Consider the following 57,671-nt stretch of genomic DNA (forward strand, 5'->3'; position numbering starts at 1 on the left):
AGTGACAGCATGCTTGGTGGCGACGGTGCGGATTTCCTTGATGGTGGTAGTTGGACTGATACGCTGGATGGCGGGTCGGGCAACGACACGCTGCTTGGGGGCACGGGCAGTGATCTCCTTCAGGGCGGTGCCGATGATGACGAGCTTCGTGGTTGGGGCGGTGGTGACACGCTGGACGGGGGCGCTGGTATTGATACCGCGAACTATGACAACACTGGTTCCGGTGTAAATGTCAGCCTTGATACGGGTATCGGATCGGGCGGCCAGGCAAACGGCGACACGCTCCTGAACGTTGAGAACCTGACAGGTGGGCTGGGCAATGACACGCTTGAAGGCGACAGCGGCGTAAACGCGCTGGTGGGCAATGACGGCAATGACAGTGTGTCGGGTCTGGATGGCAATGACACGCTGCGGGGCAACAATGGCGACGACACGCTGTTGGGGGGCCTGGGTGCGGATCAGTTGGTTGGTGGCGCCGGTGCGGACTCCCTCGATGGTGGTGGTTGGTCCGATGCGCTGACGGGCGGGTCGGGTGACGATACGCTGGATGGCGGTAGCGGCGGCGACCTTCTTGAGGGCCAGAGCGGCAACGACTGGTTCTTTGGCGGTACAGGTAATGACACGATCCAGGGCAGCATCGGCAGCGACACGCTCTATGGCCAAAGCGGCAACGATCTGTTGGATGGTGGCGGCTGGAGTGACAAACTTATTGGTGGGAGCGGCCGTGATACGCTGATCGGCGGCGGCGGCGATGACCGTCTCAATGGTCAGAGTGGCAATGACGTACTGATCTTTGCAGATGGCTTTGGAGATGACACCGTGTACGGATTCAGCGCCAATGATAACGAAAAGATCGACCTGTCTGGTGTTGCTGGGATCACGAACTTCGTTGATCTGATCGCCAGCCACCTGGCCAATGCCGGTGGTACGGCCCAGATCAACGACGGATCAGATTCCATCCGGTTGCAGGGCGTCGCCTTCAGTGACGTGGGCATTGGGCTGGCTTACTCGGAGGATGACTTTATCTTCTGATCCTGATCCGCACCTGTGAAAGATAAACAGCCCCGCCTTTGGCGGGGCTGTTCTTTTCCAGATGTTGCCCGTCCGACGACCTTGAAGCCCAAATTGAAGGCTTCGTCGATCACCGTAACCATCAACGTTACCACGAGAGCCTGAACAATGTTACGCCAGCCGATGTGTACTTTGGTTGTGACAAAGCCATTCCGGGTTCGACAACCGTGAACTCTGCCCGTACAGAACCATCTGAGCTATAGACACGTCCATCCACCTGGCTGAGATGCCAGGCCACGGTGGCCCAATTGCCGTTGGACAATCCCGTGACATCAAATGTGCTGCCGCTTGTGCCATCTGCCGTGGTTGGGAACAGGCGTCCTAGGCTGGTTGTGTAGGACATGAATACAGCCCCCTGAAAATATGGGCTTATGCGCCCGTGACAAAAATCAACATCGTATAGAGTATGACATATTTTGCAGGGCAAACCCGAAACCGGCAAGAAAAATTTCCATGCCGGTTTCGCGTGGGTCGGGTGTGCTGGATTTTAGGATGAGAGGTGTGGGCCGTGTTTCATCGCTGCCTCAGAGCGGTGATTTCACGAAGGCGGGTGTGTCTTTGCCCTTCTTCAGGAACATCGCTGCTGTGTCCATTGCCTCGCGGATGGTGACATCCATGTCGAGATAGCGATAGGTGCCAAGGCGGCCCACAAACGTCACGCCCGCGGTCTTTTCAGCCAATGCCACATACTCCGACAGCTGCGCCTTTTCCTTGACCTGGCGGATCGGGTAGTAGGGGATGTCTTCGGGTTCGCAGCTGCGACTGAATTCCTTGTAGCAGACCGAACCTTCATGTTCTTCCCAAGGCGAGAAATGCTTGTGTTCGGTGATGCGCGTATAAGGCACGTCACGATCGCCGTAATTCATCACCGCGCAGCCCTGGTAATCCCCCTGATAGGTGAATTTCTCGAAATCCAGCGTCCGATAGCCAAGGCGACCCAATTCGTAGCCGAAATAGCCATCCAGCGGGCCGGAATAGAAGACGTGGTCATAATCGGCGGCGCTGGTGGCATCGAACCAGGTTTCCAAATGCACGGTGATAGACGGGTGATCCAGAATAGCTTCGATCATGGGCGTGTAGCCATTTTCCGGCATACCCTGGAAGCGATGGAAGAAATAGTTGTCGTCATAGTTGAAGCGCACGGGCAAGCGCTTGAGGATCGAAGCGGGCAGTTCGGTTGGCGAACACCCCCATTGCTTGATCGTGTAGCCCTCAAAAAATGCCTTGTAGAGGTCAGGGCCGACAAATTTTTGCGCTTGTTCTTCGAAGGTCTGTGGCTCCTGGACCGAGCTGTCACCGATTCCGGCAATGAAATCGCGCGCCTCATCGGGGCGCATCGTCTTGCCGTAATACTGGTTGATCGTGTGCAGGTTGATAGGCAGCGAGAACACTTGGCCCTCGCTCGTGGTTTTCACCCGGTTCTTGTAAGGCATGAAGGTGGTGTAGGAATTGACGTAGTCCCAGACCTCTTCGTCATCGGTGTGAAAAATATGAGGCCCATAGACATGCACCATGACACCGGTTTCGGTGTCACGTTCGGTATGGCAATTGCCACCGATGTGGTCGCGCCCGTCGATGATGGTTATGGTGTGGCCCGCTTCGGCCAGCCGCCGCCCGATGACAGCGCCAGAAAGGCCGGCACCCACAAGAAGAATATTCAAACCAAATCGCCTTTCGATATCCAGTTTCTATGTAAATAGGCCTACAATGCACTTGGTGCTGACCTGCACCCCAAAGGAGCTCCTATAATGACGAGAGTCCGCGGATGCTGGCTTCATAGTTTCCTTCATTGTATTGGGCAAGCATGCAGGGCACATAGTTGTCAAATTATTTAGATGTACAGCATATCTTGACCAAGCTGGCGTATACAGGCGCATCTCAAGACGCTCTGCGCTGGTTGGGGCAGCCTGCGCAAATCAGTGGATTTTGATCCGAGAGCCGGTTTTATCCGATTGAGCTCACCCAGTGAGGAAAAGGCCCCTCCCCATCGGGTACTTTTTTGGGCACCTTTTTAGGCGTTGCCGTAGCTGCCGGATCTTGAGGGATATACGATGCAAGCTCGTGGGCAATGTCGTTCAGATCCTGAGGGACCGAACGGTATTTCGGACCGTTAGCCAAGTTGCGTTGTTCGTAAGGGTCAATGGTATGATCGTACAACTCTAGGCCGCCATTCCAATAGGTGACCAAGCGATGGGTTGCACTGCGTACACTGAATGCTAACAACAGTTCGCCATTCTCTGCGGGGGGTTTGACTCGCGGGAAACCGTAACAGGACACTACAGGTGGAAGGGCGGACGTTTCCATCTTCTGGAACAAGGGCCGCAGATCTTGACCATCGACAAAAGCCTGCGGGCGCGCCACGCCGAGTAATCCGAGCAGGGTCGGGCCAACGTCTACATTGGAAACGGGCGTTTCGATACGCATGGTCGGGATGTCGGGGCCGGCAAAGATCATGGGTGTCCGAAGCGACCGTTCCCAAAGCGAAAATTTGTGAAAGGTATTTTTTTCTCCAAACTGATACCCGTGGTCCGACCATAGGACAATATAGGTGGTTTCGGTGAGGCCTTCTGCCTCAAGATGATCCAGTACCGACCCGAGGACCCAGTCAGCGTAGCTTATGGAGGCGAGATAGGCGCGCAAAAAGCTGTTATATTGCTGGTTCTCATATAGTTTCTTGCCAAACATACCCGCGCCTACAATCCGGTTTCGTGGTTCTCTGGGCAAGCCTTCTATTTCGTTGGAAGAAAAAGGATCAAAGAGTCGCTCTTTAAGGGCAGGGGCGGGTTCTACGGTTTCAGGATAAAGGTCAAAAAACCGTTGTGGGGCAATGAAAGGTAAATGCGGGCGATAAATTCCAAGGCTCCACACTTGTCCACTGGCCCCCCGGGTCATCTTGTTTTTAAGGTGGGTTGCGTTTCGTTCATCGTATAACGGACCCTCTGAGAGAGCGGGGCCATAGTCTATCATGCCTGCTTTTATCTGGCCGGTCTGTTGCAGCACGCTTTGGCGGGTATAGGGATCGTTGGGTTCCCGAAAGTAGTTTGTCCATTCGGCATCATTCACACCGCCATAGAACATTTTTCCGGAGCCCCAGGTTGTGAACCCGGAGTCGCGTAACACACCAATCAGCGAGCGATCCTGCCCCGGTTTGAAGGCGTGGAACCATTGCTGTTTATTGGTATAAAGACCAGTTCTCCACGGCATGCGCCCAAACAGAACAGCCGCCCGTGCAGGGGCGCATGCCGGGGCCGCTGCGAAGGTATTGGGAAACAGTGCGCCACGCGCTGCCAGACGTGTAATGTTGGGGGTTTTGACCTGAGGATGTCCACCTAGAGGTTCAACATAATCATTCAAATCTTCGAGCGAAACAAAAAGCAAATTTGGTCGTTGATGCTGGGATGTGCCCATGTGTATTGTCCTGAAAGTCTTGGGTTGTCACCGTGTTCAGCACGGCACGGTGTTGATTTTCGTATGACATTGGAACGTTTTAAGATGTCCTATGGAAGATAAATATTAGAAAATCGCTTTATTGGTCTAGGCTTTATGAAGTGCGGAACAACTTTCGTAGCGATATCTCTGACAGGCCATCAAGATATTTACGTTCCATCCATGAGCTATGACTGAATCTGGTGTTTGGGTGGTTTGAAGGTTGGCGGCGTATCTGGTTGAATTGTTGTTGTGAGACAGCAGCCCAACCAAAGGAGATACACCACCATGGAAAAGACTAACATTGTTGATTTTGCGCGTCTAGACGGGACCACGGACGCGTTGACAGATTTACTGAGAACAGGGGCGCAGCAATTGATCGCGACAGCAGTTGAAGCTGAGCTTGCCGGTTATCTGGCACAATTTTCCGACTTGCGTACTGAGACGGGTCACGCTGCTGTCGTGTGTAATGGGCATCATCCGGCCCGGCCATTTCAAACCGGCATTTGCCCTGCGAGCGTACGTATTCCGAAGGTTCGGTCCATGGACGGCACACCGGTGACATTCCGGTCTGCCTTGGTGTCACCCTACGTGCGCAGAACCAAGACGTTGGAAGCAGCTTTGCCCTGGCTCTACCTCAAAGGGATTTCCAGTGGCGAAATGGGAGCGGCACTCAAGGTACTTCTGGGTCCTGATGCGGCGGGGTTGTCGACGAATACGGTCTCACGCCTTAAGCGCGATTGGGCCAAAGAATACGACTGCTGGAGAGACGCGGATCTGGACGACGAACCAATCGTCTATATCTGGGCTGACGGTGTTCACAGCGACCTTCGGGGCGAGAACGACAAGCTCTGCGCGCTTGTGATTATTGGCGTCACGGCTCGTGGCAAGAAGCGCTTTCTGGCCATCGAAGACGGGGTGCGCGAATCCACGCAGAGTTGGCGTGAGGTTCTGTTCAGCCTCAAAAGGGCTTTGTTGCACAAATCGGCTGAAGGGATTCATTGTATGAATCCAGCGTGATAGCTGAGGGGGATGAGCAGTTGGGCCCCTACGAAGTACCAGACCACGAATTGGTCGTCTTACAATGACAGCTTGAAGCGTCGCGAATCACTATCGATCTGGTTTGATCCGGATATGGTGTGGACCCCGCCGCCAAGCGGTAAACGCGGTGGACAACACCGCTTCAGTGACGCTGCAATCCAAGCCTGCCTGACCTTAAAGGTGCTGTTTGGAATGCCGCTTCGCCAAACAACTGGTTTTGTGGATAGCTTGCTAAAGCTAGTCGGACTGGACTGGGTCGCGCCTGATTTCAGCACACTTTGCCGTCGCCAAAAGACGTTGAACGTGAGCCTGCAGTATCGTGGTGGCACTGGCCCACTCAACCTTCTTATAGACAGCACGGGCATCAAGGCTGAGGGTGAAGGCGAATGGAACGCCCGCAAGCATGGCGCTCCAAAACACCGCATTTGGCGCAAGATATATATAGGTGTCGACGAAGAGACACTGGAGGTTCGGGCGGTCGAAGCTTCCAGGCGATGATGTAACGGCTGTAGTCGTCCAAGATCGTGCTCAGATAATACCAGCCCCGGCCAATGATCTTGAAGTAGGTGAAGTCGGTCTGCCCCTTGCCCGGCAGACCGACACACCCAGCGAAAACCTTGGACCTTTGACTTCGAGCTGCTCTGCAATGGCCCGGGCATCCGGAACGGATTGGGCCATCCCAGCGTGATCCTCAAGGAAGAACTTGGCACCAGGCGCACAGAATTTATACGTCAGATCGGCCTGTGTAATCGGCGGAGCAATACTCGGCCGCAGTAGCGGTGGCATTGCCTGCCTACGAAACGAGTCTTGCCCCTATGGACTAGATGCCCATGATACACTAACAATCAAACCAGATCACCTGACGGGACATGCCAGCACCTTGGGTTGCTGCCTCCGGCAGGAAGAAAATTTGAACAAAAATTATATGTGAAGCGGGATAAAACGATGAAAGCCAGAGGGCCGCATTTTCTGGGAATTGGCGCTCAAAAAGCGGGTACGACATGGCTGCACAATATGTTGTCCCAAAACAATGCGATATGGTTGCCGCCGATTAAAGAGCTCCACTATTTCGACGAAATCGAAGCGGATCCTAACCCAAAAAAGCCAAGTCCACACGCACGACGTGCTGCAAAAAAAGCGATCCTGCGTCATATCCGACATGCGGGCAAGGAATTGCACGTTCCGTACATTCACTACTTGTCCAAGCTTGGGACCATGCCAAAGAGTAATCAGTGGTATTATGAGGCGTTCAATTGGCCCCTAAGCGAGGGTAAATTATGTGGAGAACTCACGCCGGCATATTGCAGTTTATCTCTCGACAGCATTCGGACGATGCGCGCCGAGCTTGGCCTCATAAAGCTGATTTTTCTTATGAGGGATCCGGTCAGTCGGGCGAAATCACAGATGCGGATGTGGATAGAACGCCAAAAACGCAGCACAATGGACCTCTCGGATTGGGACCACTTTCTAGAATATCCTACATTGCTAGCACGCAGCAACTATCAGCACACCATACAATCTTATGAAGCTGTCTTCGGACCCGAGAACATTCTGTATCTCGCTTATGGGGAGATTTCGAGCGATCCTTATGCCTTGCTGGCCCGGGTTGAAAAATTTCTAGAAGTCCCCGCCGCAGAGTACCCCACCGCAAAGGAACGGGTACATGCATCCCACATGCAGGTGGAATTTCCGGACATTGTGGAACAGAAACTGTCAGAGATACTGGCCCCGCAATATGAATTTCTGCGGAAGAAGTTCCCTGATAGAATTCTCAGCAATATGTAGCGGAATTTCAGGTTACAATAGCGGGCTTTCAGGTTGAAGCGTCATCCGGGGCCACCAGTTTTTGCAATTCTTCAAGCGGCGTTGCTTCAAAATCGGAAGCAAAAAAATCGGCATGCGCGGCCATTTTTTTAGGGCTCCAATGCCACCAGCGCAGTTCATCAAGAAACTTCGCTTTTTCAGCGGAAAAACGGGGCCGGAGAGCTTTTGCCGGATTTCCAGCAACAATTGTGTACGCAGGAACGTCACGTGTCACAACTGAACATGCAGCAAGGACTGCTCCGTTTCCGATTGTAATGCCACTCAAAACCGTTACGCGATCTCCGATCCAAACGTTGTGACCAATTCGGACGGGCCCTTTTGAAGTATGTCCACTGTGACCAGTGATGCGTCTTTGCAGCATGACATTCAGATTGGGGAAAGTGGTCGAGTGATCCGAAGTGATTATGCGTAAATCTTCGCCAATCCCACAGTATTTCCCAATAGAACAAGCCCTGCCGCCCTTGATCTTTGGGGGCCCAGAGAAACCCGTGCCGTCACCCACTTCCAAGCGCGGGACCTTTACGACGCTTCCTTTCGGAAGAGCAGGGTGTCTAAACTGATCTTCTCGTTTTAGTCTATTCTTTTCCACGCCCTAATTATCCAGTCTGCCATGCTATTGGAACGTCCCCGACAAGGTCTTTGACTTGATCTGGTACATGTTGGACGCGAGCGCGGAAAGCAGCTTGAAGCACCTTAGACAATTCACGTTTAGGTGCGTTAACCCGATCTTTGTCCGACTTCGGCATGATGCGTGGATGGAATGGTACGTCAATAAATTTCAGGAGATCGTCGAAGAACAGTTCAGGCTTCTCCACCATGTCCTCAAAAAACATCACTTTGATCCGTTCTTTTCCAAATGCAGAAAAGGCATTTTTTAGAAGTGTCCCATATTCGACTTGTGCATTGACGCGGGGTGTGCGCAGCCAATTCAGTGTCACACTGTCGTCACTCACGTCGCTTGGGCGGAGTCGTGAGACGTGATTATATTGTGAAATTAGTCTCTTATATGGGTGCCTCATTGAAATAATAACGCGAGCGTCTGGTAGCATGCTAGCCATGCTCGCGAGATCATTCTTGTTTATCTCTACATAGGAGGGGCTGATTTCACCAACGGCGATCTGGCGCTTATTGGGTTTGAAAAGAGAATTATAAGCAGCCAAAGAGGTAGGCGTCGTATTTGAATACAAGTGCCAGTACTCTAAAATTTTAAGACTGTCCTCAATTTTCTTGTCGCCGTCCAACTCGCTCTGAATTTTCTTTACCGCCCGCAAAGCATAGCTCTTCTGCTTGGGCAGGGGGTGCTTCGAAAAATAATTTTCCCAAAAGCGCAACTCGCGTATTGGGGGCATATAAATTTGCGGATGCTTGGATAGGCGGTTTGTAATAAAAGTTGTGCCGCACTTCATAAACCCAAGCCCGATAAAAAATCTTTCCATAATAAATATGCTTTTTGTGCGTGCCCACATCAGGCGGTTCAATTTGGTTGTTAGTGCATCGTGAGTCTCTGGTCAATAGTGACAAAAATTCAAGAGTGGGTGGACGGCAACCCAGCGAGCAGTGTAGCTTACCAAGCTGTTTTGGAGGCTAACTGTTCCATCCCGGATGATCACATTTCTCCTCTGAGATAGGCCCTCTTGATGGCAAGATCGGTTCTGAGGGACGTCCGGGACGGGGACAAGACATGCTGATCCATCTTCACAAGCAAGCGACAACGACACAGAAGGTTCGGGCGGCCAACCAGGCGAGTGACGCGCCAGCATCGTCCCTGGCGGAGCAGTTTGGCGTGACCGGGCAGACCGTCTACAAGTGGAGACACCGCGACAGCGTCGAAGATCGCAGCCACCGCCGCACCGGCTTCAGACGACTTTGACGCCCGCTCAGGAGGCCGTCGCGGTGGCCTTGCGTCGGACGCTGCTGGTATCGCTGGATGACCTGCTGGCGGTGGTTCGAGAGTTCCTCACCCCACACGTCTCGCGCTCTGGCCTTGACCGCTGCCTGCGCCGACACGGGGTTGGCAACCTGCGCGATCTGAAGGCCAGGCACCTAAGCTGAAGCACAGCACCTTCAAGGCTTATGAGCCCGGCTACATCCACATCGACGTGAAATACCTACCGCAAATGGCCGATGAGACCTCGCGTCGCTATCTTTTTGTGGCGATCGACCGCGCCACCCGCTGGGTGTTCATCCGCATCTTCAAGGCAAAGACCGCGGCCAACGCCCGCCGCTTCCTGCGTGAACTGGAACGCGCTTGTCCGCTGCGCATCCGCACAATTCTCACTGACAACGGAAAGGAGTTCACTGATCGCCTGTTCGGTCTGCGCAAACGCGCGGCAACGGGTCAGCACGACTTCGACCAACTCTGTGCTGCGCTGGATATCGACCATCGCCGGACCCGGCCGTAGTCGCCACAGACCAACGGCATGGCCAAAAGGTTCAACGGTCGCATCGAGGAGGTGCTGCAAAGCCACCACTTCCGATCCGGCGAAGACTTGGAGACGACGTTGCATCGATATGTCTGGCTCTACAACCAGCAGCTTCCTCAAGCAGCCTTGGCGAGCAGAACGCCATTGCAAGCCATGAAAGACTGGCACAAACTCAAGCCGGAGTTGTTCAAGAAACAGCCATACTACCTGACGGGATGCGACAGCTAGGTGTTCGCCAAGAAAAACCGATAAAAAATTTAGGGTCAGGATTCATAACCAGAACATGACGACGGCGGCGAGTGCACATGCTGACAGGAACACTTTCGGGCATCTGTCATAGCGCGTTGCTACGCGTCTCCAATCCTTGAGGCGGGCGAAGCTATTCTCGATCTTGTGACGTTTGCGGTAGCGGGTTTCGTCGTGTGGGATCAAGGTTTTTCGGTTCTTCCGAGAGGGGATGCAGGGCGTAATCCCTCTTTCTTCAAGAGCTTCGCGATACCAATCTGCATCATAGCCACGTTCTGCCAGCATATGTTTGGCCGCTGGCAGACCATCCAATAGTGCCCATGCGCCGATGTAATCGCTGCGCTGCTCGGCGGTCAGAAACATCCGCAAGGGACGGCCTGCTGCGTCGGTCACAGTGTGCAGCTTGGAGTTCATCGCTCCCTTTGTGCGCCCTCCCTCTCGGGACATTTGCTCTGCAAATACCTTGTCGGGCAGCGATCAGGCGACCACGCCCCCCTTTTTCAGCCACAAGCTGGAAGCCGTGCGGTGCGTCTTGAGGTACGTCGCGTCGATCATGAGCGAATCGGTTTTGCCGCCCTGACCGGCCAGTTCAAAGAGCATCCTTGCGAAAATTCCTTTCTCGCTCCCTTTGCCCGACAACATATTCGTAGAATGTGTGAGAGGAGGCGTTTCCAACGGCTGTACAAGGTCTTGTGCGGACCATAATTCGCAGGTGCGTCACTCCACCGTAAGCCATTGCGATTGATGAAGATAATTCCAGACAAGACCCGCCTATCATCCACCCGAGGCTTTCCGTGCGACTTCGGAAAGAAAGGCGTGAGCTTGGCCATTTGCTCATCCGTAAGCCAATAAAGATCACTCATGTCACCGCTCCGTTTTGCGAGCCGTGACGCACATCAAAGAACGAACATCAATGCATCCTGACCCTAGGCTTCTAGTGTATTGGAGCGCCAATGCCAAAACGAGATCCGATAACCTGAAAAACATCAAAAACTGGTGGTCGCGCCAAATGTGGAGAAAGTAGCGGGCTACATCAGCCTAGCTTGCGCAGACAGTAATCGGGGCGGAAGCACGTGAAAGCTCTGTTTTTTTGAAGACAGGCTGGCAGATTAGACGGCCTTGTTATAGGGATGTGCACTGCGTTGGCTCTGGACCGTATATCGTAGTTACGAGCGGGATGGCAGCGCGTATGTTGAATGATAGTCACAACGCGATTGGTAAGACTTGATGAAGCCGACTCTTTTCCTGCACATTGGCACACACAAGACTGCCTCGACGGTTATCCAAGACGCGCTGGATAAGAATCGGGATGTCTTGCGTGCGGCCGGGCTGCTGTTTCCTGCGACCACCCGCGGCTTATTCCCCGAATTGCCCAAACATGACGAGTTGTTCCAAACCCTGGTCGATCCCGACCCAAGTGCCTTTGAGGCCGAATTCGCGGCCTTCATGAAAGAATATGAGGTCAGTGGTTGCAAGGATATGCTGCTCAGCGAAGAGGCCCTGTCCGAGCCGCGCCCTGAAGCCTATGAAAAGCTGCGCCGTTTTGAAAAACATTTCGAGATCCGCGTTATCTGTTACCTGCGCCGCCCGGATTTTTTCCTGGAATCGCTTTGGAACCAGCGCTGCAAAGAAGGGATCTGCAAGGTGCCGGTGGGGCCGTTTTCGCGTAGCCCTTTTAATCGCGAGCGGGTGTTCTATGACAATATCCTTGATTGGTGGAGCGGTTTTGCGAAGGTCGAGGTAATTAATTATGAGACTGTCAAGGACGGACAGATCCTGGACAGTTTTGCCGAGGTGATGGGCTACAGTTTTGCCGATGCCGGCAACCCGGTGCGTAATGCCAGCCCTTCGGCACAATGTGCGCTGTTGATGGCGGCCATGAACCGGCAGGGCATTCGGTTCGAACGCCGTCGCATGATTGCCGCCTTTGCCGGGGATCAGGGCAAATATGCTCTGGGTGGGCGGCTGCGCGCAGACCTTCTGAAAGATCTGGCACCGCATCTGGAGCGTCTGGAGCAGGGATATGGCGTGCGCTTTGACATGGAGATGCCCGATGAGCCCAAGATCCCGCTGACGCTTCTCAATCCGGATATCTGTGCCAAGGCCGTTGCAACCTTGTTGTGAAAGCGGGTACCTGACGCTTGCGCGGCGGCCTTCAATATGCCGGGGTGCTGCCCAGCCAAACCCTGTCCTGTAGCGTTTCGCTTTTAACCTGAAACGAAGCGTCTCATTTGGCGCGTTGAAATTTTGATTTGAGGCATCGTTGCGTGTTTCAGGTCTCATCGATAATGCAGTAACCGCTCGCAAAGACACCGTCGGCGGCCGCGCTGCCCATCGGTATGAGCAGCTCTCTGGCGGCTTGCGGGGGTCTGTTCCGGCTGAGTGCAGAATGACACCCTAAGGCTTTCTGCACCTGTATTACCCATGATTTTTTCTCTGTGGCCGTCCTTGCGGCGGCCATGGCTGTTTTGGGTCCTGATGGTGAGTGTGAATGTGGCAAGAAATAGGGTTGATTACTTCGCATGCCGGAGTGGGCGCGCGCCCAGTTTTCAGCCGGCCGTTAAAGCCTTCCGCCACCTATATTCACCGGTGAGTATGATGTGGGCCCACCCGAGTGGCGAGATGTGCGCCAAGAGCTCAGGTTGGCCGTCGAGCCCGGCGCGGCGTCGCGCTGCCACGGCCTGTCCGAGATGCTTGGTGTTCCAATAAATGATGATGGCCGCGAGCAGGTTGAGACCCGCCATGCGATAGTGCTGCCCTTCGGCGGTGCGATCCCGGATTTCACCCTGACGCCCGATGCGCTTCGCCCTTGTTAAGTCCCACCTGCGCCCGGCGCTGCATGTTGGCATCGAGCAGCCACTCGATGATGAAAAGGGTGCGCTCGACGCGACCAATTTCGCGGAGTGCCACGGCCAACTCGTGCTGGCGGGGATAAGCCGCAAACTTCTTGAGCAGCTGACTGGGGGCGATAACGCCTGTCGTCATGGTGGCCACGGAGCGCAGGACATCTGGCCAATTTTGAACGATGACACCTTCGCGGATCTTACCGCCGATCAAACCGCGCAACTCATTCGGCGCGCTCGCGGGGTCGAAGGCATAGAGCCGCGTCGATGGCAGATCGCGGATGCGCGGTATGAACAGGAAGGGATTCTGTCAAAAAAGTGCTGCACACTCAGGGGAGAAGGCGTCGTATACCGCTCCTGCGCTCTCAAGGGTAAGTGAATCGTCGGGATAAAGCGCGATGTTTTTGGCAGTTTTCTTGAAGGTCGCGGCTTCGTCCCCTTCGTAAGCCGGTATCTCGATGTCAAAACAGAGATCTGCCCCCGTCTGGCGGGTGTCTCGCAATTCATGCATACGCCGAGGCTAGTCCGCTCTCTTCCGTATAACTGGTGTCGTTCTGGATGGTGGGACCCATTGCACGCCTTCAGGGGAGTAGCTGCCAGAGGCCCCGCGCTGGGTCTTCGCCGACGATGCGGTCGAAGCCTACACGCGAAGCGCCATCGGTGACCAGCCAGGTGCCACCCACCGGGCGCAGCAGGATATGGCCCTCGCGACCACACAGGTAGATCAGCCAATCGGCCATCCGGTCGGTGTGATCAAGGTCCGGGTCAAGAGAGCAAAGGCGCGCGCGGCCCTGATCGGCAGAGAGGCCATATTTCAGGGCGGCCTGGTTCGTGATACGCCAACTGCCATCCGGCTTGGCCTGTAAGCTCCATTTGACACCTGCCAGTCCAGGATCAGTGACGATGTCGACCTCCGAGGAATACTGGTTGCCGTCAAGGTAAACCGGGCCGCTTTCATGCTGCAGAGAAAAGCGTACGGCCTGCATTTCGGGGACGATTTGGGTGCCGCCTGGCAGGCTCATGCCCGGGGCAAAGCGGCGCAGGGCGCGCGGATCAGACGCAGCGCTCATGTGTCCGCCTTTGTTTGTGGTGCAGGCTGAGGAGCCTCTTGCGGAGCGATCCCAAAGAGTGTTCGCGGCGCGGCGTGGCGGGTCAGTTCCTCGCGCCAGAACTCGGCACCTGCCACCTCTTGCATCCGGGCCGCGTAATGTGCGCGCAGATCGTCGAACCCGTCCTGGAAGCGCGCCAGCTCCCGGGCTAGGGCGGCGGTAGCCGTCACGGTTTCGGAGAGAATTGCGGCCTCTTGGGGATCATAGACCCGATAGCGGTCCGTATGCGGATTATGCAGTAAGACGCGGGCGACGGTGTCCTGCTTGGGCCCGCCCGGGTAGAGAAAAGACGTCTCGACAGCACTTTCACCCCGGCGTGCGGCGCTGGCGCGGATATCGGCGCGCACCTCGTCGGGGACATAATCGAAGGCCCCGTCATAGGTTCTGAATTCTCCCAACCGAGTGACATAGTGCTGGGCAAATTCATGTTCGAGCAGCAGATGGTCGTTCAGGTCCCTGAGGACATCGGCATAAAGCCGCAGCCCCGGTGCATCACTGATCGCAGCATGTGCCAAGAGGCGCTGCTTGAAGAAGCGAACAAAGCTGGTCTGGACCTCGGCCCCATAGCGCATATTGATGATCACCCCATGGGCGATGGACATGTATTCCTGCCCGTAGGAATGGGCAGGTTCATGCCAGGCCCAGAGGTTAGGGTTAGAGAGGCATTTGCCCCCTGCCGCCCCGTGACGCAGACTGTATTCAATGTCATCGCCGCGCAGGAAAAAGGCGGATGGATAGCCGAGCGCGCGGAAGCGGGCATGAGAGAGCCCGAAGAAGATGAAGGTGCTGTACTCTGGATAATGCAACCCAGTTAGCTTGTCTGCCTGATCCGGGTCGTCCATGCGCCCGCCGTGGCGCAACAGGCGCGGGGCAATGGCCGTGCGCGCACCGGTGCGATCCGCGTCCAGGAACCGCCCCCAGAAGGCGCCGTCTTCCCAGATCTTGCGCGGGGCGCTCTTCATGCTGACGGGCAAGGTGAAGATGACATCATCGGTGCGGAACAGCGTTGTCGCCCAATGACGGCGCAGACTTTCCAGCGATATCTGCAGATCGTCATCCAGAAGCAGCAATTCGTCAATGTCCTGCTCGCTCTTTTTGAGGGCATCTTCAAGTAGCAGCAGGGACTGGCTCATGTTGCCACCGCCCCCCATATTGGCCCCGCTCAGCACATGCACGTGCAGGTGGTCAAAACCGGCCAGCGCGCTATAGCTGTCCTCATCCACATCCCCCGTCGTGTCCAGCACCAAGAAGAAGATGTTGCGCAGGGCGCGCCTATATCCAGCGCTCAGATGGCTTTGCGCATCAAAGCGCGTGAGTAGCTCGATGATATCGTTGGTACGTCCGAAAGTGCGCATGATCACCACCATGCGTCCGCCCACATCGCGCGGGGCGTTCAGGCTGAGCGCCATGTCATGTAGTACACAGTCATCCCCCAGCGCTTCGAGTTCCCAGGAGAGGCGCGCCTGTTTGTCCAGATCATGCTCGATGTCGATATGGCAGCAGGCCGCGGGCAGCGTGTCATGTTCGGGGCGGTTGTTTTCGACAAGCCCTGTGTCAAGCTCTTCGGGGGTTTCCCCGGGAGTATGCGTGTGCAGGCGGTAGGCAAAGGCGCCCGAGACACTGAAATGCAGCCCAATCTGGCGGGCCGCGCTGTGATTGCGTAACGTGGCAGGAAACAGCATGTTGCGCAGGGCCGCGCTCGAGAGGCTCTGGCCTCGCAGGAAGGGGGTATCCGCCTCGGCGCCGGGGACCAGATGATCGACCAGATCGGTGTTGAAAAACAGATCCGCCAAGCGGGAATGCGATCTTGCGGGGCGGTCCAGGCCAAAGGCGGCAATATCTTCACCAACCGTGATGGGCAGCGTTTGTTCGGCCCAGGCGCGCAGATCCGAAGAAAGATGAGTTATGGCGCTATGCATTGTCGTCCTGTCAAAAATCGGTGTTTTGCAGTCACATCTCCCGAGGACCCCCTGCAGGCCCCCTGCGATGTCCTTGGGTTGAGTATCATCAGGGGTTTGAGAATGGCAACCTGAGAAAGATTAGACAAGGCTGTGCGTAAAGGATACGCAATCGGGGCCGGACATCGGGTTTTACAGAAAGGCTGTGATAATTCGCGTTGGATTCCTCGCAAAAGATCGGCTAGGACTGTCTCAGCATTTGTCACCTTACGCTACACCCACAGGTGACGCCGGATTTATAGAGACGATTTAAAATATAGGGCATTAGCCACATGGCGACCATCAGGCTCTACCTCGGGGCACACAAGACGGCCACAACCCACCTGCAAGGTATCTTAATGGCGAATCGACCCCAGCTGCTTGAGCAGGGGGTGGCGCTTTCGGCGCCGCAGGACATTCGCAAAGAATGGTTGCCCAACCTGTTCACGGCACAAAAGGCCCTGCTTACCACAGGGGCAATTCCCGACGAGATTGCCACCCCGCTCCGGGATTTGCAGCCCGAAAGCAGCGACTGGATACTGACCGAAGAGAACATCATCGGCATTCCTTACGAACTGTCGCGCATTTCTGGCATCTATCCGATGGCAGGCAAGCGCATGGCAACGCTCAAGGCGCTGTTTCCCGAAGCGCGATTCGAGTTTTATTTCTCGGTCCGTTCTTATGACAGTTTTTACCGCTCGATGTATTCCGAGGTGGTGCGCAACCGCGGCTTCATGACGTTTGAGGAATTTTACGACCCGGAACGCTTTGCGAGCAATTCATGGGTACTGATGCTTGCCGAGATCACGCGTCATATTCCGGCTGAGAATATTGTCCTGTGGAAATTCGAGGATTTCCGCAAGGTACAATCCCAGGCCCTGACGCGCCTCAGCGGATGCGATGATGTGGAGGCTATGACCGCGCGCTATGCGCCCGAGACAACCCGCCCGTCGCTGTCGCAGAAAACTCTGGATGTCCTGGGCGATCTGGCCCCGGCCATCGGCGCCCCCGAAGCGCTGCGGCTGACCGAGCGGATCAACCGCCACTATGCGGTGGCCGATGGCCATGCGCCGTTGAATGTCTTTGACGAGGCCACGACGGCCCGGCTTAAGGCGCAATATGAGGCGGACATAGCGCAAATTCATGAAACTTATCCGTCAATTACGTTTCTTTAATCTGGGCTGTCCGAATACTGAAAGATGATCACATGACCAAAACGTGCCTTTTGCATATTGGGAAAACAGGCGGGACCTACCTGAAGTCAGTAATTGCACATAACCAAGAAAATTTGCCGAATGATGTAGAGATTCTATCTCACTATGATACAATCTTTTCCACGGTAAAGAAGTTTGGCCGGGCGCGCAAAATTGGCTTTGTTTTCCGAGAGCCCGAGAAACGCTTTATCTCTGGCTTTCAAAGCAGAATTCGCCAAGGGCGCCCAACTTATAATAGCCCATGGACTGCAGAAGAAGGGGTTGCGTTTCATTGGTTTGCTACACCAAATGATCTTGCGGAGGCGTTAGGGTCAAAAGATGAGCGCATGAAGTCAGCAGCAATTTTCGCCATGCATAACATCCGTCACATAAAATTTGGATATAAACATTTCCTTGGTGGCAAAGCGCGTCTCGCGAGAGAGGTCGAAAAAGGAAAGATGCAACTTTGTGTCGAATTGGAAAACGTGGATGAAAATTTGCCTGAGATCATGCAAAGTATTGGATTTAAGAAATTCTCGCTCCCCAAAAAGCCTGTGCGCCACAACGTCAGACTCGCTCAAGTTACCCAACTTTCAGAAATAGGCAGAGCGAATCTTCATTCATATTGGGCCGAAGAATTTGAAATATATGAGTTTTGCAAACAGATAGCAACTATCCACGCCCAACCTAATCTTTAATATAGATACTTAGAAATCATCGTTCTCTTACAATGGAGGGCGGTAATTATAGCATCTAAGAAATGGAGCACACAAATGAAATTAGACTATAAAAACAAGCTGGTATTTCTACACACTTCCGAAGTTGCTTCGATACGCTGGGATAAAACTTTTGAAACCGACCCGTCTACAGGTGCGGTGAATCTGCCCTGTTCAAGCTAAATAAAACCCATGCAAGCACTAGCTCAGAACCTCGTCGAAATTTTTGCCACCGAGGCCCATGATTACGGGCGCATTCATGATGTGGTCGAAGCCGGGTTCCTGGCCTCGCAGGAAGGCTGTAGCGTTGGCTACAACGTCAAACCCGGCTCGGTTTATACCATTGACCTTCAAGGCGAGACTTTTGTCTTAGATCGTCCGCTTAAAATTCGCAAAGCTCAGCTCATCCATATCCGCAATGGCACGCTTGTGGCCGGGCCGACTTTCCCTAAAGGCGAGTTTCTGATCGATGTGTTCAATGGCACAGGTCTGGTGTTCCAGAACCTTTTCTTGGAATGCAGTAAACGTGCCAATGGCATCACGCTTGCAGATTTCTTCCGCGTGCGGATCGAGGATTGCCACATCATCCACCAGCGCGACTATGGCATCTATTCCGCGCCACAGGGCAACAATCACGAGCTGGAAGTGATGAAGTGCCATATCTCGGAATACCTTTATTGGGATGGGCATCCGGGCAAGGCCTCAAGCTATGGCATCATCCCGCCATTTGACGTGGATGAAAATCGCCAATCCGTCGGGGTGTATTTGGGCCAGGCCGACAACGTGGTAGCAGATTGCAACATCAACCTGTGTCGCACCGGCATCTATTGTGGGATGCGGGCTAACCGCATCCAAGGCAACCACATCACCGGAGGGGGCAGTCTAGACCTTGATATTTTCAAGGGTATCGAGCTGGATAACTTTCACAAATCTTCGGCCATCATCAATAACAACTACATTGATAACTGCACGCTTTGGATCAATTGCGACGATCATCCCCGCCTGAACCAGCGCAACTACCTGCATGTGACCTCGAACCTGTTTTATCGGGGCTACAACCATCCCAGCGACGGGCGCACTTATAGCCATATCGTGGTAAACCCACTCAAGCCGGGGTCGTTCTTGGGCAATGTGCATGTGACAAATAATCTGTTTTACAATCAGGATGAAAATCTGGAAGCTATCAAACCGCGTGTTCTGGAACCGATCCGCGTACACAGCCGCACCGATTCCGAAACCGGGGAACATCTCGACCTCAACCATGCAGGAATTTTGAACTTCCGGATGGAATCCAACCAGTTTACCAACCGCTTCCCTACATTTGTCAAACCTATGGGCACCACGGTGACCAAACGGGTTGAAGCCACGCCAGATAAGCACCTTTACACGGTGCCTTTCAAACGAGAAATCCCAGTGGGTATCCTGCGTGATGCAGAGGCGCGGATAAGCACCATGTCCGACGGTCAAGCGGCCCAACCCATTGTCCGCCGGCTTTTGCCCCACGCGGTCGAAGTGGAACTGCCCGAACCTTTTGCCGGAACGATTTCGGTCACGGCCAGCGCGATTAGCGAGCCGGTCGGGCGGTTCTCCTACATTGTAAAGTGAGCTGGGATGTGTTGTTTTTTGTGCCACCAGTAACCGCTCGGGTATGCGCATGCACTTTTCGTGGACTGGGAGAACTAAACTGATAGGCACTAAAATATGAGCACTCCTTTTGTCATCTGGACGATGCGGCGCACCGGCGGCACAACCCTGACAGACCTGTTGATGACGCTTTCGGAATATCCCAAAGTCGAGCATGAACCCTTTAACGAAGACCGGATCTTCGGGCCTATCTCGATTGAGTGGTACGCACACAAGGAACCTGCCCGCACCGTAGGCGCGCTGGAAACGGCGGTGCGCGCGCATCCGCTGATCAAGCATTGTTTTGAAATCCACGGACTCCGCTTTAACAACTTGTTGCTCAGGAACTTGAACCGGCTTGGCTATCGCCAGATCATTCTCAGACGGGAAGACGAGGTGGCGCGCATCCTGTCGCTACAGCTGGCCGAGGCCACCGGGGTCTGGGGCAAGATGGGGTCGGAGCGTGGTTATGCCTATTTCCGCGAAGAGGGGGCTCCAGAACTACGTTTTGATATAGCTGCCGCGCAAGCGCATCTGGAGCATTGCTTCAAACGCTGGACATGGCTGGAGCAGAAGATGCTGGACGTTGGCATCACGCCTTTCCAACTGCGCTTTGAAGATCTCTACGGGGATCTTGAGCGGGGTAAAGAGACGGTGCGCAAGGTGTTTGACCATATCGACATCCCGCCGGACAGCTTTGAGGAGCATAAACAAACCATCGAGAACGCGCTGCGCTACAAAGGCCAAAATTCGGGCAGTGTGATGTCGCTGGTCAAAAACATCGACGAAGCGCAGGCCCGCTTGCAAAATCGCCTTGATATACTGAACGCCCGCCCAGCATCGTGACACTCATAACTTCAACGCTGCCCCGGTGGCATAAACATCATATTTAACCGATATTTTTCGTGTCATTGGACACCAGGAGTTAAGATGAACGCCTTATTGCGCCGTAATATCGCCCCATCATTTTCGTTCAGGATCGATTGTCCCGAGCAAACCGCCCAGCTTGCCTTGCGTGGGGAAGCGTTCGATTTCGAGCTGACCTTTTTCAAACAACATCTACGCTTTAGCCTGGGCGAGACACACGCGGCGCATGATCGCCAGTTTGAAGTCGGATTGGTGCCGGCGGCGTCATACGAAGAGTATCACCTGTCCTTTGAGCGCAACGTGGCCGGCGTGGCGCTTCTGGTGCTGAGACGACACAATACGCTTTTGTTTTCGCTGGAATGTTCCTTTGGGTTCGATCGCAGTTTTACGCTTGAAACCAACAATGTGACATTGACGTGGATGCAGCGGCGCGAGAACGTATTCTCTGGGTTGGTCTCTGCGCCGGACAATCGCAACAACCTGGTTCTGGTCCATGCCGCAGAGGGATATAGACGCAGTATTTGCGGGGCGCTGGAAGAAAACATGCCCTATACCACACATGTGCGCATTCTGGTGGAGACGGATGAAGACGAAGATGCGTTACAGGGCCCGACTATCCCACGAGACGGGCTCATTGAGCACATCCGGACCCGTTTCGGCAGCGCCATCGCCAATGTCTCGTTGGTGGCGATCACCAATCCCGAAAGCATGGACCCTGACGAGATTGCCTCAGTCATCAACCAATGTGCGGTGAGTACAACTCAGATGTTCCTGGGTGGGGTGGTTCAGAAGATGCCCGTCGAGGAGCTCTCTGGGCTGAGTGACACATCGGTCCCGCAACTGGTAAGCAATCATACTACACAGCCGGTGATCGCCTTTGCCGCAGACAGCTGGAGCGAGACCGTGCCGGAAAACCTGCGCGGCGGGTTTCAGCGCTATGTGCCCGAAACGCTCAAGACGATCCGCCCCGGGATGAGTGCGCGTGCCGCCTTGCCCCGTTACCGGATCGATAGTGCCCTGTGGGCGGTCAACCGGTTTTGGTTCTTGGACAAATGGATCGCCCCTGCCGAGGGATCCTTCAACATATCCTGGGTTCTGCAAACGGTGTTTGCCCGGAACGGAGCGCATCCCTCGGACGTGCTCAACCTGCTACGCTCAACCTGTGAGAGGTGCAAGGCCGAAAACATCCGGGTCCTTGGGTGCCAGCTGATCGGGGCGGAAAAACCGACCTATCTGCTGATAGATGTAACCCTGATGGAGCTGGCCTGTGATGCCAGCTATGCGCGCAGCCGCCGCCCACTGGAAACCTATTTAGCTGCAATCGACTACAAGGCATGTGTGACTCAGACAATTGAGACCGACACCATGCAGATCACTCTGCTACACATGAAAAGGGAGCATGGGAGTACAGAGGACGCGGCACTTGCAGAGCTTCTGGAGGCGACACGTGAAGCACTTGAGGCCAGCACCGAGAACAGTGTGGTTTCCCAACCTGCGGAAAGCTATCTCACAGCCGTGCATGATGCAGTATCTGTTGCCTCCCTGATCAACGCTGTTGCGACGGATCAGGCCAGCGACGTGGCCCCTGAAACCTTGTTGCGGTTCCTGAAAACACACCCGCAATTGACAGTGTTATTGCTGCGGCATGTGTTGATGCTTGCACCGCCCAGCAAGATCAGCGGATACATGGCCGCGTTTGGATCGTCGGAACTCAATCTGAGTGAAGAAGATGAAAAAGACCTTCTGAAACTGTTGATCGAAACCCGGTTGTTCCCGGTGTCGGACGAGAAACTGTGGACCAACCTGCCCGAGCAGCCTTATGGTGATCGTCGCTGGGCGGCGTTGCAATTACTGGAACAGCTGCCCACCGCAGATTACAAGGCGCGGGCCCCCGGTGTGCTGAAACAGCTTGACCTCGCCGAAGAAGATCTGACCTTCAACCAGGTGCTGGCGCTTCTCAAGGAAGGCAATCTGGAACTGGCCGTGGCGCGGGGTTGCGAGGCGGTTCTGCGGGGCAAGCTGCGCCCCGAGAATGAACGCGATATGTTGGCGATTGCTTTGCTGGCCGAGGACTTTAACACTGCTAAGGCCATCGAGGACGCGCTGGCCGAGCCACTTTCGGAGCTGGACATTGCTTATCGCGATGGGGTTGTGGCTGCACGCAAAGGCAAGTTTTCGACCAAGAAGCGCCAGCGCTGTACCAAAGACATTCTGGCGCTGGACGAGGAATTCGTCGATCTGCGCATACGCGGGCGTAAATACGAAACCATCGCGGAATTTGCTTCCGAGCCTGATCCCGAGCGGGACGTGATCTGTGTGATCACAGCCAAAAACGAGGAATCCCGCCTGCGCGAAACTCTGGCTCATCACCATGCCATCGGGCTGCGCCACTTTATCCTGATCGATAACATGTCCAGCGATGGGACGCTGGACATCGCGCGCGACTATGGCGCCAAGATCATCCAGACTGCTGAATCTTACAAGGAAAGCCGTTATGGCATGGCTTGGGTGAACGATGTGCTGGACGCGTATTGCACGGGGTTCTGGTCCCTCGTGGTGGATGCGGACGAGATGTTTATCTTCCCCGAGGCGGAAACCCGCTCGATCCAGGACTTCACCGCCATGCTGGACGCAGAAGGCTACGATGCCTTTGGCTGTGCCTTACTCGATATGTACCCGGAGGCGCCGATCAGCAGCTTCAAGGACGTGCCGCGCGGGGAACTGAGATCACTCTATCGCTATTTCGACGGCCAGAACGCTGCCTTCTGGCCACGCTTGCGCAGTCCGCTTCTAGGGCTGTCGGGCGGGGTGCGTGACCGTGCATTCCGCATGGGACGCTTTGCCCACCTGGCCCCGATCGCGCAGACCAAAACACCACTTGTGAAATGGGCGGCGGGAATGAAATACCTCACCTCGACCCATGACATCACACCGGTGCGCTCGCCGGTCTTCTTCGGGGCGCTGGAGCATTACAAGTACACGCCCGACTTTGTGGAGCGCGCCAAGCGCGAGGTGATCCGCAAGGAACATTGGGGCGGGGGATCGGAATATACAGCCTATGCCACGGTGCTTGAGGCGGACCCCGACATGTCCTTTATCGACGCGCGCTTCAGCCACGAACGTGAAAAATCCACCCAACTGATCCAGACGGTTTGCCCGTTCCCCTGGCCCGAGGAGATGTTGTAGGCGGCAGACAGAAAGGGATCTGATGCCGGAGGGGGCAGAATTCTACGTTAAGGAATGATTTGACGCTCTGTTCGTTGCAACGTTCTGTGGACGGTTGGTCTTGAGAGCGCGAAGGGTTTAACCAGAGCGTTGATGGAATGGTCACCAGTGGCATGTAGGCGTGCCCGTTCTGTTGTTTTCAAGAGCGTTTTGGCTGTTTTTCGGTGGAGTTTCCCTTCTGCTCGAACGATCGCCATTCCCTTCCTTGTGCGCATTCTGATCAGATCGGCCTCGAATCCGGCGAAGGTGGCCCAGATAGCGGCGTAAAAAGATGCCTTGCCAAGAGCCTGCTACACGTTGGCATTCCCAGGATAGTGACATTAAAAAATTCTCAACGGTGTCTCAAAATGCTTTAATGTAAATCCAGACGGAAATCGGACAGGGTCACCGTGGTTGCATCCGTGTTGTTGAAATACAGCGCCACAACAAAACGGTCGTTTTCGATCTCGTCCATCGGCAGGGCGTTGAAGGCCAATTCGGTGGTGATAATCTTGTATTGCTGGCCGATCTTGTATTCGTGGAAGGTAAAGCAATCAAATCCACGCCCCCGATCCAAAAGCCCGCCATAACCTACGGCCAGCTTGGTTTTGCGTCCGGCCCGCGCCGAAACAACAAAACTGGCAGCTTCATGGTCTTTGAGCGCTTCGAGGGGCAGGTGCATTTCAAGAGCCATCCACTCGAAGGATTTCTGCAGGATGTCGACTTCGAGCCCATAGCCCAGTTCCGGCTCAAACAGCGCTTCGGCATTCACAGTCTGACGAAAGACAACCTGATCCTCCAGCGGAATGTGGCAGTTGTTCAGAAAGATCTCTCCCGACGGACCAATCAGCTCAAAATCAGAACAGTCGGACACACTGTTGAGCACATTGAAAGCTATTGGACGAAACCGGATCGCAGGTGACATATTAAGAAAATCCTCAAAATTGAAGCGGTTTGAACGTGCATCAAAGCCAGTGAGATGCGCAAGCCTTACTTAGAGGGCGTGTCGTTTTTTTGTCATCTGTGCCATAGGATAAATGAGCAGTGCGGCGCGATGTCGCGTAGGAGAGTTCCCGGGGTGTTGGGGGATGATGTATATCATAGGGTTTCGCCATTTATTTAACATAATATATATTATAAGAGATGTATTTGTGTAGCCGCAAAGCTAAGATGCCGCCCCCTGACACCCTGTCAAAAGGCAATCTCGGGCCTGCGCCTCAAAGCCGCATTTGGGAAATAGGTCTTTTATTCAGCACACCACCCGTTGCCCTGCCCCTGCAGGATCAGTAAGAGAAAAGCATCATCGCCCGTATTCCTTTGTTTATTCAGAAACTGCAGAGACAAAACCATTGAAACTCATCTGTCACATTGGGACCCCAAAGACCGCCTCAACATTTCTGCAAAATACATGCGCTGCCAACCTCGATTGGCTTCGGAACCGTGGTGTGATCTATCCTGATCTGCTGTCCCCGGATGCAAACCACATTACCCTGTTTTATGCGAATGCCATGCACCTGCACGATTTCGTTGTTGATTACGGCCTCACGTCACTAGACGACATTACGCGCTTTCGCGACCAGCTTTCGAATGTAATAGCAAAGCAAGTGCGCAATGCTCCGAAAGGCGCGCATACGATGCTGATGTCGTCTGAAAACCTGACGGGCAATCTCGTGTCCCCGGTCGGCGTGACCAGGCTGCAGGAGCTTCTGGCCCCGCATTTTGATGAAATTGAAATTCTAGTCTATGTGCGCCGCCAGGACGACGCAATCCTCAGCATGTATGGTGAATTCATGCGCCGCGGCTTTAGCGGTCGCCCGTTCGAGCTTTATCTCAACAAGGCGCTAGGCCCTCAAAGCCAAACCCCATATCTCTATTACCGCCGCACGCTTACAAAGTGGATCGATGCCTTTGGACGAGATGCCATCACCGTGCGCAAATTTGATCGCAGCAACCTGATCGGGGGCGATATCCTGACCGACTTCATGACACAGGTTCTTGGGCTCGACGAGGCTCCCGACCTCTCTGGCCTAGTGCGCTCGGAAGATGACAATGTCGGCCTCTCTGCACCGGTCATGGAGTTTCTGCGCCAAATGTATCCGACTTTTTCCAGTCGTAAGGATGACGAATACAACCCGTTGCGCGACTTTGTCGAACCGATCATAGCGACCTTGCCTTCAAGTCCACGTCCCCGCATGTCCTCTGCGCAATCCCAGCGCATCATGACCACGTTCAATCCCGCCAATACCTGGCTCAAGGAGACCTTTTTCCCTGAAGTTGAAGAACCGCTCTTTCCACCGCGGGACGAAACCGACGCATTCGGCAACCTTGGCCACATAACTTTGGAAGAATTTGCTGAACTGGCCGGGAAGTTTATCCGATGAAACAAACTTTGTGGATCCACCCGGGTATCCAGCGAACGGCCACCACGTCCATCCAGGAATTCTTCTTCGAAAATTTCCAGGTCCTGCAGTCACGGGGCATTCTCTATCCATTCAAAAGCCGACGACATTTCACGTTCATGAACCGCCTTCTGGACGGGAAGCTGGATGTCGATGCTGCTGCACGGGACCTGATCCGGCGGGCCAACGAGAAGCCCGATCCGATCCACACGATTGTTCTGAGCGATGAATCCGTATCGTTACGTCGCACCCGGGACCTAGCCCGGCTGGCGCGGTTGCGGGATCATTTCGACGTCAAGATCATGGTGCTCCTTCGTCGCCAGGACCTGTGGCTGGAAAGTTGGTATTTCCAGAACGTCAAATGGCAATGGAACCCCGCGCTCAGCCATTGCACACTGGACGAGTTTCTCGCGCAAAGGCACAGCTTTCACTGGCTTCACTACGACAAATACATCAAGCGGTTCGAAAAACTGTTCGGGACCGAAAACGTCGAAGTGGCCGTGTTTGAACGCGACCAGATGCCCGGTGGACCAGTGCAAAGCTTCTGCAGGCAGATCGGGTTGCTCAACCTCGAGGGGCTGATCGAACCCAAACATACCAATGCCAGCCTTAGCCCAGCCATGTCCGAACTGATCCGCCAATTGCCCGTGGACGAGGGGCTGGGCGATGAAACACGCCATATCCTGACCAAAGTCATCCAAACTGTCGATAACACTCTGCCCGAAGCCTTGTCAGGGGGTGGCAAACTGATCCTGCCCCATGACACCAGGCGCGAGATCATGAATGAATATGCGCACGGCAATCAGACCCTCGCTCAACAGCGGTTCGGGCGTGACGAACTGTTCCATGATCCGTTACCCAATGAAACTACGCCAATTGCAAAATTAGCGCTGCCCGAAGACGGCGTCACCTTGATGCAGCATTTTTTCGTGCCCATCCTGAGCGATCTCATCCGCTCTGGCGCCATCCAAAGACCCGGAAAAAAAGGATAAAAGACATGGCTGACAGCTTAGACACTGGCACCCCTGCCCTGACAACGCTGCAAAGCCTGATCTGGCCCGAACAAGGGGTTTGCACGGAGCGCGACCTGTATGTGCGCCTGCATGGCGCAGCCGGGCTCTCGGAAAAGAAGGGGTTTGTGCATTTCACCCTCAATAGCCATGCCGAGTTCAACACCTGGTTCAACCTGTTCAACATCGGCAAGTGGAACCGGGACTGCGCGCTGTCTGATCTGCGTCTAACACTGGAGGGTACGGGCAAGTTCGAAGTTTCGGCTTTTTTAGCCATTCCCGATCGCTCATGGGAGAGGTTGGCCAACGAGGTGGTGAGCCTTGGTGAAGACAAACCGGCGACCCTGAATCTCAGCCATGTGTTCGACCTGCCTTTGGATGAGGGCGTGATCTATTTTGAGATGAAAGCGATGGGGCATGGCAAGCTAACCGGTGCGCATTGGCAGACGGCCGATGCGCCGCGACGTATCCCGGAACTGATGCTGTCGATCACCACTTTCCGGCGTGAAGCCGCAGTACAGCGCACAGCGCGACGTTTTGAAAAATGGATAGGCACCTGCAGCGCGCAGGACCATATCCGCATGACTGTGGTGGATAACGGGCAAAGCGTACAGATTCCCGACAGCGACAACATCGTAGTTGTGCCCAATGAGAACCTCGGCGGGGCTGGTGGATTTGCCCGAGGCCTACTGGCAGCACGCGATACCGGGGCGAGTCACTGCCTGTTCATGGATGACGATGCATCTGTCCACATGGAGAGCATCGAGCGCTCTTATTGGTTCCTGGCCTATGCGAGCGATCCCAAGACGGCCGTGGCGGGTGCCATGATCAACGCCTCTCACCGTTGGGCTATCTGGGAAAACGGCGCGATCTTCAACACGCGTTGTGTGCCGCTTCATATGGGGGTGGATCTGCGCGATTCCAGCCAGAGTTTTGGAATGGAATACGCCACAACCGGCCCGGCCCCTGACAATTTCTATGGGGGATGGTGGTATTTCGCGTTCCCGGTGAACGCCGTTGAGCACATGCCATTTCCCTTCTTTGTGCGTGGAGATGATGTCAGCTTCTCGCTGGCGCATGATTTCAACATCGTGACCCTCAACGGAGTGGTTTCGTTTCAGGACAGTTTCACAGACAAGGAATCGCCGCTGACCTGGTATCTCGACCTGCGCAGCCACCTGGCTCATCACCTGAGCCTGGACACGTTGCAGGTCGGCGCTGCCAAGACCCTCAAGATCGCGGCATGGTTCTTCCTGCGCAACCTGCCCCGCATGCATTATGAGACAATCTCTGCCATCAACCTTGCGCTTGAAGACGTGATGAAAGGGCCGGCCTTTTTTGACGAAAACGCCGACATGGCCACGCGCCGGGGGGATATCAAGGCTTTGACACAAAGCGAAGTCTGGCAACCGGCACCGCCTGCCATACCGCCCAACAAGTGGCGTCTCAATCCGCAGAACCGCTGGATGCGGCTGCTCATGAAAATCACGCTCAATGGGCATCTGCTGCCCTTCTTCCGTCTCTTTGGCAACAAGGTGGTGATTGAAGCCCAGGACCGGGGCCACTTGCGCTGGGTCTGGGGCTCATGCGAGCTGACATATCTCAGCGCCAACAAGCGCCAATGCTACACGGTGCGCCATTCCAAAACCCGCATGATCAAGGAAACCATCCGTTTCTGTGCGCTGTCTTTCCGATTCTTGACGCGGTATTCCCAAATTCAGGCCGAATGGACCGAAGGTTATGAAAACCTTACCTCGGATGGCTATTGGCGTAAGAAATTGCATGCGCCAGCCAAATGAATGATCACTTTTTTCGAAAAGTATTGCTTGGTGAATTTCTTCGTCGTTAGGTTGTGCATAACCTCGAACCTTGTGCAACCTGTCAAACGGTGGCCTGACGACCCCAAAATCCTATTCTGGAGACCATCCAAATGACGATACATACCCTGACTGGTTTTGCCTTTATTCGCGACCTCTCGACAAACGATGAGCCCGTCACGGATGTACGGACGTCCATCGAAATGCGGATTGCGGTTCCCGACAATGTGTCGGGTTTCTCATATTCCTATCTGCCCAATCAGCCCAGCGATGACGATTTTCTGGTCGACATCTCGGTCAACGATATCTTTGTCGCGTTCAATGACACCACACTGGAAGACATCGATCTTTATCCCGAAGAAAGAATAGAAGTCAGCGTGATCCAGCTCAGCTGGGGTGCGGGCAAAGTAACCCAGCTCTTGGTGGTCGATATCATCGACGAAGAGGCCGGAGAAGAAGAAGAGGCCACGCTGGCTTTCCGTATCGGCGGAGATGCCCTGCCCACGTTCAATTCGGTGGCGGATTTCACTGCGTTTGAGAACTCAATCACCAGCGATGCGTTTGTGCCCGGTTCCAGCGCGGTTGGGCCCAACAAATCCATCCTCTATGCCAACCTGCCCGGAGTGGTCAGCCAGAGCGACACTATCATCAGTGGCACCGACAATGATGACGAGCTGGATGGCACCAATGGCAATGATGCCTTCGTGATCGGCGAAACCCGTGGCGAAGATCAGGTCAACGCCTCGGGGGGGGATGACTATATTGTTTTCACCAGCAGCCAGAGGCCCGATTTTTATTCGATTGACTATCGCGGGATCAGCGGCCCCATCACCATCGATCTGGATGCGGATTGGGCCATCGGCACCGTGACCAAGGCGGGGCTTGGCATCGACCATCTGATCGATGTGCATCAGGCGGCCAATTACGAGGTCGACAGTCTGGGCGGTGAAGGTGTGTTCTTTTATGGCACCTCCGGCAATGACACGTTCAACATCAACATGGACGAAAATACTTGGATCGGCGTCCGTGGCAGCGGCGGCAATGACACGTTCAATATCGGCAATGGTGCGAACCTGCGCATCGACTATCGCGAGGCGGCCAGTGGCATTAACGCCAACCTCAATACCGGTCTCAATACCGGTGAGGTGCGGGACGGGGATGGCGGCACCGACCAGATCATCATCGGTGCCAACAGCGATGTGCGTATCGAAATTCATGGCAGCGACAATACCGACACGATCGTGGGCAGTGGCCGCGATGAACGTTTCATCCTGCGCGAGGGCAATGACACGCTGGATGCGGGTGGCGGATGGGATGTTTTGCGCTATGATCGCTCAGGCGTCGGCCCTGTAACGGTCAACCTGGCCACAGAGACGGCGACAGGTACATGGAATGGCAACGCCTTCACCCATTCGATTGCCGGGATCGAAGAGGTCCGCGGCTCGCGCTCTGACAGCGACAGCATCACCGGGGATGGCAACGACAACTCGTTCCGTGGTCGCGGGGGTGACGACACGCTGAATGGCGGCGGCGGCAACGACACGCTGGTGGGCGAAGAAGGCGATGATGTCATTGACGGCGGCGCCGGACGGGATGAGGCGCAATTCTGGATCAACCGGTCCGAGGCGACGATTACCCAGTCGGGCAACAATGCCACGGTTGTGTCGTCACTGGGCACGGATATTTTGACCAATGTAGAAGTACTGGCCTTCAATGATCAGGCAGTCGAAATCGGAACCGCCACTGCCACCCCGGGTGATGACGTTCTGGCCCTGACCAATGGGGATGACACAATCAACGGCTTGGCCGGAAATGACGTGATCGAAGGCCGGGATGGCAATGACAGCATCATCGGCGGACAGGGCGATGACTCGCTGCGGGGCGAAAACGGCAACGACACGCTGTTTGGCGGCGAAGGCCGCGACAATCTCTATGGCCAGAACGGCAATGACCGTCTGGATGCCTCGGGCGGCAGCGCCGCGAGCCAGGGATGGGGCGATTATATCCGCCCCGGCCTGGGCAATGACACTATCATTGGCCATGCTGGTCACTGGGCCACCGATGAGGGCGCCGATCTCAGCTATGGCGAATTGAACGGTGTTGGCGGGATCACCATCAATGTTGGTGCCGACGGCACCGGCACCGCCAACAGCGGCAATGGTCAGTCCAACGACAACTTTACCTACATTCACTACTTCGAAGGCTCACAGGACGCCGACAACATCACCGGCAGCAATGAAGATCGTTGGGAAGGCTTCTCCGGTCTTGGTGGCAATGACACGATCAATGGTCGTGGCGGTGACAACCGGGCCGATTATTCCAACGACGAAGACTGGGGCGGCGCTGCCGTCGGGATCTCGGGCACATTCAGCTCGACCGGCAATACGATAAATGGCCAGGTACAGGATGCTTTTGGCGACACGGATACGCTGATCAATGTCAACCAGATCAGGGGCACGGATTATGGCGACACGCTGAATGCCTCAAACAGTGACATTGGCATTCGCTTCGAAGGTGAAGATGGCAATGACGATCTGATTGGCAGTCGCGGCGATGACCGTCTGGAAGGCGACGCAGGTAATGATACGCTGATCGGCGGCGACGGGCGTGACCGGATGTATGGTGGTGATGGCAACGATCTGATTGATGCTTCGGGTGGTGCAGCCAACACGCAGGGGGACTGGGGAGATTTCATCCGGGCGGGTCTTGGACAGGACACCATTCTGGGCCACCAGGGCCTGTACAATACCGGCAACGGTGTCGACATCTCTTACAGCGATGTCTCCGGCGTCGGTGGTCTGACCGTCACCCGGGGCGCAAATGGCAGCGGCAGTGTGGTCAGCGGCGATGGCCGGGTGAACGACAGCTTCACCTTTATTCACGCCATCACCGGATCGCAGGACAACGACGTGTTCAATGGGTCGAACGTGGCAGGCACCCACTTTGCCGTCTGGGGCGGTCTTGGTGGCAATGACACCATCAATGGCGGATCGGGTGATGTCGACATCATCTACTTTGGTGATGACCAATGGAGCGGCGGTATCGATGCGGTGAGTGTGAACTTCACCAGCGCGGGCGGTGGCACGGCGATTGACGGCTTTGGCGGCCACGATACGTTCACCGGAATTGAAGGCGCGTTTGGCACCGATTTCGACGACACGCTGGATGGCAATGCCGGGGCCCAGGGGCTGTATGGCTCTGACGGCGATGACATTATCTTTGGCCGGGCTGGCAACGACGAGCTGGACGGCGGCGACGGCAATGACGAGCTGCGTGGCGGCGAAGGCAATGACGAGATCATTGACGGCGATGGCAATGATGCGGTGTTTGGCGGCAATGGCGCGGACAACCTGATTTGGGGCCGGGGCGAAGATACCTTTGATGGCGGCAATGGCAACGATACGCTGAGAGCTGATCTGGGCGTCTACGCAGCTGATGAATTCGACGTCGAGGTTAATCTCCAGAGCGGAGAAGCCGGGGCCATTGGCAGTACGTTCAATCGCGATCAGGTAATCAGCATCGAGAATGTCATCTTCGAAAATGCCCTGATCGATGCGGCACTGACTGGCAATGACGCAGCCAATATCCTGACATCTAATCAGGGCACCGATACGCTTTTGGGTGGGAATGGCGCGGATACGCTGAATGCGGGCGCAGGTAATGACATCGTTGCGGGCGGCAATGGTCGCGATCTGGCCAATCTGGGTAATGGCGCGGATGTGTTCAATGACAATGCACAAGGCACCGATGCAGGCCGGGATACGGTGTTTGGCGGTAACGGCAATGACACGATCAATGGCGGTGGCGGCTTTGACGAATTCCGGGGCGACGCCGGCAATGACTCGATTCTGGGCGGTGGCGGCTTTGACCAGCTCTTTGGCGGCGCCGGATCCGATACGCTTCTTGGCGGTTTGGGCAATGACACGGTCGGCGGCGGCGACGGACGCGACGAGGCGCGCCTGGGCAACGGCTTTGACGTCTTCAACGATAACGGCCAGGGCGATGACGCCGGGCGTGACACGGTGTTTGGTGGCAATGGCAATGACACGGTCAACGGTGGTGGTGGGTTCGATGAATTCTACGGCGAGGCCGGGAATGACGTACTCTTTGGCGGCAACGGGTTTGACCGGCTATTTGGCGGTGCAAATGCGGACCAACTGTTTGGCGGCGCGGGCAATGACACGTTGAACGGTGGTGTCGGTCAGGACCAGATGACAGGTGGCGCTGGGTTGGACCGGTTCGTCTTTGCGAGCGGGTTTGGCACTGACACGATCTTTGGCTTTGATGCCGCGGATGGAGAGAAGATCAACCTCGCTGGCGTGGGCGCAATCACGGATTTCGCAGATCTGGTGATGAACCATCTTGAAGACGCAAGCGGTACGGCGCGGATTGTGGCAGGGACGAATTCGATCCTGCTTGATGGGGTGAATTTTGCCGATGTGGGTATCGGACTGGCCTATTCAGGAGATGATTTCATCTTCTGAAGTTGACCCTTACTTCAAGCAACACGTAATTGAGCCCCAGAATGCAAATTCTGGGGCTTTTTCGTCATTTGGTTCTGCAATAGTGATGCGGATTTGCAAAAAATAAAGAATTTTGCAAATTAAAGGAGTGAAGGGAAAAGCAGACGCATTCGTTTACTAGTATGATGCTACAAACTTGCCTGTATGGTCTGATTTGCATCGTTACCATACGAGAGTGGTCGGCAGGACATTTGAATTAGGGAGCTCGCGAAGCGCATGATTACCATTACAGAAGACGACAATGTCTGGATCGGAGACGCGTGGTATGCCCATAACAACGCTTGGAACCGGGGCGACCTGATCAACGGAACGGATTACACACAATCGATCACCCTGACCGAGAGTACCTTTCCCCAAGGTGTCACGATGGCCTGGGACTGGCCCAACACCAACGAAGACTATGTCTATGCTTATCCGGAACTGACCATCGGTCAGAAGCCATGGATCGACCTGCCCACCACGTATGACCATTTCCCGATCAAGGTCGACGACATCGTCAATCTCGATCTGAACTTCGACATGGATTGGACACAGGACGCCGATAGTGACTTTTTCATCGCGGTCTCGCTCTGGCTGTCCAACGACCCGGACGGCGATATCTTTTCCACCGAAAACGAGATCATGGTCTGGTTGAAACCCAAGGATTCCGATCCTGCGGGCGTAAACACCGCCGTGACCGGCACTGACGGCTTGGGCACCTACCAGATCTGGATGAAAGAGGACCAAACCGACACGTCGGGTCAACAGACCCATGTCTGGGACTTCCTGTCGCCCACCTATAACGCCAACCTCAAAAACGGCACGCTCGACATCGATGCGATGCTGAACAACATGGTCAACAGCGGCCTCGTCAGCTCAGGCCTTTGGTTAACCAGCGTCGAGATCGGCGCCGAGGTTGTTTATGGCAGCGGCAGCCTGACCATCAATGATCTCAGCCTGGATCTGCAGGAAGTCGGCGGGCTGGGTAGTGAGCACACCGGCGATGGAAACGCCAACACGCTCAATGGACGTCATGGCGATGACACGATCCGTGGCCTTGGCGGTGACGACACGCTCTTGGGGATGAGCGGCAATGACACTATTCATGGCGGTGGAGGCGCTGATTCGCTGGATGGTGGCAGCGGCAATGACACGCTCAATGCCGGCAACGACAGCGCGAGCGACACAATCAACCCTGGTAAAGGCAATGATCTGATTCAGATGAGCGGCACTAGCGGCGTCTGGGATCTGTTGTTCGTCTCCGAAAGCGGCACCAAGACGGTGACCGGCACCGGCCCGGGTACGGACAGCGAAGGCATTCTGATCGGTCACCAGATGGCCTTTACCGGTCAGCGCAGCGGCATGACCGTCGATTTTGCCGCAGGCACGGCGACCAATTCCGATGTTACGGTCGATTTCTCGGGTGCGCTTGTGTTCAACCTTGCGGGTGGATCAGGCCATGATGACACCTTTATGGGCGGCAACACGACCTTTGATCACTGGGAACAATTTATCGGATTTGGCGGCAACGACACGTTCAACGGGGGCGATGGCATCGATGCCGTCAGCTTTGGCGCCGAGATCGAGACCGGTTATTGGGATGCGCCGCGTACGATCCAGTATCTGGGCACACAAGGCGCAGTGGTCGACTTGGGGCTGGGCACTGGCACGGACACCTACGGCGACACCGATACCTATATCGACATCGAAGCCTTGGTCGGCACTGATCTGGATGACAGCTTTACCGGTGGTGCCGAGGACAACTTCTTTGTTGGCAATGATGGCAGTGATACCCTCAATGGTGGCGATGGCGACGACGCCTTCCTAGGCGGTGCCGGCGCAGACCAAATTGACGGGGGGGCCGGCAACGACACGATCAGCTTTGCCCGGGAGATCCTGCAGCTGGGCGGCACCCAGGGTGTGAATGTAAACCTCTCCACCGGTGTCACCACCGATACATTCGGCAATGTTGACAACATCCGCAATGTGGAAGCCATCACCGGCACCGACATGGCCGATTCCTTTATCGGCAGTGCTGCGGGCGAACGTTTTGCCGGTCTCACCGGCAATGATCGCTTTGCCATGGGCAATGGTAACGATGAGGCATTCGGCGACAATGGGTTCGATACGATCGATGGTGGCAAGGGCCGCGACACGCTTGTGGGCGGCAAGGGCAATGACAGTGTTGTAGGCGGCGACGGTAATGATGAGGTCAGCGGCAATAACGGCAATGACCGGCTGTTTGGCGGCATTGGCAATGACAAGATCTTTGGTGGGTTCGGCAATGACTTTGCCATGGGTGGCGGTGGATTTGACTCAATCTATGGCGGGGATGGCAACGACACGCTCGAAGGTTTCAACGGCAACGACTTCTTGCTCGCCGGAGGTGGCAACGATGTTCTGAGCGGTGGCGAAGGCAACGATACGCTGAACGGGGGGAGCGGGCTTGACCAGGTGTTCGGAGGAGGGGGCAATGACACGATCTATGGCGATGTCGGCGCCGACACGCTTGAGGGGCAGGCTGGCAATGACAGCCTGTTGGCCGGGCTTGGCAACGACGTCCTTTGGGGTCATGCCGACGATGACACGCTTGTCGGAGCGGGCGGGGCTGACCGACTGAATGGCGGCGCGGGTGCCGACTCGCTCATGGGAGGGCTGGGTAATGACCTCCTGATTGGCTATGACGGGGCCGATACGTTGATTGGCGATGACGGTACCGACACGCTCAATGGCGGGGCTGATAATGACTTGCTGCTGGACAATGCAGAGGGCGGCCCGGTGGGCAATGACCTCTTCAATGGCGGGGCTGGCAATGACACGATCCGGGCCTCAGGCGGGGCCGACACACTCAATGGCGGGAATCAGAACGATCTGATGTATGGTGGTGACGGCGGTGACAGTATCTATGGCAGCAACGGGGCTGACACGATTTATGGCAATGCCGGGCGGGACCGGATGTTTGGTGGATTCGGCAATGACGTCTTCTATGACAGCATGGTCAACAACCTCGATGGCAATGATACCTTCTTTGGCGGCGGCGGCAATGATACCGTGACCGCAGGCGGAGGGAATGACGTTGTGAACGGCGAGGCCGGCGCCGATGTATTGAATGGCAATGCAGGAAATGACACGCTGCGCGGTGGGGGTGGCAATGACACGATCAACGGAAATGTCGGCAATGACACGGTTTGGGGCGGCGCAGGCCATGACAAGCTCCTTGATGCTGCTGATGCCAGCGGAAACGACTTGTTCTACGGTAACGAGGGCGATGATACGATTGTGGCCAAAGGCGGCAATGACACCATCTGGGGCGGTGCTGGCAATGACGAAATCTCGGGCGGCACCGGCAATGATCTACTCAATGGGGAAGACGGCAACGACACCTTCTATGGCGGAGATGGCAACGACCAGATCATCGGTGGCGGCGCTGGCATCAACGCCTTCTTTGGCGGCAACGGCGATGATACGCTTGTGGCCGGTGCAGGTGGCGACAACCTGAATGGCGGCAATGACAATGACAGCATTGACGGCGGCGCAGGCGATGACACGCTCAACGGCCAGAACGGCAGCGACACGCTGATTGGTGGCGATGGCAATGACCGCTTTTTTGATGTGGACGAAGCTACGGGCAATGACCTGTTCAATGGCGACGCGGGCAATGACACGATTATCGCCAAGGGCGGCAATGACACGATCAATGGCGGCGACGGCAATGACGAGGCGAACGGCGGCGCGGGCAATGATCTGGTGAACGGCGGCCTTGGCAATGACACGCTTTATGGTGGCGCGGGCAATGACAGCATCACGGGCGGTGGCACGGGCACCAACATCTTCTATGGCGGCGACGGTGCGGACACGCTCGAAGCTGGCAGCGGCGGTGACCAGCTCAACGGCGGCAACGGCAATGACAGTATTTCCGGCGGTGATGGCAATGACGAGCTCTCTGGTGGCACGGGCAATGACCTGCTGAACGGCGGCCTTGGCAATGACACCTTCTTTGGCGGCACAGGCAACGATACGATGCGCGGTGAAGGCGGTAGCGACGAACTCAATGGCGGTGGTGGTGCTGATGATCTGCTCGGGGGAGATGTCTCGGATATCCTGAACGGTGGAGACGGCAATGACACGCTGCGCGGGGAAGCAGGCAATGACACCCTCAACGGCAACACCGGTGTTGATCGGATGTTTGGCGGCGACGGCAATGACCTGGTTCTGGATGGTGACACGACAGCCGTGGGCGCGGATCGTGACACGCTTGAAGGCGGCGCGGGAGATGACACAATTGTTGGCCGCGCAGGTGACGACTATGCCGACGGCGGCGACGGCAACGATGAACTGTCCGGCGGCATTGGCGCGGATGAGCTGATCTCGCTCTTGGGCAACAACGCCTTCTTTGGCGGAGGCGGTAATGACACGCTCACCGCAGGTACGGGCAACGACACGCTCAACGGTGGCGACGGCAATGACAGCATGACCGGCGGTGCCGGTGACGACACGCTGTCAGGCAGCAACGGCAATGACACGCTGGATGGCGGCGAAGGGGGTGGCGAACTCTCTGGTGGGACAGGCAATGACCTGATCATCAGCGGCACCGGTACTTCACTTGCCTTAGGCGGCGATGGTGCCGATACAATCACCTCAGCCGGTGGGGCCGACACGCTTAACGGCGGCGAAGGCAATGACAGCATCGTAGCAACCGGCGCCAGCGACCGCAGCATCTACGGGGGTGGCGGCAACGACATCATCGTGGGCGGCGAGGGCAATGACGAGTTCTTTGGCGGCGGGGGTGATGACACCATGACAGGTGGTGCAGGCAACGACACGATGCAGGGTGCGGCGGGCAATGACGTCTTTGTCTTCACCGACAATGCGGTCAACAACGAAGATGACCGCCTGCGCGAGTTCGATGCCAATGGCGACCTGATGGACCTGTCCGGGATCACCAGTGTCACCGGATACCTCCAAGGCTTTACCGTCAGCAGATGGGCTTCGTTCGGTACCGAGGTCGAAATTACCGCCACGGGTGATCTGATCCGGCTCGGAGGTGTCTCGGTCACCGACATCAACCAGGATGACTTTATCTTCTGATCCGGGCAAACGTCCCTTCTGACATGTCAGCATGAAAGCGCCGGGCCCTGATCATTGGGGCCCGGTTTTTCTTTGCACATTCTCTAGGTTGTGACACACTTCTTAGGCATTGATTAAAGAGGTTTTTCCCCTGCCCCTTATCCCCGGAACCACAGCCAGCGAGACCCTGACTGGCACGGCGGGCGATGACACGATCCTTGGTAATGGCGGCGTCGACACAATCCGCGCCGGAGAGGGGGATGATCTGATCGTTCTGGCAGCGGCCAACCATGACATAAGAGGCGGCGCAGGCATTGATACGTTGGAATTCTCAATCCGCTCTGAGCTTGTCACCGTGAATGTTGGAGAGAGTTTGTACATCTCGGGGCGCGGCCTGGCGGATCGGGCGCCATTCTTTGTCGCCACGGGCGGCGGCATTGAGCACGTCATCCTCGCCGCCACAAGCTTTATCGACTTTTCAGTCAGCGGCCCTGCGGAGCATCACCTGACCTTGCGAGGCACCCCGTCAGATCTCTATTTCCGCGGTGCCGAAAGTGACAGCCCCACCGCGAAAGACCGCCTTGTGCTTGACCAGATCTCGCTGGACTCCGGCACCGTCACAGGCATGAGCCGGGCCTATTTCGAGGCCAATTTCACTCCGGCACAGATCGACAGATACCCCGGAAACTCGCAATTACGCTGGTATCTGTCTGACCCGAACAGCGGTTTTGCAATGGACCTGACCGGTCTCGAAGAGATTGCGTTTACCGATGGGGTGTTCGAGGTCAACAGCCTGTTTGGTATCTCCTCCCTGACGCAAGGGGCCGATGATGGGCTTGGCAGTGACCAGGTGGACATGGTCCAGCTTCTGGACGGGGACGATCGCTTTCGCGGGCTTGGGGGCGATGATGTTCTTCTGGGCGGGACCGGAGAAGATACGATTTTTGCAGGGAACGGCGATGATCTTGTCTATGGCGGTCACGATATGGATCTCTTGCAGGCTGGGGCCGGGCGGGATCAGGTTTATGGCAATAGCGGGAATGATGTCCTCATCGGGCTCGACGGCAAGGATCGACTTAACGGGGGCGCGGGCGACGATCTGATCCAAGGCGGGCGCGGGGCTGACACGCTCCTTGGGGGCGCGGGCGATGACACGGTTGCCGGACGGCGGGGCAATGACCAGGCCTCGCTTGGGGACGGGGATGATCTCTTTCTCGATCTGGATCGGGGCGAGACGGCGGGGCGCGACACGGTCTATGGGGGTACCGGGCGGGACACAATCGAAGGCCGCGGCGGAGATGACAAATTCTATGGTGGAGACGGGCACGACCAGATCAAGGGCGGACTGGGCGATGACACGATTTTTGGTGAAATCGGCAATGATATGCTCTGGGGTGGGCTTGGCAATGACAGCCTGTCCGGCGGGTTTGGTGCCGATACGATCTATGCCCGCGAGGGCGATGACACTGTCAAAGGCGGGGACGGGCGCGATCTTGTCTATCTGGGCAGCGGCGATGATGTGTTTGTCTACACACTTCAGGGCGGTGAACAGGGTGCTGATACAGTTCAAGGCGGGGACGGAAATGACACGATCACCGTCTGGGGCGATGATCTGGTACACGGTGGGACAGGTGATGACCTTTTGAGCTCAGATGTACGTAGTAGCCCGCGGCTCTTTGGTGGTGAAGGGAACGATACCCTCTTTGGCGGATTGGACACAAATGAGCTCTTTGGCGGAAACGGAAATGACAGCCTGTCTGGCGGCGGCGGGCGGGACACGCTCTTTGGCGGAATGGGCGACGATACGCTGAACGGCGGCGCGCGCAATGACACGCTGACCGGCGGGGATGGGGCGGATGTCTTTGTCTACGCCGGCCTCAGCAGTTTTCGCTTTAACCAGGACCTGATCACGGATTTCGAAACTGGAGGCGATCAGCTGGACTTCGCAAGATATACGAACGTGACCGGCTACCTGCAGGGGTTTACCATCGCAGCCTGGGGCCCGAATGGCACCCGGATCGACATCACCGGCAACGATGACACCATTTTCCTTGCCGGTGTTGTCCTCGATGATCTCTCTACGGATGGCTTTATTTTCTGACGCCACGCAACACCGACCTTCTCCAAAAATGATCATACCGCGACCCTATGAGGGTCAGCACATACATGGCCGATCTTTAAAGCGCCCCGCCAAAAGTTGTTATTCAGGTTTTGGCGGGGCGCCTTAGGACCTGAAGCCGGGTTCGAACTTTCTTTGAGAGACTCAACTGCAATCTTCCAGTGAGTGAAAGCGCTAAGTCATGAACAATTAATACGTGCTGGAAAGTGGCCGCACAGCCAGTAAAAAAATTTGTAAGCTTATGATTTAAAATCATTTAATTCAAATTTGTCTTAAATCAAAGAACATATTCTGATTTTGATACTTAATGAATCTTACCTGAACCACTCAGGTTCAGTTCAAGGAGGGGATTGTATAATGGCTGTAATCAACGGGACAAACGCACGTGATATTCTGCCGGGAACACGGTTTGACGACATCATTTCAGGGAAAGATAGTGATGACGTTATCCATGGCAATGCTGGATTTGACAGCATCACGGGAGATCTGGGCAACGATATCATACAGGGTGGCGAAAATGCTGATACGATATTGGGCGGTGGAGGCGATGACATCGCCTATGGCGGTTCTGGCGGGGACCTTCTGATCGGGGATAGTGGCGACAGCGGTGGGTCTGCCGATACGACGCTCATCACCACATCAAGCACGGCCGTCATTCCGTCTTCCGGCCAGGATTTTTCAATCAGCTTGACCGCGCCGGATGAACATGTCGGTTCGGCCTACACGATTTCCGGGTTCGTCTCGACAACACCTGTGGTCGGCAATGATGTGAATATAGCACTGGTGGTAGATGTATCAGGATCAACCGGATACGGCTATTCGGGCACTCCGGTCGGTGATTTAAATGGTGACGGCGTGTCCAACACCATTCTAGATGGGGAAATCGCAGGGTCTATTGCCTTGATAGAGTCGGTTATTGCGGCTGGATTCGGTGACGCCACAATCAACCTGATCACATTCGACGGTAGCGTGCAGAAAAACGTGACCATGCGAGCAGACAGAGACTCGAATGGCAATGGTATTCTGGACCTGGAAGAGGAGCTACGCGGGCTAAACGATCTGGGTGGAACAGACTTTGAGCCTCCTTTGCAGCAAGCCATAAACTTCTTCAATGGCCAGCCCGCGGGGGAAAGCAACTATGTATTCTTCCTCTCAGATGGCGTCCCCTTTTCTTCGAGCAATTTTCTGGACGAAGCTGCAACCCTGCGCGATTCAAGCGGCATTAATGCAACGATCCGCACCTTCCCGATTGGCAGTGGCGCCAGCGTCACCACCCTAGATGAAATGGACGATGGCGCGTTAAACGATTCCTCGTCCCGGATCACAGATCCCGGTGCCCTGAGCGCAGCCCTCACCGGAGGAGGAATTTCTCCTGCAGACGTCGTGGAATTACGCGTCTTCGTCAACGGTACGCTGGAGCGGACTATCCCATCTTCAGCCTTGGTCCAAACACCATTCGGATTGAAGTATGAAGTGGACCTAACAGGTCTGAGCACGACAGACCCCGAGACCATAAGAGTGGTTGCCATAGCCAACGATGGTGCTTCGACCAGAGTTCAGACCAGTCAGGTGGTCGAAAACCCCCAGGAAGATGGCAATGATGTCCTGTTCGGCGGAACCGGATCGGACACTCTCGTTGGCGAAGGCGGCGACGATGCCCTGTTCGGCGGTATGGGCAATGACTTGGTCAATGGCGGGGTTGGCGCCGACACGTTGTTTGGCGGCGAAGGCTACGACAGTCTGAACGGCGGAAGGGGGGCCGACAACCTGTACGGTGTGACCGGAAATGATGTTCTGAGCGGTCAGAATGGCAATGACAAGCTGTTCGGGGGCGAAGGTTCTGACACGCTCTATGGCGGAGATGGGAACGACACGGTCCATGGCGGGAACGGTGCAGACAAAGCCCTTCTGGGCAACGGCGCGGACGTGTTCTTTGACAATGATGAGAGCGGAGACGCGGGACGCGACACAGTCTTTGGCGGGAACGGCTATGATACTGTGAATGGCGGCGGCGGCAACGATGTATTCTACGGCGAGGCAGGCAATGATGTGCTCAGGGGTAAGAATGGCAACGATAAATTATTTGGCGGTGCTAATGCGGATCGGCTGTTTGGTAGCGCAGGGAATGACACGCTGAACGGTGGTCTCGGCCAAGACCAGATGACGGGCGGTGATGGACTGGATCGGTTTGTTTTTAACAGCGGCTTTGGCAATGACACGGTGTTTGGGTTCGAGGCGGCGGACGGGGAGAAGATCAACCTGGCCGGGGTGGCGGCGATCACCGGTTTCGCCGACCTGATTGCGAACCATCTCGAAGAAGCAAACGGCACCGCGCGGATCGTCGCCGGGGCAAACTCGATCCTGCTGGATGGGGTGGATGTTGCGGATGTGGGTGTGGGGCTGGCTTATTCCGGGGATGATTTCATCTTCTAAGCCGAAGATCAGGACCCATAGCACTGCATAGTGCCCTCTGACAGGGCGGGCACATCGCGTGCATGTCCACTCTTGAGCATCCCGCAGGCCACATCTGTTCCATCCGGCGGGAAACACTGTACCGCAGTCCCTTGGAGATCGGATCCATGAGACTGGCACATGAGCGACCGGCGTTAGGACCTCGCCTGTGGCAAATTTCCGCTGCATCATGTCGCCAGATGAGCCCAATTTTGCAGAAGTCACATTGTTGGCTTCTTCGATAGCACTGGCACCCGCTATACAACGGCTAGCTATAAATTTCCAAAGGACAGGCCATGCTGACCCAAAGCGAAATCCTTGATGCGATGCAGTTTGACTTATCATTGCTCAACGGCAACAAGCTCAATGGAACTGGAGATCCGGCTTACGTGATCGACTATCAGTTTGCCGATAACGGCCAACCTGCAGACCTGTGGCAAACCTATAGCGGTTGGACCGCGATGAGTGGCCCAGAAAAAGCCGCCGTGCGTCGTGCCATGGATCATATCGAGACTTTTCTCAACGTCTCGTTTGTCGAAGTGCCTGCTTCAAACGACCCCACAATGAATATCGGCAAGGTGTTGATCCCGGGATCCACCGCCGGATATGGCGGATACAACTATTCGGCCTTCTCGGGGGGTGTGCTGTCGGATTATGATAACTTCGCCGTCTTTGATAACGGCATAAACTTGGCCGATGACAGCGCCCATAACCTGATACTGCACGAGATTGGCCACGCGCTGGCCTTGAAACATCCGTTTGGCACCCCTGCCCTGCCAAATACGCTTGAGAACAACAAGTACACTGTGATGTCTTACACATCGAACCCTGAAAACGGTCAGGATTCCGATGCGATGATGCTTTATGACATTCTCGCGCTGCAGGACTGGTGGGGTGCTACGACCGACTACAACACAGGGGGTACGCTCTATACGGGGCCGCGTACCAACACAATCGATCCTCTCTGGGACACCGGCGGCAATGACACAATTGATGCCTCGGGACAGTCGGGTGCCGCGCGTCTGGATCTGCGCGAGGGGTATTTTTCGCGGTTTGGATCTTATGACGATGTGGTGATCCCCTATGACGTCACAATCGAAAACGCCATCGGTGGGATGGGCGGCGATACGATCAATGGCAATAGTGCCGCGAACACGCTCATCGGGCGTCAGGGCAACGACACACTCACCGCATTTGAGGGGGCAGATTCGCTTTTGGGGGGTAATGGCAACGACCTTTTGGGCGGTGGGTTCGGTTATGACACGCTGAGAGGGGGCAATGGGGATGATACCGTGAATGGCGGCGTAGGCTTTGACCTGATGCACGGGGACGCGGGTAATGACTCGCTGGATGGCGGCGATGGCGCGGATCGGATCTTTGGCGGGGCCAATGCCGATACAATCAGGGGCGGCAAGGGTAACGACACGGTTACAGGTGGCAATGGCCGCGACGAAGCGCGGCTTGGCAACGGGTTTGACGTATTCACCGATAATGCACAGGGCGGCGATGCGGGGCGCGATACGGTGTTTGGCGGCAACGGCAATGACACGATCAACGGCGGCGCCGGCGCGGATGTGTTTTATGGCGAGGCCGGCAATGACGTACTCTTTGGAAGCAACGGATTTGACCGATTACTTGGCGGAACCAACGCGGACCGGCTTTATGGCGGCAATGGCAATGACACGCTAACCGGAGGACTTGGCCAAGACCAGATGACCGGTGGCACGGGACTGGATCATTTTGTGTTCGCCAGTGGATTTGGCTACGACACGATCTTTGGGTTCGAGGCTGCGGATGGTGAAAATATCAACCTAGCAGGCGTCGCGGCTATTACGGATTTCACTGATCTGATCATGCACCATCTGGAGAACGCGGACGGCACAGCACGCATCGTGGCGGGGGCCAATTCTATACTGCTCGATGGTGTGGATTTTGCCGATGTCGGCGTCGGGCTGGACTATTCGGGACATGATTTCATCTTCTGACATTCCTGTGTGGCAAGGGGCTGGGACTGCTTCAGCCCCCTCAGCCAAACAGGAAGTCATCCGCGTCAAGCGCGCGCACGCTCAGCCCATCAAGCCACAGCACATCTCCTGCGCCCACGATGCGTATGGCGGTGCCTTGTGTCGTAATTTCAAGATCTGCATAACGCGCAACCCCAGTCAGACGAATGCGGTCTTCACCCGGGGTAAAATCCCCGATACGGTCGGCATGATCGTCTGGGGAAAAGATGAACACATCCGCCCCAATCCCGCCAAACATGCGATCCGGACCCAATCCACCATCCAGCGTATCCGCGCCCCGACCACCAAAGAGTTGATCCTCCCCCTTGCGCCCCAGCAACAGGTCCTGCCCGTCCATGCCATGAAAGACATCCGCCCCAGCGCCGCCATTCACTGTATCGTTCCCTACCCCGGAAAATACTGTATCCCGGCCGAGATCCCCAACCTGGGGATTGTCAGAAAACACATCGTTCCCCGCCCCCAGATAAGCTAGGTCGCGCCCGTTGCCACCCCAGATCCGGTCATTGCCAGCGCCGCCGTAAAACGTGTCTGCACCGGCACCACCAAAAAGCTGGTCCGGGCCCCTGCGCCCAGACAACAGGTCTTGGCCCGCCTTGCCATGAAAGACATCGGCGCCCCCCCCACCGTTCACCGTATCGTTGCCCAGCCCACCATAGACAGTGTCATGGGCATTCTCTCCAGTCTGGATGTTATCAAAAAACACATCGTTCCCCGCCCCCAGATAGATCAGATCGCGCCCGTTCCCACCCCAGATCCGGTCATTCTCTCCCTGACCCAGAAGCGTATCAAACCCATTGCCGCCATAGAGCATGTCCGCACCGCCCCCGCCGCGCAGCACGTCATTGCCTTGATAGCCATAGAGCGAATCCGCACCCCATTGTCCGCCCAGTGCATCGCTGGCTTCACCCCCGAGTATGGTTTCACCTGTGCCCATAAATGGCCGGTCCGGCCCTTCGAAATAACCACCAAAGATATCCTGCAGACTCAGACTTTGCCCTGAAACGCTCTGGAGCGTGATGACATCCCCCCGCCAGGTCAGCTCGGCCCCATCGCGGCGCGCCACATAATCAAGCTGGGACGGGTCATACAAAAATGTAAAGGCGGATAGATCGAGGCGATCTACGCCAATTTCGAACCCGCGGATCAGGTCGCGCTCGCCATCAAAATCCAGCACAAAGATATCGCTCCCCTGCCCCCCTGTGAGCGTGTCTCTACCAACCCCGTCCACCAGAATGTCCGCACCTTTGCCTGCCGACAGGGCATCATTGCCCGGGCCACCAATCAGGATATCGTCCTTGTCCCCTCCAGACAGACTGCCCCCTGCACCCTCAGCTCGGTGTGCAGCACCCTCCTGAACGAGGGACAAACTAAACTGGGACATGCCTGACGCGACACTGGTGGCAAAAATTTGAATATCATCGCCAAGCTGCACCGCCGCCAGCGCGCTTGGGCCAAACACCCCTGGAAAGGTGCCTTCGGCATAGCTTTGCAGATAGACAAGGCGCCCGGTTGAGAGCATCTGGAACAGACTGAAGCCGCCGTCTCCGCCACCGGCCAGCACATAGGCTCGGTCCTGTGATGTCACCACCGCCAGATCCTGGGCCTGACCAAAACGGGTATCGCGGGTGTCAAGCACGTGATCCACCGGAGCCAGACGGCCATCCCCAAGCACACGCATCACGCTGAGCGCGCCGCCCTGATCACCCGCCGAGGCGAGGACCGCAAACGTGTTGCCCCCGATCAACGTCGTTTCAAGCGCCACTGGCCTCATGACCCCCAAGCCCTGCCCGGCCCCCATCAGGCCACGCGCCTCCAGATCCCCGCTCTCGGGGTCGATCAGATAACTGGACACACCGCGATCCGCAACATCGGTGGCCAGAAGGTAGTTTTTCCCTGAAACAGTGACTGTATCGAGGTCGATGACCGTGTCCCGATAAACGTCTGCGCCGCCGCCCAGCTGTCCAAGAGAGATCAAATCTCCATTCTCGGATTGTCGGTAACACTGGATCCCGCCGATGGTGGCATCTGCCGTATAAACGAAGCCTGCTAAAAAATATGTCAGTGCGGCAATGTCTTCGGTTGTGGCAGAGAGACCTCCCCAAGAGATGCCCTGCCCGATCGACGCACCGGGCCCTTCGAAATAGCCCTGCACCTCACTGCCAAGACCGCCGACCACAACGCCATTACCCACCTCATAGAGCTGTCGGCCAACGGCACGCTCTTGAACTGCGGTAAAAGCCTGCACATCCGTAAAGACAGCCGCTTGCCCCTCTTCAAGGCGCCAGCTCGCCAACCCTCCATCCGGGCCCGACATTGCAAAAAGCACAAGCCCCGACCCCGTGTCATGCGCTGCCACATCCCGCAGGCCGATATCAATCCAATCTCGCCCGCTGAGCATTGCGGAGCGAAACGCCAACGCTACCATAACTCTCACCATCTCCCGGTTTTCCCGGGGACAATGATGGCGAAAAGGGCTGTTTTCAGCCGGCCGGAATGGTGGTCAAAGCATGGCGTTTGGCCGCAATTTGAGAGCAATTTGCGATAAAGCCGAGCGGTATGACCCAGACGTGTTTGTGACGTAAATCCAGATCAGCCACTTTCTGAATGGAATCGGCGCTACACATCAAACCAAAAGCCGCAAATCCTCGCTGTAGAATCGCGAGAGCCGAGAAACTTAACACTGTCGCGAGATAAACGCGCCGCGCAATCGCTCTCCTTAAAACGGTTGGTAAGGTCAAACCAAATTCAGCACCGGGAATAAAAGGTATGGCCATCACGGTGATATAAACAGTCGTCCTAATCGCAATTGTTGCGTTCTTGGCCGCGCACCAAGTCTCCACAAAAAACTCATGACCATTTTCCTCCGCGCGAAAAATATGCAGGCGGCGGGTAATTACACCGATCCTCGCATTCCAACGATAACAACTGACCTTCACGGAAGAACATCGCGTCATGACTTGCGCCAAGCTTTCCCAAAGGTGCGAGCAATGTCGCGAAGGGTATCCCCCTTGGGTCGCCGGCGCCCTTTTCAAGAACCAAATTTCTCGGTTCAAACCCCGTCGGCTGGCCCCTTGTGCCAAGCGCAAGGACTGCAGCTCCGATAAGCCCGAGGATCATGGAAATCTGCAATATCGGGGTAGTAAAACGAATTGACTCCTAATGGCGCAGAGCATGTTGGGTGTCTTTGACTATGCGGATCTTCGATGGCCATTGCCTTCACCCAGTTCCCGCAAACTGATACCAGCTTGAAAGACGGACGAAGCAACGCGTTAAAAAGACAGCTTTACCCGCAACTGCCCGCTAAGCCATCAACTCCTGATGCAGAGCGATGGCCTCGTCTAGGTCGTCGAAATAGGTCAGCCTGCCATGTTCCAGCACCAACCCGGCATCGCAGAACTGGCGCACCTGGCCCATTTCATGGCTGACCAGGATAGCATCGCTCTTCTCCATACGTTGGCGGAACACCGCCTTGCTCTTGCGGCGAAACACTGCATCCCCAACAGCGGTCACTTCGTCAACGAGATAGGTATCGAAATAAATGCCCATCGAGGTGCCAAAAGCAAGGCGCGACTGCATCCCCGAGGAATAGCTGCGCACGGGCTCGTGGAAATGGCCTCCGATCTCGGCAAAATCTTCGACAAAAGCGATGAGCTCCTCTACGTCCACGCCGTAAATGCGCGCAATGAAGCGCACATTCTGGGCGCCGGTCAATTCGCGATGGAAAGAACCGGCAAACCCCACCGGCCAGGAAATCGATCCATCGCTGGAAATACGCCCCACATCGGGATCGAGGGTGCCAGCGATCATCTGCAAGAGGGTCGACTTGCCCGCTCCGTTGCGCCCCAGAAGCGCAAGACTTTTGCCTGAGGGGAGCTCGACTGACAAATTGTCAATGACCACCTTGTACTCGTTCTGGACCCAGAACCCCTTGGTCAGATTTTCGAAACGGATCATGCCACCACGAGGCCTCTCTATCGCCGATCCCGCAGGCTGTAGAATACCAGCACCATGATCGACCAAGCCATCAGCATAAAGAGCGCGCTCAATCCCAGCAAGATCTCGCGCTGGGGGTATTCGGCGCTCTGAGCTAGGGTCGGACGGATATAGGTGGCTAAGTAGCGGCTCTGACGTGTGGCATTGGCGCGCGCGATGTCCAGCGCGGCCAAAGCAGCACGATAGGTTTCCTCGGCAAATTCACGATCCACGGTGAGGCTCTCGAACTCGGCCAGCAAAGTCGGGTAGTCGGCATCTCCCCCGACTACCTTTCCGGAGGCAAAGGTTTCACGCTCCTGACGGATGCGTTCCTGAATGACTTGGATCCGTTGCAGCTCTTGCACCAGGCGCGGATCGGTTTCCACGGCCGTCGTGCGCAGAATATCGTATTCGACCAACGCCTCCGCCAGTTGCTGTTGCAGATTGTTGAACACCCCCATACGTCCCTGAATATCGGCCTCAGGATCGACGATGCGGGTGCGCACGCGGAACTGTGTCAGCGCCTCGCGCGTTGCCTTGAGACGCGCAATCGAGTCTTCGAGATCTACCTGAGCATAGCGCATCAGGTCGCCCCGCGCTGCCTCGTTCAACTCATTGACGCGCTCCTGGCTGACCCCCACGATCTCATTTCCGATCGCTTGAGCCATGTCAGCCTCAAAGGCACGCACCTGCAGATTGACCAACCCGGTACCCTGATCGTAAGACACGCGCACGTTTCTCCCCCAAAACCAGAGCAGATCCTCGATCGTTGCGTCAGGCCAGAGTGAAAAGACCGGGTCTTCTCCCCAATAGGCGGAATAATGGCCCACCAGATCCAGTGAGGCATCGACCTTTTCTACCATTTCCTGGCTTTGAATAAATTCATAGAGAGCATCCGCATCACCAGATCCCCCCGCACCAGCGAATTGGGCGATACCGCCCAACAGATCGGTGGCAGATCCAGATTCTTCTTTGCGCACTGTGAAGCCGACAGTGGACGCATATTGATCAACACTGACGAAATAGAGATACCACACCGCCACTAGGAATGGCGCAAACACCAGCGCAAAGAAGCTGAAGAGCACCCCCCAGTGACGCTTCTTCATGGACGCATTTGAGGCCTGTGGGCGTACTTCGATCACTCCAGGCGGCTGAGGTTGAGGTTTTTTTGGCCCGGCACCCGGTTTGTCGCCTTGTCGGACCTGTGGCCTCTCCTGGGGAAGCTGTTTGGCGGGACCTCCTGATCCACCCTGCCTGCCGGGTTGCTGCCCCCCCGAATCGTCAGGCTTCATGCCCGCTTGTCTGCCGGGTTTGGCCGGACCCTGCCCTGATTTACCGACCAGTTTTGGTCCTGATCCGGTCTGTGAAGGCTGATCCTGCTTTGCTTTATTATTATTTTTGTTCAAATTCTTGCCTCTCAAGAACGGGTTTGAACTTCCTGCATTCCTTCTACATAATCTGCATGACGAACACCAGCTTGACGGAGTGCTACCGCTGTCTGTTTCTGACACCACCCCCTCCCAGCCCCCTTCTTCTCAGTTGTCGGGTTCCGCGATGCGAGCACCACAGCGGCCACGTCCTCAGCGGCCGCGGCTTCTAGCTGTGCGTACGATCATGGCGCTGATCCTGCGTGAGATGTCGACGCGCTATGGTGCCACGCCCGGAGGATATATATGGGCCGTTCTGGAACCGCTCGGAGCGATCATCATCCTGTCGATCGGATTCTCGCTGTTGCTGCGCGCGCCTTCGTTAGGCAATTCGTTCCTGCTGTTTTATGCTTCCGGCTACCTGATCATGGCGCTATACATGAATGTATCAAGCGTGGTGGCCCGGGCGCTGAATTTTTCCAAGGCGCTGCTGCTCTATCCTCGGGTCACTTGGATAGATGCAATCCTATCACGATTTCTGCTCAACACGCTAACCAATGTGATGATCGCCTATCTTCTGCTGACTGGTGTCATCTGGGCCATTGATGCACGCATCACTGTCGAAATTGCCCCCATGGCGCTGGCGCTAGCGCTGGCGGCCTTTCTCGGGTTGGGTATCGGCACGCTCAACTGCGCGCTATTCGGGCTGTTTCCGGCTTGGATAAACGTCTGGGGCATTGCCACGCGTCCGTTGTTCCTCGCCTCGGGGGTTATCTACATTTACGAGGATCTACCTCGCGCAGCGCAAAATGTCCTTTGGTGGAACCCGATCCTCCACCTGACCGGCTTGATACGCTCAGGGCTTTACATCACCTATCGCCCGGACCATCTGAGCCTGATTTATGTGTGTGCGGTTGCAGTGGTGAGCCTCACCCTTGGTCTCATTCTGATGCGGCGGTATTATAAGGAAATCCTGAACCGCTAGAGCTTGTTCTGGCCTCCGGAAGACCGGCGGCTTATTACTCGCAGGTCTTGTCCATGACCTCTTTGTCCGCCGCAGCAAGGGCGAGAACATCCTGGTGCTTCAGCGTGGCGCGCCCCCGAAGGCCATCCACAAGCGCCCGCCTCAAAAGGCGGTTGTAGCATCTGCGCTGTGCACCATAGCGCCGCCCAGCCAAAGCCCACTTGACAGCCGCCATTGCCGCGAGCGGCCAGAACAACAACAGCCCCGACGCCTCTCGATACATGATCAACCCATTGCGATAGCTGTAATATACCTTCCAAATCGGGCTAAAAACCCGCCTCTGATCATTTTCAAACGTGCTGCAGTCATGTTCGAAGCGAAGACCCGGCTCGAACAGGATGACAAACCCGCTGCGCCTGAGACGCAAGGTGTAAATGACGTCGTCGCCATACAGAAACAATCGACTGTCCGGCAACCCGTTCTCGATCAGCATCCGCCGCGATAGGAACAGTCCCACAAAAGAGGTCAGATCGATTTCCAGCGGGCTAATATCTTCGTAGCTTGCATAGGGAATGTGATATCCGTCACGGCCCTTGCCCCGCAGCCCTCTGAGCACGGTCCTGGCAAAGACCCTGGGGCGCCAGAACGGATTGACCGAGGGTCGGTTCATCTCGCAAATGCGCCCGTCAGGGAAATAGACGGCCGCCGCCGCCGCCGTATCGTCGCGACGCAAGACGGCATGAAATGTCGCCAGCGCTTCAGGGGCTGGGTGGGCGTCGTCGTCCATGACCACAAACCAGTCCGGATCAAAACGCTCCTGCGCAGCGCGCAACCCGTGCCGGAACCCCCCTGCCCCGCCCGAATTGACCGCCAGCCGCTCGACCACAAGACGCGGGTCGGCGCGGGTCGCCAGCCAGGCCTCGGTGCCATCGGTGCTGGCATTATCCACGAGAACCACCGCCTGCAAATGCGCAGGCGCGTTCTCCAACAGGCGTGTCAGAGTAGTTTGCAGCTTATCCAGCCGGTTATAGGTGACAACCACCGCCACCAGCCGCCCGTTCGACCCGGTTTGTTCCGTGGTGCCTATATCCATCACCTATAACCACCTCATGGCTTTCAGAGCCTCTCTCTCAAAGCGCTTCACACGAACCCCCACCGATTGTCAAACGCTGCATCACCATGAGCGCGAAGGCGGCCAAACGCAGTGACAAAACTCATGGGCATTGTTAGAACTCCGTAAAAAGACAAACAACGGGGCAAGCAGGTGAAAATCGAAACGACTAAACTCTCTGGCCTAGTGATTTTGACACCATTGAGATTTGGTGATGCGCGAGGTTTCTTCTCGGAAAGTTGGAATCGTCAACGGATGACCGAGATCGGGATTGATCTCGATTTTGTGCAAGACAATCATTCCCTATCGATGACCCCTGGCACCGTGCGCGGCCTGCATTTCCAGGCCCCACCGCATGCACAAGACAAGCTAGTGCGCTGTGGGCGCGGTGCGCTTTTGGATGTGGCTGTCGATATCCGCGCTGGCTCACCCACGTACAAACAGTGGTTTGCCACCGAGCTTTCAGCAGAGAACGGGCGGCAATTACTGATACCTATCGGATTTGCCCATGGCTTTGTCACATTGACGGAAGATACTGAAATTATTTACAAATGCACAGATTACTACGCGCCGCACTGTGACCGGGCAATTGCCCATGACGACCCAGATATTGCCATTGACTGGGATGTTTCGCGCACGAAACGTACCCTAAGTGAAAAGGACATGGCGGCACCGACACTGGCCGAGCTGGGCACTCCTTTCACATGGGAGGCATGCACGTGAAATTGCTGGTCACCGGGGGCGCCGGGTTCATCGGATCGGCCGTGATACGTCTAGCCATTGCGAGGGGGCACCACGTAATCAACCTAGATGCGCTGACCTATGCCGCCTGTCTTGAAAATGTCGCCAGCGTGGCAAAAAATCCTAACTATGCGTTTGAAAAGGCTAATATTTGTGACGCTGAGACTATGGATCGAATCCTTACCCGCCACACCCCGGATGCGGTGATGCATCTGGCCGCAGAATCCCATGTGGACCGCTCTATTGATGGACCTGGCGCGTTTATCGAGACCAATGTAACCGGCACCTACACACTGTTGCAGGCAGCACGGAAATACTGGGAGACGCAGGGGCGGCCTGACACGTTCCGCTTTCACCATATTTCCACAGACGAAGTTTACGGGTCTTTGGGTGCAAAAGGGCAATTTACCGAGGAAACGCCATACACACCAAACAGTCCCTATTCCGCCTCAAAGGCAGCCTCGGATCACATAGTCAGAGCCTGGGGCGAGACCTATGGGCTGCCGTTTGTGCTGACCAATTGCTCGAATAATTATGGCCCCTATCATTTTCCAGAAAAACTGATCCCCGTAGTTATCCTGAACGCGCTGTCAGGGAAGAGTATTCCCGTTTACGGACAAGGACTTAACGTGCGCGACTGGCTCTATGTCGAAGACCATGCGGACGCACTTTTGACAGTGCTGCAAAAGGGTGCGGTGGGGCGCAGCTATAATATTGGCGGCGAGAACGAGGCCCGCAATATTGATCTCGTGGAAATGATCTGCGCCATTTTGGACCGGTTGAAGCCCTCGAATAGACCCTATTCCAGCTTAATCTGCTTCGTGGATGATCGTCCCGGACATGACTTGCGCTATGCCATTGATCCAAGTCGAATGCGGGACGAACTGGGCTGGCGGCCTTCCGTGACGCTGGAGGAAGGGCTGGAAAAAACGGTGCGCTGGTATCTGGCAAACGAGAGCTGGTGGCGGGCGTTACAGGGGCGTGAAGGTGTCGGAAAACGGTTGGGCACCGCGTCCTCCGAATCAAATGATTAACGGCCGAAACGTCCTTCGGCAGCGCATCAGTATCACGTCGGTATTGCGTCGGTGTCATGATCGGAATTCGCACCGTTCATCATGCGGTCGTTGAGCATTAGTCCAGAAAGCTCTGCGTGCATGTTATGTATTAACGAATTGACCCACCGGCCTCCCATTCGACACTTTCCGTCATTGCGCGATTGCAGAACAGCGCATGCACGCTACACTTGGGTTTAACTTTGATGACCAGCACTATGCACCGAAAGCCGTCCTTTTGAAATTACTCGTCTTTGGTAAATTCGGCCAAGTGGCCACGGAATTGTGCGCCCTTGCCGGACCCGATCTCAGGATTCTGTCGTTGTCCCGTGCCCAAGCGGATCTGGAAGACCCTGAAACCTGTGCTGCCCGGATAAGAGAGGCGGAGGTTGACGCAGTGATCAATGCCGCGGCCTTCACGGCGGTGGACCAGGCCGAAGACGAAGAAATCAGGGCCACGGTGATCAATGCAGAGGCTCCGGGTGCAATGGCGCGCGCGGCGGCAGAACGCGCCCTGCCCTTTCTACATATTTCGACCGATTACGTTTTTGACGGATCTGGCGATGCGCCTCGTATGCCCGGCGATCCAGTGGCGCCGCTCAACGCCTATGGGCGCTCTAAACTGGCTGGAGAGATCGCGGTGCGTGCCGCTGCGGGTCCGCATGCGATCCTGCGCACGAGTTGGGTCTTTTCTGTCCATGGCAACAATTTCGTGAAGACTATGTTGCGGCTTTCCGAGACCCGCGATGCGCTGAGTGTCGTGGCGGACCAGATTGGCGGACCAACGCCGGCAGCCGATATTGCAAGAGCGCTGGTTATCATGAGTCGGGCGATGATTGCCGGACAAAAGGGCGGCACATATCATTTTAACGGTACCCCAACGACAAGCTGGGCGGGTTTCGCGCGCGAAACATTTCGGCTTGCAGGGCGCGGGGTGGCTGTGACCGGCATTCCCACCGCAGATTATCCCACACCGGCCGTGCGCCCGCTTAATTCTCGACTGGATTGTGCCACGCTGGAGACAGATTTTGGCATTACACCTGCGGACTGGAAAGTGGGACTGGCCCGTGTGATCACGGAACTTGGGAATGCAGAGAGGAACAGGGCATAGCATGAGCAATCGCAAGGGCATCATTCTGGCAGGCGGGTCAGGTACACGGCTTTACCCAATCACCATCGGGATCTCGAAACAGCTGGTGCCTATCTATGATAAGCCAATGATTTATTACCCCCTATCGGTACTGATGCTGGCCGGGATTCGCGAGATTGCCGTCATCACAACCCCGCATGATCAGGATCAGTTCCATCGCACATTGGGGGACGGGAGCCAGTGGGGGCTTTCGCTGACTTATATCGAACAAGCCAGCCCGGATGGGCTGGCGCAGGCCTATCTGCTCACCGAGGATTTCTTGGATGGGGCCCCGAGTGCGATGGTGCTTGGTGACAATATCTTTTTTGGTCATGGTCTGCCCGAGCGACTGGCGGCAGCAGATGCGCGCGATTCAGGCGGCACGGTATTTGGCTATCGCGTGGCCGACCCTGAACGCTATGGCGTGGTGGATTTTGCCCCTGATAATACGGTCCAAGGGATCGTCGAAAAGCCTGTGAAAGCGCCTTCTCCCTATGCGGTAACTGGGCTCTATTTTCTGGATGGGAGCGCTCCAGAGCGCGCCCGTTCCGTGACCCCAAGTGCGCGAGGTGAGCTGGAAATCACCTCTCTTCTGGAGATGTACCTGACCGATGGCGCGCTGAACGTGGAGTTGATGGGGCGAGGTTACGCATGGCTGGATACGGGCACCCATGGCAGTTTGCTGGATGCGGGCAATTTCGTACGCACACTCTCTGAAAGACAAGGCCAACAAGTGGGATCCCCGGAAGAAATTGCCTGGCAGCAGGGCTGGATTGGGGACGATCAACTGCGCGCGCGCGCAGAAGCTTTTGGAAAAAATAACTATGGCGCTTATCTGACGGCACTCTTGGAGACCTAACGTATGCCAGAAAAAACCATCACCCCTGTTCTGCTATGTGGCGGGTCGGGCACGCGCCTGTGGCCACTGAGCCGTAAGAGCTACCCAAAACAGTTTTCAAAGCTGACCGGAGAAGAGAGCCTGTTTCAGTCATCTGCACGGCGTATGGGCGGGCCCGAATTTAACGCTCCGATGGTGATCACAAATTCCGATTTCCGCTTTATCGTGACCGAACAGCTGACCGACGCAGGCATTGATCCGGGCGCAATTCTGATCGAGCCTGAAGGGCGCAATACCGCGCCCGCAGTACTGGCGGCGGCTTGTTGGCTACACGAACACGATCCCGACGCACTCATGCTGGTTGCCCCTTCTGACCACGTGGTGCCCGATCCCGCCGCTTTTCGCGCCGCCGTAGCTGCAGGTGTACCCGCAGCCCAAGACGGACAATTGGTCACCTTTGGTATCAAACCCACCCATGCTGAAACAGGCTATGGCTATCTGGAATTAGCTGAAGATCCGGGTGTTTTCGCGGCAAAACCGCTGAAGTTATCCCGGTTCGTGGAAAAGCCAAATGCGACGTACGCCGCCGAAATGCTGGCTGCGGGCAACTTTCTGTGGAACGCTGGAATCTTTCTGTTTTCAGTCCGCACGATCCTAGGCGCGTTTACCAAACACGCACCAGGTCTCATCGCACCGGTGGAGGCCGCGGTAGACAAGGGGCAGGAGGATCTGGGGTTTCTACGACTAGATCCTGACGCCTGGGCTGGGGCCGAAGAAATCTCGATCGACTATGCGGTGATGGAACGGGCGCAGAACCTCAGTGTGGTGCCTTTTGCTGCGGGCTGGTCGGATCTGGGAGACTGGGATTCGGTTTTACGAGAAACCGAAAAAGATGGCATTGGCGCGCATGGCCCCGTTACGGCGCTTGACTGCGAAAATACACTCCTGCGCTCGGAAGACAGCGGGCTGGAGCTTGTCGGCATTGGCCTGAAGGACATTGTCGCTGTGGCCATGCCCGATGCGGTCCTGGTGGCAGATCGCAAAAGGGCACAGGATGTAAAAAATGCGGTTAGTGTGCTTAAGACCCGCAAGGTACGCCAAGCCACGGAATTCCCTCGCGACCACCGCCCCTGGGGCTGGTTTGAAAGCCTGGTGATAGGTGATCGCTTCCAGGTGAAACGTATCGTCGTGCATCCCGGCGCGGCATTGTCTCTGCAAAGCCATCACCACCGCGCAGAACACTGGATCGTGGTCGAGGGTACTGCGAAGGTCACAATAAACGACATCGAGCAGCTGATCAGCGAAAACCAATCAGTCTATATTCCTTTAGGCGCAGTGCATCGGATGGAAAATCCTGGCAAATTGCCCATGGTTCTGATCGAAGTACAGACCGGCTCTTATCTGGGAGAGGATGACATCATCCGCTACGAAGATGTGTATGCACGTCGCTAAGCGGCGTTGACAGCCCCCCCCCGGGTGCCCATTAGACTGGGCATCACAGGCAGGACAGAACAGAGGCATCCAACATGAAGATTGCAATGATTGGTACTGGCTACGTGGGGCTGGTGTCAGGCGTGTGTTTTTC

The 57,671-nt window shown here is 55.9% G+C and carries 36 protein-coding genes and 6 pseudogenes (1 of these 42 running past the window's edge); 26 read left to right on the top strand and 16 right to left on the bottom strand.

Going from position 1 to position 57,671, the window contains the following annotated elements; genetic code table 11:
• Positions 1-1,032 (top strand): calcium-binding protein (locus ABJI08_RS00140; protein ID WP_348399797.1); only part of this gene is annotated, 1,032 nt, incomplete at its 5' end.
• A 127-nt stretch (positions 1,033-1,159) separates the two neighbouring features.
• On the opposite strand, the gene ABJI08_RS00145 is transcribed toward ABJI08_RS00140, so the two are convergent.
• From ABJI08_RS00145 to ABJI08_RS00155, 3 genes are all read right to left on the bottom strand, one after another.
• On the bottom strand, positions 1,160-1,414 hold the full coding sequence (locus ABJI08_RS00145; protein ID WP_348399840.1) for a hypothetical protein: 255 nt from the start codon (positions 1,412-1,414) through the stop codon (positions 1,160-1,162).
• Positions 1,415-1,595: 181 nt separating this feature from the next.
• Positions 1,596-2,732, bottom strand: coding sequence for a UDP-galactopyranose mutase (gene glf / locus ABJI08_RS00150; protein WP_348399798.1), 1,137 nt, complete (start codon positions 2,730-2,732; stop codon positions 1,596-1,598).
• Positions 2,733-3,015: 283 nt separating this feature from the next.
• Entirely contained in the window at positions 3,016-4,479 is a 1,464-nt protein-coding gene (locus ABJI08_RS00155; RefSeq protein ID WP_348399799.1) for a sulfatase-like hydrolase/transferase, read from the bottom strand.
• A 306-nt stretch (positions 4,480-4,785) separates the two neighbouring features.
• Here ABJI08_RS00155 and ABJI08_RS00160 point away from each other — a divergent pair.
• Positions 4,786-5,463: pseudogene (locus ABJI08_RS00160) on the top strand (transposase); the annotation flags it as partial.
• A gap of 66 nt (positions 5,464-5,529) precedes the next feature.
• Positions 5,530-6,021, top strand: a pseudogene (locus ABJI08_RS00165) (IS5 family transposase); the annotation flags it as partial.
• On the opposite strand, the pseudogene ABJI08_RS00170 reads toward ABJI08_RS00165, so the two are convergent.
• A pseudogene (locus tag ABJI08_RS00170) lies at positions 6,020-6,118 on the bottom strand (DDE-type integrase/transposase/recombinase); the annotation flags it as partial. The pseudogenes ABJI08_RS00165 and ABJI08_RS00170 overlap by 2 nt on opposite strands.
• A gap of 365 nt (positions 6,119-6,483) precedes the next feature.
• On the opposite strand from ABJI08_RS00170, the gene ABJI08_RS00175 reads away from it, so the two are divergent.
• The gene (locus ABJI08_RS00175; protein ID WP_348399800.1) at positions 6,484-7,323 is read left to right on the top strand and encodes a sulfotransferase; all 840 of its coding nucleotides are present in this window, start codon (positions 6,484-6,486) and stop codon (positions 7,321-7,323) included.
• Positions 7,324-7,351: 28 nt separating this feature from the next.
• On the opposite strand, the gene ABJI08_RS00180 is transcribed toward ABJI08_RS00175, so the two are convergent.
• Entirely contained in the window at positions 7,352-7,951 is a 600-nt protein-coding gene (locus ABJI08_RS00180; protein WP_348399801.1) for a CatB-related O-acetyltransferase, read from the bottom strand.
• A gap of 7 nt (positions 7,952-7,958) precedes the next feature.
• Entirely contained in the window at positions 7,959-8,840 is an 882-nt protein-coding gene (locus tag ABJI08_RS00185; RefSeq protein ID WP_348399802.1) for a sulfotransferase, read from the bottom strand.
• A gap of 203 nt (positions 8,841-9,043) precedes the next feature.
• On the opposite strand from ABJI08_RS00185, the pseudogene ABJI08_RS00190 reads away from it, so the two are divergent.
• A pseudogene (locus ABJI08_RS00190) lies at positions 9,044-10,013 on the top strand (IS481 family transposase).
• 42 nt (positions 10,014-10,055) lie between these two features.
• Here ABJI08_RS00190 and ABJI08_RS00195 read toward each other — a convergent pair.
• Positions 10,056-10,894 (bottom strand): annotated as a pseudogene (locus tag ABJI08_RS00195) (IS5 family transposase).
• A gap of 364 nt (positions 10,895-11,258) precedes the next feature.
• Here ABJI08_RS00195 and ABJI08_RS00200 point away from each other — a divergent pair.
• Positions 11,259-12,155, top strand: a complete 897-nt coding sequence (locus ABJI08_RS00200) for a hypothetical protein (RefSeq protein ID WP_348399803.1) — start codon at positions 11,259-11,261, stop codon at positions 12,153-12,155.
• A 513-nt stretch (positions 12,156-12,668) separates the two neighbouring features.
• On the opposite strand, the pseudogene ABJI08_RS00205 reads toward ABJI08_RS00200, so the two are convergent.
• The 3 genes and pseudogenes from ABJI08_RS00205 to ABJI08_RS00215 all read right to left on the bottom strand — a co-directional run bounded on the left by ABJI08_RS00205 (position 12,669) and on the right by ABJI08_RS00215 (position 15,902).
• Positions 12,669-13,172: pseudogene (locus ABJI08_RS00205) on the bottom strand (Tn3 family transposase).
• A 283-nt stretch (positions 13,173-13,455) separates the two neighbouring features.
• Entirely contained in the window at positions 13,456-13,944 is a 489-nt protein-coding gene (locus ABJI08_RS00210) for a hypothetical protein (protein WP_348399804.1), read from the bottom strand.
• Entirely contained in the window at positions 13,941-15,902 is a 1,962-nt protein-coding gene (locus tag ABJI08_RS00215; protein WP_348399805.1) for a hypothetical protein, read from the bottom strand. The genes ABJI08_RS00210 and ABJI08_RS00215 overlap by 4 nt, the downstream gene beginning before the upstream one ends.
• A gap of 377 nt (positions 15,903-16,279) precedes the next feature.
• Between ABJI08_RS00215 and ABJI08_RS00220 the strand changes: the two genes are divergently transcribed.
• From ABJI08_RS00220 to ABJI08_RS00240, 5 genes are all read left to right on the top strand, one after another.
• On the top strand, positions 16,280-17,095 hold the full coding sequence (locus ABJI08_RS00220) for a hypothetical protein (RefSeq protein ID WP_348399806.1): 816 nt from the start codon (positions 16,280-16,282) through the stop codon (positions 17,093-17,095).
• 32 nt (positions 17,096-17,127) lie between these two features.
• Positions 17,128-17,811 carry a sulfotransferase family 2 domain-containing protein gene (locus ABJI08_RS00225; RefSeq protein WP_348399807.1) on the top strand — a complete coding sequence of 228 codons (684 nt, stop codon included), beginning with the start codon at positions 17,128-17,130 and terminating at the stop codon, positions 17,809-17,811.
• 210 nt (positions 17,812-18,021) lie between these two features.
• The gene (locus tag ABJI08_RS00230; RefSeq protein WP_348399808.1) at positions 18,022-19,434 is read left to right on the top strand and encodes a right-handed parallel beta-helix repeat-containing protein; all 1,413 of its coding nucleotides are present in this window, start codon (positions 18,022-18,024) and stop codon (positions 19,432-19,434) included.
• A 96-nt stretch (positions 19,435-19,530) separates the two neighbouring features.
• Positions 19,531-20,298 (top strand): hypothetical protein, encoded by a 768-nt coding sequence (locus tag ABJI08_RS00235; RefSeq protein WP_348399809.1) that lies wholly within the window; start codon positions 19,531-19,533, stop codon positions 20,296-20,298.
• An 84-nt stretch (positions 20,299-20,382) separates the two neighbouring features.
• Positions 20,383-23,505, top strand: a complete 3,123-nt coding sequence (locus ABJI08_RS00240; protein ID WP_348399810.1) for a glycosyltransferase family 2 protein — start codon at positions 20,383-20,385, stop codon at positions 23,503-23,505.
• A 391-nt stretch (positions 23,506-23,896) separates the two neighbouring features.
• Here the strand turns inward: ABJI08_RS00240 and ABJI08_RS00245 are convergent, their stop codons facing one another.
• Positions 23,897-24,448 (bottom strand): hypothetical protein, encoded by a 552-nt coding sequence (locus ABJI08_RS00245; protein ID WP_348399811.1) that lies wholly within the window; start codon positions 24,446-24,448, stop codon positions 23,897-23,899.
• Between the two features lie 520 nt (positions 24,449-24,968).
• Here ABJI08_RS00245 and ABJI08_RS00250 point away from each other — a divergent pair.
• The 8 genes from ABJI08_RS00250 (at position 24,969) to ABJI08_RS00285 (ending at position 44,873) form a co-directional block, all read left to right on the top strand.
• Positions 24,969-25,904 carry a hypothetical protein gene (locus ABJI08_RS00250; RefSeq protein ID WP_348399812.1) on the top strand — a complete coding sequence of 312 codons (936 nt, stop codon included), beginning with the start codon at positions 24,969-24,971 and terminating at the stop codon, positions 25,902-25,904.
• Positions 25,905-26,041: 137 nt separating this feature from the next.
• Positions 26,042-26,914, top strand: a complete 873-nt coding sequence (locus ABJI08_RS00255) for a hypothetical protein (protein ID WP_348399813.1) — start codon at positions 26,042-26,044, stop codon at positions 26,912-26,914.
• A gap of 5 nt (positions 26,915-26,919) precedes the next feature.
• Positions 26,920-28,731, top strand: a complete 1,812-nt coding sequence (locus ABJI08_RS00260) for a hypothetical protein (RefSeq protein ID WP_348399814.1) — start codon at positions 26,920-26,922, stop codon at positions 28,729-28,731.
• A 131-nt stretch (positions 28,732-28,862) separates the two neighbouring features.
• Positions 28,863-33,233, top strand: coding sequence for a calcium-binding protein (locus ABJI08_RS00265; RefSeq protein WP_348399815.1), 4,371 nt, complete (start codon positions 28,863-28,865; stop codon positions 33,231-33,233).
• Between the two features lie 255 nt (positions 33,234-33,488).
• Positions 33,489-38,339 carry a hypothetical protein gene (locus ABJI08_RS00270; RefSeq protein WP_348399816.1) on the top strand — a complete coding sequence of 1,617 codons (4,851 nt, stop codon included), beginning with the start codon at positions 33,489-33,491 and terminating at the stop codon, positions 38,337-38,339.
• 109 nt (positions 38,340-38,448) lie between these two features.
• Positions 38,449-40,419, top strand: a complete 1,971-nt coding sequence (locus ABJI08_RS00275; protein ID WP_348399817.1) for a calcium-binding protein — start codon at positions 38,449-38,451, stop codon at positions 40,417-40,419.
• 375 nt (positions 40,420-40,794) lie between these two features.
• Complete coding sequence (locus tag ABJI08_RS00280; protein ID WP_348399818.1) at positions 40,795-42,870, top strand: VWA domain-containing protein; 2,076 nt, start codon at positions 40,795-40,797, stop codon at positions 42,868-42,870.
• Between the two features lie 314 nt (positions 42,871-43,184).
• Entirely contained in the window at positions 43,185-44,873 is a 1,689-nt protein-coding gene (locus ABJI08_RS00285) for a M10 family metallopeptidase C-terminal domain-containing protein (RefSeq protein WP_348399819.1), read from the top strand.
• A gap of 40 nt (positions 44,874-44,913) precedes the next feature.
• Here ABJI08_RS00285 and ABJI08_RS00290 read toward each other — a convergent pair whose 3' ends face one another.
• The 4 genes from ABJI08_RS00290 to ABJI08_RS00305 all read right to left on the bottom strand — a co-directional run bounded on the left by ABJI08_RS00290 (position 44,914) and on the right by ABJI08_RS00305 (position 49,990).
• A complete protein-coding gene (locus tag ABJI08_RS00290) occupies positions 44,914-47,349 on the bottom strand; it encodes a calcium-binding protein (RefSeq protein ID WP_348399820.1) in 2,436 nt (811 codons plus the stop codon).
• Between the two features lie 43 nt (positions 47,350-47,392).
• Positions 47,393-47,878 carry a hypothetical protein gene (locus tag ABJI08_RS00295; protein WP_348399821.1) on the bottom strand — a complete coding sequence of 162 codons (486 nt, stop codon included), beginning with the start codon at positions 47,876-47,878 and terminating at the stop codon, positions 47,393-47,395.
• 334 nt (positions 47,879-48,212) lie between these two features.
• Positions 48,213-48,866, bottom strand: coding sequence for an ABC transporter ATP-binding protein (locus ABJI08_RS00300; RefSeq protein ID WP_348399822.1), 654 nt, complete (start codon positions 48,864-48,866; stop codon positions 48,213-48,215).
• Positions 48,867-48,883: 17 nt separating this feature from the next.
• A complete protein-coding gene (locus tag ABJI08_RS00305; protein WP_348399823.1) occupies positions 48,884-49,990 on the bottom strand; it encodes a sugar transporter in 1,107 nt (368 codons plus the stop codon).
• Between the two features lie 508 nt (positions 49,991-50,498).
• Here ABJI08_RS00305 and ABJI08_RS00310 point away from each other — a divergent pair.
• The gene (locus tag ABJI08_RS00310; RefSeq protein WP_348399824.1) at positions 50,499-51,236 is read left to right on the top strand and encodes an ABC transporter permease; all 738 of its coding nucleotides are present in this window, start codon (positions 50,499-50,501) and stop codon (positions 51,234-51,236) included.
• A gap of 34 nt (positions 51,237-51,270) precedes the next feature.
• On the opposite strand, the gene ABJI08_RS00315 is transcribed toward ABJI08_RS00310, so the two are convergent.
• Complete coding sequence (locus ABJI08_RS00315) at positions 51,271-52,308, bottom strand: glycosyltransferase (RefSeq protein ID WP_348399825.1); 1,038 nt, start codon at positions 52,306-52,308, stop codon at positions 51,271-51,273.
• Between the two features lie 171 nt (positions 52,309-52,479).
• On the opposite strand from ABJI08_RS00315, the gene rfbC reads away from it, so the two are divergent.
• From rfbC to ABJI08_RS00345, 6 genes are all read left to right on the top strand, one after another.
• Positions 52,480-53,049 carry a dTDP-4-dehydrorhamnose 3,5-epimerase gene (gene rfbC, locus ABJI08_RS00320; RefSeq protein WP_348399826.1) on the top strand — a complete coding sequence of 190 codons (570 nt, stop codon included), beginning with the start codon at positions 52,480-52,482 and terminating at the stop codon, positions 53,047-53,049.
• A complete protein-coding gene (gene rfbB, locus ABJI08_RS00325) occupies positions 53,046-54,101 on the top strand; it encodes a dTDP-glucose 4,6-dehydratase (RefSeq protein WP_348399827.1) in 1,056 nt (351 codons plus the stop codon). Before rfbC ends, rfbB begins: the two co-directional genes overlap by 4 nt.
• A 256-nt stretch (positions 54,102-54,357) precedes the next feature.
• Entirely contained in the window at positions 54,358-55,230 is an 873-nt protein-coding gene (gene rfbD / locus ABJI08_RS00330) for a dTDP-4-dehydrorhamnose reductase (RefSeq protein WP_348399839.1), read from the top strand.
• 1 nt (position 55,231) lies between these two features.
• Positions 55,232-56,107, top strand: coding sequence for a glucose-1-phosphate thymidylyltransferase RfbA (rfbA, locus tag ABJI08_RS00335; RefSeq protein ID WP_348399828.1), 876 nt, complete (start codon positions 55,232-55,234; stop codon positions 56,105-56,107).
• 3 nt (positions 56,108-56,110) lie between these two features.
• Complete coding sequence (locus tag ABJI08_RS00340) at positions 56,111-57,538, top strand: mannose-1-phosphate guanylyltransferase/mannose-6-phosphate isomerase (RefSeq protein WP_348399829.1); 1,428 nt, start codon at positions 56,111-56,113, stop codon at positions 57,536-57,538.
• A gap of 74 nt (positions 57,539-57,612) precedes the next feature.
• On the top strand, positions 57,613-57,671 hold the start of the coding sequence (locus tag ABJI08_RS00345) for a UDP-glucose/GDP-mannose dehydrogenase family protein (protein ID WP_348399830.1). It continues 1,270 nt past the right edge of the window; 59 of the gene's 1,329 nt are visible here — the first part of the coding sequence; its start codon is at positions 57,613-57,615; the stop codon falls past the right edge of the window.

It is taken from the genome of Shimia sp. (assembly GCF_039969785.1).
In the GTDB taxonomy this organism is placed as follows: domain Bacteria; phylum Pseudomonadota; class Alphaproteobacteria; order Rhodobacterales; family Rhodobacteraceae; genus Shimia.

Excerpts from the sequence above, each read along its gene's own strand:
- ABJI08_RS00305 (WP_348399823.1), bottom strand. The coding sequence starts at position 49,990 with ATGAAGAAGCGTCACTGGGGGGTGCTCTTCAGCTTCTTTGCGCTGGTG.
- ABJI08_RS00220 (WP_348399806.1), top strand. The coding sequence starts at position 16,280 with ATGGCGAATCGACCCCAGCTGCTTGAGCAGGGGGTGGCGCTTTCGGCG.
- ABJI08_RS00310 (WP_348399824.1), top strand. The coding sequence starts at position 50,499 with ATGGCGCTGATCCTGCGTGAGATGTCGACGCGCTATGGTGCCACGCCC.
- ABJI08_RS00300 (WP_348399822.1), bottom strand. The coding sequence starts at position 48,866 with ATGATCCGTTTCGAAAATCTGACCAAGGGGTTCTGGGTCCAGAACGAG.
- ABJI08_RS00175 (WP_348399800.1), top strand. The coding sequence starts at position 6,484 with ATGAAAGCCAGAGGGCCGCATTTTCTGGGAATTGGCGCTCAAAAAGCG.
- ABJI08_RS00270 (WP_348399816.1), top strand. The coding sequence starts at position 33,489 with ATGATTACCATTACAGAAGACGACAATGTCTGGATCGGAGACGCGTGG.
- ABJI08_RS00225 (WP_348399807.1), top strand. The coding sequence starts at position 17,128 with ATGACCAAAACGTGCCTTTTGCATATTGGGAAAACAGGCGGGACCTAC.
- ABJI08_RS00230 (WP_348399808.1), top strand. The coding sequence starts at position 18,022 with ATGCAAGCACTAGCTCAGAACCTCGTCGAAATTTTTGCCACCGAGGCC.
- ABJI08_RS00245 (WP_348399811.1), bottom strand. The coding sequence starts at position 24,448 with ATGTCACCTGCGATCCGGTTTCGTCCAATAGCTTTCAATGTGCTCAAC.
- ABJI08_RS00200 (WP_348399803.1), top strand. The coding sequence starts at position 11,259 with ATGAAGCCGACTCTTTTCCTGCACATTGGCACACACAAGACTGCCTCG.
- ABJI08_RS00210 (WP_348399804.1), bottom strand. The coding sequence starts at position 13,944 with ATGAGCGCTGCGTCTGATCCGCGCGCCCTGCGCCGCTTTGCCCCGGGC.
- rfbA (WP_348399828.1), top strand. The coding sequence starts at position 55,232 with ATGAGCAATCGCAAGGGCATCATTCTGGCAGGCGGGTCAGGTACACGG.
- ABJI08_RS00285 (WP_348399819.1), top strand. The coding sequence starts at position 43,185 with ATGCTGACCCAAAGCGAAATCCTTGATGCGATGCAGTTTGACTTATCA.
- ABJI08_RS00155 (WP_348399799.1), bottom strand. The coding sequence starts at position 4,479 with ATGGGCACATCCCAGCATCAACGACCAAATTTGCTTTTTGTTTCGCTC.
- ABJI08_RS00235 (WP_348399809.1), top strand. The coding sequence starts at position 19,531 with ATGAGCACTCCTTTTGTCATCTGGACGATGCGGCGCACCGGCGGCACA.
- ABJI08_RS00145 (WP_348399840.1), bottom strand. The coding sequence starts at position 1,414 with ATGTCCTACACAACCAGCCTAGGACGCCTGTTCCCAACCACGGCAGAT.
- ABJI08_RS00265 (WP_348399815.1), top strand. The coding sequence starts at position 28,863 with ATGACGATACATACCCTGACTGGTTTTGCCTTTATTCGCGACCTCTCG.
- ABJI08_RS00290 (WP_348399820.1), bottom strand. The coding sequence starts at position 47,349 with ATGGTGAGAGTTATGGTAGCGTTGGCGTTTCGCTCCGCAATGCTCAGC.
- ABJI08_RS00260 (WP_348399814.1), top strand. The coding sequence starts at position 26,920 with ATGGCTGACAGCTTAGACACTGGCACCCCTGCCCTGACAACGCTGCAA.
- ABJI08_RS00215 (WP_348399805.1), bottom strand. The coding sequence starts at position 15,902 with ATGCATAGCGCCATAACTCATCTTTCTTCGGATCTGCGCGCCTGGGCC.
- ABJI08_RS00255 (WP_348399813.1), top strand. The coding sequence starts at position 26,042 with ATGAACCGCCTTCTGGACGGGAAGCTGGATGTCGATGCTGCTGCACGG.
- ABJI08_RS00240 (WP_348399810.1), top strand. The coding sequence starts at position 20,383 with ATGAACGCCTTATTGCGCCGTAATATCGCCCCATCATTTTCGTTCAGG.
- ABJI08_RS00280 (WP_348399818.1), top strand. The coding sequence starts at position 40,795 with ATGGCTGTAATCAACGGGACAAACGCACGTGATATTCTGCCGGGAACA.
- ABJI08_RS00340 (WP_348399829.1), top strand. The coding sequence starts at position 56,111 with ATGCCAGAAAAAACCATCACCCCTGTTCTGCTATGTGGCGGGTCGGGC.
- ABJI08_RS00315 (WP_348399825.1), bottom strand. The coding sequence starts at position 52,308 with ATGGATATAGGCACCACGGAACAAACCGGGTCGAACGGGCGGCTGGTG.